General features: G+C 72.3%; 57 protein-coding genes (2 of these 57 cut by a window edge). 23 read left to right on the plus strand and 34 right to left on the minus strand.

Annotated elements, in window-relative coordinates:
* Both ACZ44S_RS02985 and ACZ44S_RS02990 read right to left on the minus strand, forming a co-directional pair.
* Positions 1 to 155: the 5' portion of a phage holin family protein gene (locus ACZ44S_RS02985; RefSeq protein ID WP_466923888.1), read on the minus strand. 1,921 nt of this gene lie to the left of the window's left edge; only the first 155 of its 2,076 coding nucleotides appear in the window; the start codon lies at positions 153 to 155; its stop codon lies beyond the left edge, outside the window.
* Positions 156 to 255: 100 nt separating this feature from the next.
* On the minus strand, positions 256 to 657 hold the full coding sequence (locus tag ACZ44S_RS02990; RefSeq protein WP_466923891.1) for a hypothetical protein: 402 nt from the start codon (positions 655 to 657) through the stop codon (positions 256 to 258).
* Positions 658 to 740: 83 nt separating this feature from the next.
* On the opposite strand from ACZ44S_RS02990, the gene ACZ44S_RS02995 reads away from it, so the two are divergent.
* Positions 741 to 1,514, plus strand: a complete 774-nt coding sequence (locus ACZ44S_RS02995) for an MBL fold metallo-hydrolase (RefSeq protein WP_190163877.1) — start codon at positions 741 to 743, stop codon at positions 1,512 to 1,514.
* A 38-nt stretch (positions 1,515 to 1,552) separates the two neighbouring features.
* Complete coding sequence (locus ACZ44S_RS03000; RefSeq protein WP_466924375.1) at positions 1,553 to 2,185, plus strand: DedA family protein; 633 nt, start codon at positions 1,553 to 1,555, stop codon at positions 2,183 to 2,185.
* A 12-nt stretch (positions 2,186 to 2,197) separates the two neighbouring features.
* Here ACZ44S_RS03000 and ACZ44S_RS03005 read toward each other — a convergent pair whose 3' ends face one another.
* From ACZ44S_RS03005 to ACZ44S_RS03025, 5 genes are all read right to left on the minus strand, one after another.
* Positions 2,198 to 3,265, minus strand: a complete 1,068-nt coding sequence (locus tag ACZ44S_RS03005; protein WP_466923894.1) for an MBL fold metallo-hydrolase — start codon at positions 3,263 to 3,265, stop codon at positions 2,198 to 2,200.
* Entirely contained in the window at positions 3,265 to 4,509 is a 1,245-nt protein-coding gene (locus ACZ44S_RS03010) for an aminotransferase class I/II-fold pyridoxal phosphate-dependent enzyme (protein WP_466923897.1), read from the minus strand. Before ACZ44S_RS03010 ends, ACZ44S_RS03005 begins: the two co-directional genes overlap by 1 nt.
* A 156-nt stretch (positions 4,510 to 4,665) precedes the next feature.
* Positions 4,666 to 5,391 (minus strand): hypothetical protein, encoded by a 726-nt coding sequence (locus ACZ44S_RS03015; protein ID WP_466923900.1) that lies wholly within the window; start codon positions 5,389 to 5,391, stop codon positions 4,666 to 4,668.
* Between the two features lie 356 nt (positions 5,392 to 5,747).
* Positions 5,748 to 6,545: an RNA polymerase sigma factor SigF gene (locus tag ACZ44S_RS03020; RefSeq protein ID WP_466923902.1), complete on the minus strand. Its 798-nt coding sequence runs from the start codon at positions 6,543 to 6,545 to the stop codon at positions 5,748 to 5,750.
* Between the two features lie 147 nt (positions 6,546 to 6,692).
* Positions 6,693 to 6,836 (minus strand): hypothetical protein, encoded by a 144-nt coding sequence (locus ACZ44S_RS03025; protein WP_466923905.1) that lies wholly within the window; start codon positions 6,834 to 6,836, stop codon positions 6,693 to 6,695.
* A gap of 157 nt (positions 6,837 to 6,993) precedes the next feature.
* Here ACZ44S_RS03025 and ACZ44S_RS03030 point away from each other — a divergent pair, with 157 nt between their 5' ends.
* From ACZ44S_RS03030 to ACZ44S_RS03040, 3 genes are all read left to right on the plus strand, one after another.
* Positions 6,994 to 7,386: a DUF2795 domain-containing protein gene (locus tag ACZ44S_RS03030; RefSeq protein ID WP_466923909.1), complete on the plus strand. Its 393-nt coding sequence runs from the start codon at positions 6,994 to 6,996 to the stop codon at positions 7,384 to 7,386.
* A 91-nt stretch (positions 7,387 to 7,477) separates the two neighbouring features.
* Positions 7,478 to 7,942 carry a CBS domain-containing protein gene (locus ACZ44S_RS03035; RefSeq protein ID WP_466923912.1) on the plus strand — a complete coding sequence of 155 codons (465 nt, stop codon included), beginning with the start codon at positions 7,478 to 7,480 and terminating at the stop codon, positions 7,940 to 7,942.
* 7 nt (positions 7,943 to 7,949) lie between these two features.
* A complete protein-coding gene (locus ACZ44S_RS03040; protein WP_466923915.1) occupies positions 7,950 to 8,492 on the plus strand; it encodes a type 1 glutamine amidotransferase domain-containing protein in 543 nt (180 codons plus the stop codon).
* 105 nt (positions 8,493 to 8,597) lie between these two features.
* Here the strand turns inward: ACZ44S_RS03040 and ACZ44S_RS03045 are convergent, their stop codons facing one another.
* Positions 8,598 to 8,885: a DUF6158 family protein gene (locus ACZ44S_RS03045; RefSeq protein WP_466923918.1), complete on the minus strand. Its 288-nt coding sequence runs from the start codon at positions 8,883 to 8,885 to the stop codon at positions 8,598 to 8,600.
* Positions 8,886 to 8,946: 61 nt separating this feature from the next.
* On the opposite strand from ACZ44S_RS03045, the gene ACZ44S_RS03050 reads away from it, so the two are divergent.
* Positions 8,947 to 10,053, plus strand: a complete 1,107-nt coding sequence (locus tag ACZ44S_RS03050) for a baeRF2 domain-containing protein (protein WP_466923920.1) — start codon at positions 8,947 to 8,949, stop codon at positions 10,051 to 10,053.
* Positions 10,054 to 10,183: 130 nt separating this feature from the next.
* Here ACZ44S_RS03050 and ACZ44S_RS03055 read toward each other — a convergent pair whose 3' ends face one another.
* Entirely contained in the window at positions 10,184 to 11,803 is a 1,620-nt protein-coding gene (locus tag ACZ44S_RS03055; RefSeq protein WP_466923922.1) for an ABC-F family ATP-binding cassette domain-containing protein, read from the minus strand.
* 148 nt (positions 11,804 to 11,951) lie between these two features.
* On the opposite strand from ACZ44S_RS03055, the gene ACZ44S_RS03060 reads away from it, so the two are divergent.
* Positions 11,952 to 12,773 (plus strand): methyltransferase domain-containing protein, encoded by an 822-nt coding sequence (locus tag ACZ44S_RS03060; protein WP_466923925.1) that lies wholly within the window; start codon positions 11,952 to 11,954, stop codon positions 12,771 to 12,773.
* Between the two features lie 42 nt (positions 12,774 to 12,815).
* Positions 12,816 to 12,986, plus strand: a complete 171-nt coding sequence (locus ACZ44S_RS03065) for a hydrophobic protein (RefSeq protein WP_073931265.1) — start codon at positions 12,816 to 12,818, stop codon at positions 12,984 to 12,986.
* A 23-nt stretch (positions 12,987 to 13,009) separates the two neighbouring features.
* Here ACZ44S_RS03065 and ACZ44S_RS03070 read toward each other — a convergent pair whose 3' ends face one another.
* The 13 genes from ACZ44S_RS03070 to ACZ44S_RS03130 all read right to left on the minus strand — a co-directional run bounded on the left by ACZ44S_RS03070 (position 13,010) and on the right by ACZ44S_RS03130 (position 22,937).
* A complete protein-coding gene (locus ACZ44S_RS03070; RefSeq protein WP_466923929.1) occupies positions 13,010 to 13,333 on the minus strand; it encodes a gas vesicle protein K in 324 nt (107 codons plus the stop codon).
* On the minus strand, positions 13,330 to 13,518 hold the full coding sequence (locus tag ACZ44S_RS03075; RefSeq protein WP_190163863.1) for a gas vesicle protein: 189 nt from the start codon (positions 13,516 to 13,518) through the stop codon (positions 13,330 to 13,332). The genes ACZ44S_RS03070 and ACZ44S_RS03075 overlap by 4 nt, the downstream gene beginning before the upstream one ends.
* Positions 13,515 to 14,294, minus strand: coding sequence for a GvpL/GvpF family gas vesicle protein (locus ACZ44S_RS03080; protein ID WP_466923933.1), 780 nt, complete (start codon positions 14,292 to 14,294; stop codon positions 13,515 to 13,517). Before ACZ44S_RS03080 ends, ACZ44S_RS03075 begins: the two co-directional genes overlap by 4 nt.
* Complete coding sequence (locus ACZ44S_RS03085) at positions 14,291 to 14,626, minus strand: gas vesicle protein (protein WP_466923935.1); 336 nt, start codon at positions 14,624 to 14,626, stop codon at positions 14,291 to 14,293. The genes ACZ44S_RS03080 and ACZ44S_RS03085 overlap by 4 nt, the downstream gene beginning before the upstream one ends.
* Complete coding sequence (locus ACZ44S_RS03090; RefSeq protein ID WP_466923938.1) at positions 14,623 to 15,834, minus strand: SRPBCC family protein; 1,212 nt, start codon at positions 15,832 to 15,834, stop codon at positions 14,623 to 14,625. Before ACZ44S_RS03090 ends, ACZ44S_RS03085 begins: the two co-directional genes overlap by 4 nt.
* Positions 15,831 to 16,454 (minus strand): DNA primase, encoded by a 624-nt coding sequence (locus ACZ44S_RS03095; protein WP_466923940.1) that lies wholly within the window; start codon positions 16,452 to 16,454, stop codon positions 15,831 to 15,833. Before ACZ44S_RS03095 ends, ACZ44S_RS03090 begins: the two co-directional genes overlap by 4 nt.
* Entirely contained in the window at positions 16,451 to 16,717 is a 267-nt protein-coding gene (locus tag ACZ44S_RS03100) for a gas vesicle protein GvpG (protein WP_466923942.1), read from the minus strand. Before ACZ44S_RS03100 ends, ACZ44S_RS03095 begins: the two co-directional genes overlap by 4 nt.
* 4 nt (positions 16,718 to 16,721) lie before the next feature.
* Positions 16,722 to 17,495: a GvpL/GvpF family gas vesicle protein gene (locus ACZ44S_RS03105; protein ID WP_466923945.1), complete on the minus strand. Its 774-nt coding sequence runs from the start codon at positions 17,493 to 17,495 to the stop codon at positions 16,722 to 16,724.
* A complete protein-coding gene (locus tag ACZ44S_RS03110) occupies positions 17,492 to 17,926 on the minus strand; it encodes a gas vesicle structural protein GvpA (RefSeq protein WP_190163856.1) in 435 nt (144 codons plus the stop codon). The genes ACZ44S_RS03105 and ACZ44S_RS03110 overlap by 4 nt, the downstream gene beginning before the upstream one ends.
* 75 nt (positions 17,927 to 18,001) lie before the next feature.
* Positions 18,002 to 18,391, minus strand: a complete 390-nt coding sequence (locus tag ACZ44S_RS03115; RefSeq protein ID WP_466923948.1) for a gas vesicle protein GvpO — start codon at positions 18,389 to 18,391, stop codon at positions 18,002 to 18,004.
* A gap of 81 nt (positions 18,392 to 18,472) precedes the next feature.
* Positions 18,473 to 19,399: a non-homologous end-joining DNA ligase gene (ligD, locus tag ACZ44S_RS03120; RefSeq protein ID WP_466923950.1), complete on the minus strand. Its 927-nt coding sequence runs from the start codon at positions 19,397 to 19,399 to the stop codon at positions 18,473 to 18,475.
* On the minus strand, positions 19,396 to 21,243 hold the full coding sequence (locus tag ACZ44S_RS03125) for a transketolase (RefSeq protein WP_466923953.1): 1,848 nt from the start codon (positions 21,241 to 21,243) through the stop codon (positions 19,396 to 19,398). The genes ligD and ACZ44S_RS03125 overlap by 4 nt, the downstream gene beginning before the upstream one ends.
* The gene (locus ACZ44S_RS03130; RefSeq protein WP_466923956.1) at positions 21,240 to 22,937 is read right to left on the minus strand and encodes an NAD(P)/FAD-dependent oxidoreductase; all 1,698 of its coding nucleotides are present in this window, start codon (positions 22,935 to 22,937) and stop codon (positions 21,240 to 21,242) included. The genes ACZ44S_RS03125 and ACZ44S_RS03130 overlap by 4 nt, the downstream gene beginning before the upstream one ends.
* 143 nt (positions 22,938 to 23,080) lie before the next feature.
* Between ACZ44S_RS03130 and ACZ44S_RS03135 the strand changes: the two genes are divergently transcribed.
* Entirely contained in the window at positions 23,081 to 24,043 is a 963-nt protein-coding gene (locus ACZ44S_RS03135; RefSeq protein WP_466923959.1) for an LLM class F420-dependent oxidoreductase, read from the plus strand.
* Positions 24,044 to 24,063: 20 nt separating this feature from the next.
* Entirely contained in the window at positions 24,064 to 25,155 is a 1,092-nt protein-coding gene (locus ACZ44S_RS03140; RefSeq protein WP_466923963.1) for an enolase C-terminal domain-like protein, read from the plus strand.
* Positions 25,156 to 25,188: 33 nt separating this feature from the next.
* Here the strand turns inward: ACZ44S_RS03140 and ACZ44S_RS03145 are convergent, their stop codons facing one another.
* Positions 25,189 to 25,611, minus strand: a complete 423-nt coding sequence (locus ACZ44S_RS03145) for a phage holin family protein (protein WP_466923966.1) — start codon at positions 25,609 to 25,611, stop codon at positions 25,189 to 25,191.
* Between the two features lie 121 nt (positions 25,612 to 25,732).
* Between ACZ44S_RS03145 and ACZ44S_RS03150 the strand changes: the two genes are divergently transcribed.
* Positions 25,733 to 26,080: a VOC family protein gene (locus ACZ44S_RS03150; RefSeq protein WP_361034664.1), complete on the plus strand. Its 348-nt coding sequence runs from the start codon at positions 25,733 to 25,735 to the stop codon at positions 26,078 to 26,080.
* A 326-nt stretch (positions 26,081 to 26,406) separates the two neighbouring features.
* Here ACZ44S_RS03150 and ACZ44S_RS03155 read toward each other — a convergent pair whose 3' ends face one another.
* The 9 genes from ACZ44S_RS03155 to ACZ44S_RS03195 form a co-directional block, all read right to left on the minus strand.
* Complete coding sequence (locus tag ACZ44S_RS03155) at positions 26,407 to 26,958, minus strand: GNAT family N-acetyltransferase (protein ID WP_190163846.1); 552 nt, start codon at positions 26,956 to 26,958, stop codon at positions 26,407 to 26,409.
* Positions 26,959 to 27,029: 71 nt separating this feature from the next.
* Complete coding sequence (locus tag ACZ44S_RS03160; protein WP_466923970.1) at positions 27,030 to 27,962, minus strand: S66 peptidase family protein; 933 nt, start codon at positions 27,960 to 27,962, stop codon at positions 27,030 to 27,032.
* On the minus strand, positions 27,959 to 29,911 hold the full coding sequence (locus ACZ44S_RS03165; protein ID WP_466923973.1) for a prolyl oligopeptidase family serine peptidase: 1,953 nt from the start codon (positions 29,909 to 29,911) through the stop codon (positions 27,959 to 27,961). The genes ACZ44S_RS03160 and ACZ44S_RS03165 overlap by 4 nt, the downstream gene beginning before the upstream one ends.
* Before the next feature lie 16 nt (positions 29,912 to 29,927).
* Positions 29,928 to 31,232: a M20/M25/M40 family metallo-hydrolase gene (locus ACZ44S_RS03170; protein ID WP_466923976.1), complete on the minus strand. Its 1,305-nt coding sequence runs from the start codon at positions 31,230 to 31,232 to the stop codon at positions 29,928 to 29,930.
* Positions 31,225 to 32,058, minus strand: coding sequence for a M55 family metallopeptidase (locus tag ACZ44S_RS03175; RefSeq protein ID WP_466923979.1), 834 nt, complete (start codon positions 32,056 to 32,058; stop codon positions 31,225 to 31,227). The genes ACZ44S_RS03170 and ACZ44S_RS03175 overlap by 8 nt, the downstream gene beginning before the upstream one ends.
* Before the next feature lie 116 nt (positions 32,059 to 32,174).
* On the minus strand, positions 32,175 to 32,900 hold the full coding sequence (locus ACZ44S_RS03180; RefSeq protein WP_466923981.1) for a class I SAM-dependent methyltransferase: 726 nt from the start codon (positions 32,898 to 32,900) through the stop codon (positions 32,175 to 32,177).
* A gap of 149 nt (positions 32,901 to 33,049) precedes the next feature.
* The gene (locus ACZ44S_RS03185) at positions 33,050 to 35,512 is read right to left on the minus strand and encodes an ATP-binding SpoIIE family protein phosphatase (protein WP_466923984.1); all 2,463 of its coding nucleotides are present in this window, start codon (positions 35,510 to 35,512) and stop codon (positions 33,050 to 33,052) included.
* A 138-nt stretch (positions 35,513 to 35,650) separates the two neighbouring features.
* Positions 35,651 to 38,047: an MFS transporter gene (locus ACZ44S_RS03190; protein ID WP_466923988.1), complete on the minus strand. Its 2,397-nt coding sequence runs from the start codon at positions 38,045 to 38,047 to the stop codon at positions 35,651 to 35,653.
* Between the two features lie 165 nt (positions 38,048 to 38,212).
* Positions 38,213 to 38,656 carry an SRPBCC family protein gene (locus ACZ44S_RS03195; RefSeq protein ID WP_466924377.1) on the minus strand — a complete coding sequence of 148 codons (444 nt, stop codon included), beginning with the start codon at positions 38,654 to 38,656 and terminating at the stop codon, positions 38,213 to 38,215.
* A 160-nt stretch (positions 38,657 to 38,816) separates the two neighbouring features.
* Between ACZ44S_RS03195 and ACZ44S_RS03200 the strand changes: the two genes are divergently transcribed.
* From ACZ44S_RS03200 to ACZ44S_RS03210, 3 genes are all read left to right on the plus strand, one after another.
* Positions 38,817 to 39,863, plus strand: a complete 1,047-nt coding sequence (locus ACZ44S_RS03200; RefSeq protein ID WP_466923991.1) for an Rv2578c family radical SAM protein — start codon at positions 38,817 to 38,819, stop codon at positions 39,861 to 39,863.
* Between the two features lie 135 nt (positions 39,864 to 39,998).
* Positions 39,999 to 41,579, plus strand: coding sequence for an alpha/beta hydrolase (locus ACZ44S_RS03205; RefSeq protein ID WP_466923993.1), 1,581 nt, complete (start codon positions 39,999 to 40,001; stop codon positions 41,577 to 41,579).
* Positions 41,580 to 41,635: 56 nt separating this feature from the next.
* Positions 41,636 to 42,199, plus strand: a complete 564-nt coding sequence (locus tag ACZ44S_RS03210; RefSeq protein WP_466923996.1) for a GNAT family N-acetyltransferase — start codon at positions 41,636 to 41,638, stop codon at positions 42,197 to 42,199.
* A gap of 9 nt (positions 42,200 to 42,208) precedes the next feature.
* Here the strand turns inward: ACZ44S_RS03210 and ACZ44S_RS03215 are convergent, their stop codons facing one another.
* Entirely contained in the window at positions 42,209 to 42,814 is a 606-nt protein-coding gene (locus ACZ44S_RS03215; protein WP_466923998.1) for an adenylosuccinate lyase, read from the minus strand.
* 354 nt (positions 42,815 to 43,168) lie between these two features.
* On the opposite strand from ACZ44S_RS03215, the gene ACZ44S_RS03220 reads away from it, so the two are divergent.
* The 9 genes from ACZ44S_RS03220 to pssA all read left to right on the plus strand — a co-directional run bounded on the left by ACZ44S_RS03220 (position 43,169) and on the right by pssA (position 54,082).
* Positions 43,169 to 44,974, plus strand: coding sequence for a 3-hydroxyacyl-CoA dehydrogenase family protein (locus ACZ44S_RS03220; protein ID WP_466924001.1), 1,806 nt, complete (start codon positions 43,169 to 43,171; stop codon positions 44,972 to 44,974).
* Between the two features lie 163 nt (positions 44,975 to 45,137).
* Positions 45,138 to 45,947 carry a TetR family transcriptional regulator gene (locus ACZ44S_RS03225; RefSeq protein WP_466924003.1) on the plus strand — a complete coding sequence of 270 codons (810 nt, stop codon included), beginning with the start codon at positions 45,138 to 45,140 and terminating at the stop codon, positions 45,945 to 45,947.
* Between the two features lie 394 nt (positions 45,948 to 46,341).
* Entirely contained in the window at positions 46,342 to 47,685 is a 1,344-nt protein-coding gene (gene ccrA / locus ACZ44S_RS03230) for a crotonyl-CoA carboxylase/reductase (protein ID WP_466924007.1), read from the plus strand.
* A gap of 18 nt (positions 47,686 to 47,703) precedes the next feature.
* Positions 47,704 to 49,731, plus strand: coding sequence for a protein meaA (locus tag ACZ44S_RS03235; RefSeq protein ID WP_190163832.1), 2,028 nt, complete (start codon positions 47,704 to 47,706; stop codon positions 49,729 to 49,731).
* Complete coding sequence (locus ACZ44S_RS03240; RefSeq protein ID WP_466924011.1) at positions 49,728 to 50,687, plus strand: HpcH/HpaI aldolase/citrate lyase family protein; 960 nt, start codon at positions 49,728 to 49,730, stop codon at positions 50,685 to 50,687. The genes ACZ44S_RS03235 and ACZ44S_RS03240 overlap by 4 nt, the downstream gene beginning before the upstream one ends.
* Positions 50,688 to 50,692: 5 nt before the next feature.
* Positions 50,693 to 51,205 carry a MaoC family dehydratase gene (locus ACZ44S_RS03245; protein WP_190163830.1) on the plus strand — a complete coding sequence of 171 codons (513 nt, stop codon included), beginning with the start codon at positions 50,693 to 50,695 and terminating at the stop codon, positions 51,203 to 51,205.
* Between the two features lie 3 nt (positions 51,206 to 51,208).
* Positions 51,209 to 52,414, plus strand: coding sequence for an acyl-CoA dehydrogenase family protein (locus ACZ44S_RS03250; protein WP_466924014.1), 1,206 nt, complete (start codon positions 51,209 to 51,211; stop codon positions 52,412 to 52,414).
* Positions 52,415 to 52,584: 170 nt separating this feature from the next.
* Positions 52,585 to 53,241 (plus strand): phosphatidylserine decarboxylase, encoded by a 657-nt coding sequence (locus ACZ44S_RS03255; protein WP_190163828.1) that lies wholly within the window; start codon positions 52,585 to 52,587, stop codon positions 53,239 to 53,241.
* Between the two features lie 22 nt (positions 53,242 to 53,263).
* Positions 53,264 to 54,082 carry a CDP-diacylglycerol--serine O-phosphatidyltransferase gene (gene pssA, locus ACZ44S_RS03260; RefSeq protein ID WP_190164094.1) on the plus strand — a complete coding sequence of 273 codons (819 nt, stop codon included), beginning with the start codon at positions 53,264 to 53,266 and terminating at the stop codon, positions 54,080 to 54,082.
* A gap of 415 nt (positions 54,083 to 54,497) precedes the next feature.
* Here pssA and ACZ44S_RS03265 read toward each other — a convergent pair whose 3' ends face one another.
* Positions 54,498 to 54,947 carry the final stretch of a glycerate kinase gene (locus tag ACZ44S_RS03265; RefSeq protein ID WP_466924018.1) on the minus strand. The gene runs 720 nt beyond the window's last position, so only the last 450 of its 1,170 coding nucleotides appear in the window; the start codon falls outside the window, past its right edge — the gene reads right to left on this strand; it ends in the stop codon at positions 54,498 to 54,500.

A 54,947-nucleotide genomic window follows, 5' to 3' on the forward strand; every position in this document is an offset into this window, starting at 1 on the left:
ACGGCGATGTCGGTGGCGCTGTCGCCGTCGGCCGAGCGCAGCCGGAAGTCCGGCAGGATCCCGGCGAGCAGCAGCATGGTGAGGGTGGAGACCGCCCACACGGCGACACTCCGCCCGATCTGACTGGCGACCCGTCGCCAACGCCCGCCACCCACGCCCCGTACACCTCACGTCCTGGCCGGTCCGACCCGTATCCACCCTGTCACAACGGCCGGAGCAGGCGTTTCGTCCCCGGCCGCGCGGGCCGTGGGCGGCTCAGCGCCCGTCGTAGCCGGCGGTCGGCATCGACAGCCTGCGGTGCACCCGCGCCTTCATCGTCGCGTCGTACGACGGTTCCGCGCGGCCCACCGTCTCCATGCGCACCCCGCGCCGCGCGCACTCGGCGGTGAACTCCTCCACGGAGGACAGCGCACGTTCCAGTACCCGCAGACTGGGAGCCACGAACAGATCGGTGCCGGGCCGTACGCCCTCCCACAGCATGCAGTGGTCGGGCCGCAGCCCTCGCACGAGCAGTTCCCGGGCCACCACATATCCGTGCTCGGCGGCCCAGCGGGCGCACATGGCGTGCTGGCTGCGGGCGTCCACCAGGAAGGGATCGGCGTCCAGTTCCTCCAGCGGCGTCAGACTCGCGATCGCCGTCACCCGCACCGGCCCCATGGCGTCCCCCCTCACCTCCGGTTTCGCCGCCGACCCTACTCCTGCACGTAGGCTTCGGGGAGTCGCACGAAGGAGGCGAAGGGGTGCCGGTGGAGGTCACGTGGTGGGGTCACGCCACCTGCACGGTCGAGGACTCGCACACGCGCGTGCTCACCGACCCCCTGTTCGCCCGCCGGCTCGCGCACCTGCGGCGCCGGCGCGGTGCGGTGCCGCCCGCCGAGGCCCGGCACGCGGACGTGGCGCTGGTCTCCCATCTGCACGCCGATCATCTGCATGTGCCGTCCCTGGCCCGGCTCGCGCCGGGTACGCGCCTGTTCGTGCCCCGGGGCGCCGGGCGCGCGGTGCCGGGGCTGCGCCGGCTCACGCACCTCGGGGTGCGCGAGGTGGCGCCCGGCGACGCGATCGAGGTGGGCCGGCTGGTCGTACGGGTCGTGTCCGCGCGGCACGACGGGCGCCGGCTGCCGGTCGGGCCGCGCCGCTCCCCCGCCCTCGGCTATGTCCTCGAGGGCGAGGCGCGGACGTACTTCGCCGGTGACACCGGTCTCTTCGACGAGATGGCCAAGGAGGTCGGGCCGGTCGACGTGGCGCTGCTGCCGGTGGGCGGCTGGGGCCCCTACCTGGGCGAGGGTCATCTGGACGCGGGGCGCGCGGTCGAGGCGCTGGGCCGGCTGGGGGCGCCCAGCGCGGTGCCGGTGCACTACGGCACGTACTGGCCGATCGGGATGGACGCGGTGCGCCCGCACGAATTCCACGCGCCGGGCCACGAGTTCGAGCGCCTGGCGGCCCGGCACGCCCCCGGAGCGGCCGTGCACCGGCTCGGGCACGGGGAGAGCGTGCGCCTGGAGGTCGCGCGGTGATCCTTCCCGCCGCCCTGAGTCAGGCGGCCGGTGCGTCCCTGCCGTCGGCGGCCTCGTCGGCGTTCATACCGGTCGTGGCGCCCGAGTCCACCCAGCAGGCGATCGGCTATCCCTCGCTGTTCCTGCTGGTGCTGATCGGCGCGCTGGTGCCGGTGGTGCCGACGGGCGCGCTGGTGAGCTCGGCGGCCGTGGTCGCCTTCCACCGGACGGCGCCGTTCTCGATGGCGCTGGTCTTCGTGACCGCGTCGCTGGCCGCGTTCCTCGGGGACGTGGCGCTGTACTGGCTGGGGCGGCGCGGGATGAAGTCGAGGAACGGCTCGCGCTGGCTGGAGGCGATCCGGCAGCGCGCCCCGGAGGACCGGCTGCGGCAGGCACAGCAGAAGCTGGCCGACCACGGGGTGGCCGTGCTGGTGCTGTCGCGGCTGATGCCGGCCGGGCGGCTGCCGGTGATGCTGGCCTGCCTGGTCGCCGAGTGGCCGATGCGCCGGTTCGTGCGCGGCAATCTGCCCGCCTGTCTGGCCTGGGCGGTGACGTACCAGCTGATCGGCATCCTCGGCGGGTCGCTGTTCGCGGAGCCGTGGGAGGGCGTGCTCGCGGCGATCGTGCTGACCGTGCTGATCAGCGCGGCGCCGAGCCTGTGGCGGCGGATGCGGGGGCCGACGGCGGGCTGACTCCGCCCGCGGTCACCGGAGCACCCGGGAGGCGCCCACCGGCAGGTCCCACAGGTCCTCGCGCGGCAGCCCCGCCTTCTCCCACGCGGCGCGGACCCGGACGAGGGGTTCCAGGACCGGCTCCGCGGAGAGGATGAACGTGCCCCAGTGCATGGGGGCCATGCGGCGCGCACCGAGGTCCTGGGCGGCGCGGACCGCCTCCTCCGGGTCGCAGTGGACGTCGGCGAGCCACCAGCGGGGGTCGTAGGCGCCGATGGGCAGCAGGGTGAGGTCGATGCCGGGATAGCGGCGGCCGATGCGGGAGAACCAGTGGCCGTAGCCGGTGTCGCCGGCGAAGTGGACGCGCCGGCCCTCGCGGTCGGTGAGCACCCAGCCGCCCCACAGGGAGCGGCAGGTGTCGGTGAGGGTGCGCTTGGACCAGTGGTGGGCCGGTACGAAGTCGAAACGCACGCCGTCCAGTTCGGCGGCCTCCCACCAGTCGAGTTCGGTGACCCGGGTGAAGCGGCGGCGGTGGAACCAGCGGGCGAGCCCGGCGGGCACGAACACCGGGGTGTCGCGCGGGAGCCGGCGCAGGGTGGGGGCGTCGAGGTGGTCGTAGTGGTTGTGGCTGACGACGACCGCGTCCACGCGCGGCAGGGCCTCCCAGGCGACGCCGACGGGCGTGACGCGCGCCGGGGTGCCGAGGATGCGGCGGGACCACACCGGGTCGGTGAGCACGGTGAGCCCTCCGATCCGCAGGACCCAACTGGCGTGTCCCGCCCAGGTGACGGCGACCGTGCGGGCGTCCACGCGGGGCAGCGGGCCGGGCTCGTAGGGCAGCCTGGGGATGCCGGCGAGGCCGTCGCGGGTGGGGCGTACGGCGCCCTCGCGGGCGAAGCGGGCGAAGGCCCTGAGGCCGGGCAGCGGGGCCGTCAGCCGGTCGTGGAAGGTGCGCGGCCACATCCGGCGTTCGGCGAGCGGGCGGGGCTCGGCCGGCGCGGGGTGCGGGCGCGCGGCGGCGGGGGTGTCGGAGTCCGGTGCGGTCTCGTCGGAGGCTGTGGTCGTGGTCGCTCTGCTGGTCGACCCGGGCCGCTGCGTCATCAGGGGGACTCCCATCGCCGGGCGTCGTCACGGAGATCGTCGAAGACCGATGTCAGATGGGTCAACGCGCGTCGCACCTGCGGCAGTTCCAGGGGGTCGGGCGCACGCAGGCACTCCGCACGCTGTTCGGGGGTGCCGCCCAGCATGGGGGCGGTGGACAGCCGCACGCGCGGTGCCTCGAGCTCGTCGCCGAAACGGTGCCCGCCCGGCGCGGGCATGCCGAGCCGGGCGCCGAGGAAGTCCTCCAGTTCCTGGGCGTCGCCGACGCCGTGCGCGGTGAGCGCCGGTGCCAGGGGGGTGAGGTCGACGTACAGGTGCCGGCCGCAGCGCGGGGGGCGGGACAGGGCACCGGCGGCGACGACGGCGCGGTGGGCGGCGTCGGCGAGGCTCGCGTGCAGGCGCACGCCGGCGGCGACGCGGGCGGTGACCGGTTCGGGCTCCGACAGCGCGTAGACCGCGGCGGCGGCGACGGGGGCGGCGACGCGCGCGTCGAGCGCGGTGAGCACGTCGAGCACCCGCGCGTGCAGCGCGTGGCCCTCATCGCCGGCCGGGAAGCGGGCCACCGCGGCGGGCCAGCCCGGCGGGAGCAGGGCGCCGACCAGGTCGGTGACGACGGTGACCCGCTCGGGCAGCATCTCGGCGGGGCTGAGCAGCACGGTGTCGTGGGGGTCGTGCAGGGTGTCGCGCCAGGTCTCGTCGCTGACCAGGTGCAGCCCTTCGGAGACGGCGGCCTCCACGGTCTCGTGCAGCAGCTCGGGCGGGGCGACGGTGGCGGTGGGGTCGTCGGCGACGGAGAGCACCAGCAGACGCGGGTCGCCGCCCTCGGCCCGCAGCCGGCGCACGGTCTCCAGCAGCGCGTAGGGATCGGGTACGCCGCCGCTCTCGGCGGGGGTCGGCACATGGAAGGCGGGCCGGCGCAGCAGCCGGGCGTAGGGGGCCCACCACGCGGCGCAGGGTCTGGGCACCAGGACGTCGCCGCCGATGGCCGCGGTCAGGGCCACCAGCAGGGCGGGGGCACCGGGGGCGACGGCCACCCGGTCGGGGACGGCGGGAAGTCCGCGCCGGTCGCCGTAGCCGCAGGCGGCCTCCAGCAGTGCGGTGCCGCCGCCGACCGGCTCGGCGCCGGCCCGGGAGGCCGCCGCGGCCAGGACGGCGGACAGCTCGGGCAGGACGGGGAGCCCGTCCTCGGGGTCGGGCGGCCCGAAGCGGACGGGGCCGTGGCCTTCCGGATCCGTCCGCAGCATCGTTACCTCCGCAGTCCCTGGCGGCCCGGTGCCCCGGCATCCGCTCGTGCCGTCCCTCGGCCAGTCAGTACCCAGAGTGCCGCGTGCCATGAGTCCCGGCCGGGTCGTGCGGCTCACGGCACGGGCGCTGACGGGCCGGTGGAAGGACCACGGACGTCAGGCGTCCGTCCGCGGCGTGCGGTCCCGGTACAGCCGGTGGGCGGCGGCGCCGAACGCGCCCGCGATGAGCAGACCGCCGGCGGCCAGTGCGGGCACGGAGTCGGTGAAGGCTCCGCCCCCGCCCGCGTGGACGCCCTGGTGCGCGGGGGGTGTGGGGGCGCAGTGGGGGCTCTTGGTCGCGGTGGGCCTGGGCTCCACCGGCTTCGGTTCGTCCGGCTTGGGTTCGACCGGCTTGGGTTCGACCGGCTTGGGCGGGACGGTCGTCGGCCCGGCGGTCTTCGACTCGTTGGCCTTGTACTCCAGGGCCTTCGATTCGTTTGCCTCGGGTCCCGGGGCGGGGATCCCGGCATCCTCCTCGGGAGCAGCGTCCGGAACGAGTTCGTCCAGGGCGGTGCCCTCCGGGAGGGCCGCGTCCGGCTCGAGGATCTCCTCCTCGAGCGTTCCCTGCCCGAGGGTCTCCAGTTCCAGGGCGTCCGGTTCCAGGGCGTCGAGTGCCGGAGCGCCGGGTTTCGAGGCCTCCGGCCGGGCGGGGCCCGGAGAGCTGCCCTGGGGGGCGTGGCCGTCCCAGCCGTGTCCCCCGGGTTCGGGACAGGGTGACTGGGAGGCGGTGCCCCACGACGGGCCGCTGCCGGGGGCCGTTCCCGCGGACGCGGCCGGTACGAGCGCGCCGAGGAGGGTTCCGGCGACGGCGGCGAGGGACAGGGCACGGGCGGTGCGACGCATGGTGCGGGCTCCTTCGAGCGACGGCGGGGGCAGGCTCTCGGTTGCCCCACAGCCATCACAGCCCGCCCGCCGCCCGGCCGCGCGCGGCCGGACACCATTGGCGTCACCGGCACACCCACCCGGGTGAAGCACCGCGGCGCGCACCACCCCGCCCACCCTTCTCACCGGCCCGGCAGCCCGGCCCCACAAGCGGGCCCGCCCCACCTCCGCACGCTCCTCCGCCTGCCGCGGGCAGTCGTGCCTCCCCGGTGGGCTTCCGGTCCCGAGCGAGGGGAGGCATTCCGCAAGCGCCGGGCTGCGCGCACAACCGGCCCGCACGGCGACAACCGGACCGGACCGCGTCGGCGGCGGCGCCGCTACTCGTCGGTGTCGCGCATGACCTCGTCGCGTACCCGGCCGCAGCAGCGGCTGATCAGGCGGGAGACGTGCATCTGCGAGATACCGAGTTCCTCGGCGATGCCGCTCTGGGTCATGTCGTCGAAGAAACGCATGTAGAGGATGGCCCGCTCCCGTTCCGGGAGTGCGGCAAGACCGTCCTTGACGGCTTCGCGGTCGACCACGGTGTCCAGCGCCGGGTCCGGAGCCCCGATGGCGTCGCCCAGCGAGTAGCCGTCGTCGCTGCCAGGCAGTTCGGCGTCCAGGGACAGCGCGCTGAAGCTGTCCAGCGCCTCCTGACCGGTGCGGACGTCCTCCTCGCTGAGGTGGGCGCGCTCGGCGATCTCCGCGACGGTCGGCCGGCGGCCGGGGATGGTCTGGGAGAGGTCCTGTGAGGCGTACCGGACGCGGTTGCGCAGGTCCTGGACCCGGCGCGGTACGTGCAGGGTCCACATGTGGTCGCGGAAGTGCCGCTTGATCTCGCCGGTGATGGTCGGCACGGCGTAGCTCTCGAACGCGTTGCCGAGCTCGGGCTCGTACCGGTCCACGGCCTTGACCAGGCCCAGCGCGGCGACCTGGCGGAGGTCGTCGAAGTTCTCGCCGCGGCTGCGGAAGCGTCCGGCGAGGCGGTGGGCCATGGGCAGCCAGGCCTCGACGATCTCGTCGCGCAGCGCGTTGCGCTCCGGACCGTCGGGAAGCGCGGCGAGCCTGCGGAAGGCTGCCGCGGTGTCGGGGGCGTCGTCGTGCGGATGGTGCTTCGCGGTCGCTCGGGTCGGCATGTGCGTCGCAACTCCCTCATGGAGTGCTCGGGGACGGACGGTCACCGCGGCCGAGCGCACTGAGGGGACAGGCGCCCGGAGCGACGTCGTGCCGCTGCCACGGACGTGCCTCCTGTCCGAAGCACTGTCTGTCCCCCTGCCCCCGCCTCACCGTCCCAAACCACCGAGCGGTGTCTCCCCGCGCGGTTCGTCCTCGGCCCGGACGGGCGGCAGCAGAAGATCCTCGTAGCGGCCCAGCATCAGAAGCACACCGAGCATCAGGGGTGGGATGAACAGGGCGAGCACCGCCATGGCCGGTCCTTTCCAGGTGGCTCGTGGGGGGCGTGCCCCCCGGGTCTCCCACCGTCCGGGGGCCAAACCCGGGCCGTGACGATCCGGCGCCGCAAGCCCGTGTCGGCCTGCGCTCCCCGGGTACGCGGTGCGCACCCCGAAGGATCTGGAGGGAGACATGCAGCGAGGCAGTGACCGGCTCAGCGTCCACCGTGACGACGAGATGAAGCACGAACTGCAGGGTCTGCTGAGGTCCGGGCACCCCACCCGCACCGAGGAGTGGAACGACCCGGAGCCGTTCGCCGACGACGACCCCGAGGTCACGTACGGCCCGGTGACACCCGGCCGCGGCCCCACGTCACTGGAGTCGGTGCGGCTGGAGCTGGCCAGGATCCTGGGCCGCGGGGCGTTCCCCGCGGGTCCGCGCGAGCTGATGCGCGCCCTGGACCGGCGGCACGCGCCCGACGCCCTCATCGAGGCGCTGGAGCGGCTGCCGCGCCGGGCGCGCTACGACAGCGTCCAGGAACTGGCCGAGGCGCTGACCCGGACCCGGGAGACGGAGACCGCGTGACCGGCCCGCCCGGGGTGCCGCGTCGTGGCCGTCCCACGGGGCGGCGGACGGCGGCACCCCGGCGGCCGGGGCCGGACGGAGGACGGAGTTCATGGCCGCATTCATCAAGGACGTGATGACTCCGGGCGTGGTCGCCGTGCGCCCGGACGCCTCAATCGTCGAGGCGGCGCAGCTGATGCGTGCCCAGAACATCGGCGACGTGGTGGTGGCCGACGGTCAGCGGGTGGTCGGCGTGCTCACCGACCGCGACATCACCGTCCGGGCGGTCGCCGAGGGCACGGATCCCCTCGGCGTGAGCGTCCGGTCGGTGTGCACCCCCGACCCGCTGACGCTCGCCCCGGACGATCCGGTGTCCGCGGCCGTCGCCCTGATGCGGGAGCACGCCGTACGCCGGGTGCCCGTCGTCGAGGGCGGCCTGCCCGTCGGGCTGGTGAGTCTCGGCGATCTGGCCGAGGCGCGGGATCCCGGATCCGCACTGGCCGACATCAGCCGCGCGGAGCCGGACACGAGCGGCGTGACCGGACGAGAACAGCCGAAAGCCGACGAAGGGACGTAGGACCATCATGCGTATCGCATTTCTGACCGCACCCGAGGGTGTCGAGCAGGTGGAGCTGACCGAGCCGTGGCAGGCCGCCGTGGACGCCGGCCACGAGGCCGTCCTGGTCTCCACGCGGTCGGGCAAGATCCAGGCGTTCGACCACCTCGACAAGGCGGACACCTTCCCCGTGCAGGAGGTCGTCGGCGAGACGTCGGCGGACTCCTTCGGCGGACTGGTGCTGCCGGGCGGCGTGGCCAACCCGGACTTCCTGCGCATGGACGACAAGGCGGTGTCGTTCGTGCGGGACTTCTTCGAACAGGGCCGGCCGGTCGCCGCCATCTGCCACGCACCGTGGACCCTGGTGGAGGCGGACGTCGTCCGGGGCCGGGAGCTGACGAGCTGGCCCAGTCTGCGCACCGACATCCGCAACGCCGGCGGCACCTGGGTCGACGAGCAGGTGAAGGTGTGCGACCACGGACCCAACAAGCTGGTCACCAGTCGCAAGCCGGATGATCTGAAGGCGTTCTGCGGGAAGTATCTGGAGGTGTTCGAGGCGGAAGCGGCCTGACACCGCACCGGTCGCACCGCACGCCTCACGGCGCCGGGGCTCGCGTACGCGCGGGCCCCGCTCGCGCGTACGGGGGTCCGGGCGCCGGGGCGTCCGGTGCCGGGCTCAGGTCCCCGGTGTGGTGGGTGTGGTCGTGTCCGCGGCGTTGCGCTCGCGGGCTCCCTCACGGGTGCGGCCCGCGGCCACCGTGCGGCGCGGGTTGCGCCGCAGATACTCGCCCTCCAGCTGTGCCATCCGCTCGTTGTGCGTGCGCAGCGCGTCGTTGGAGCCGTACAGCAGCGTGTCGTGGCGCGTGCGGTGGATGGTCTCCAGCTCCTTCATGAGCTGCTGGTCGTCCAGGTGGTCCGGCTCGACTCCGGTCATCGTGGTGCCCCGCTCGTCGTGTGCGTCCATGCGGCCCGGGTACCCGCCCGGCGGCACGAGCACTACCCCGAAACGCACCCGGGAGGGAGCCATGGAACTCGCATTCCTGCATCCACTCTACGAACGTCCCGGCCCCTGGGCCTCCGTCTACGTCGACACCTCCCGGCACACGGAGCACACCCCCGAGGAGCGGCAGCTGACGGCCCGGGCGATGGCGCGGGAGCTCGCGGACCAGGGGGCGGACGAGGCGACCTGTCAGGCGGTGCAGCGGGCGCTCGAGGAGCTGCGGCACTCCTCCGAACCGCACGGCCGCGCCCTGTTCGCCCGGGACGGCAAGGTGGTGCTGGATCCTCCGCTGGCCCGCTCCCCGCAGCGCGACTGGGCCGAGTGGGCGCCGCTGCCGCGGGTCGCGCCGCTGCTGGAGCTGGCGGGCGAGGACCCGGTGTGCATCGTCGCCTACGTCGACCGCAAGGGCGCGGACTTCGAGCTGCGCAGCGCGCTCGGCCGGGACGACGCCGGCGGCGTCACCGGGCGCCAGTGGCCGCTGCACCGGACCGGTTCCGTCGACTGGTCGGAGCGCCATTTCCAGCTGCGGGTGGAGAACACCTGGGAGCACAACGCCGCGGAGATCGCCGACGCGCTCGCCGTGTCCCAGGAGGAGACCGGGGCCGACCTGCTCGTCCTCGTCGGTGACGACCGGGAGCAGCGGGCGGTGCGCGAGCGGCTGCCGCAGCGGCTGCACGGCCTGGTGGTCGAGGCCTCGCACGGCGCGGGCAGCAGGCTGCTGGACGAGGACGTGGAGCGGATCCGCGAGGAGCACCTCCAGGACCGTGCCGCCGACGAGCTGGAGCGGTTCCTGGCCGCCCGGAGCCCCGACGAGGAGGGCCGGTCGGGTGCCGTGGAGGGCGTTCCGGCGCTGGTCGAGGCCGCGCGCGAGCACCGGATCGACGAGTTGCTGATCCGGCCGGACGGACCGGACGCGCACAGGGAGGTGTGGATCGGTGAGGATCCGGACCAGCTGGCGGTGCGGCGCACGGAGCTGAAGGTGCTCGGTGAGCAGAACTCGTGGTCGGCGCGGGCGGACGACGCGTTGATCCGGTCGGCGGTCGCCACGGACGCGCCGGCGGTGGCGGTGTCCGGGGCCGGTGCGGAGGATGCGCCTGTCGGAGGGCTGGGGGCCTTGCTCCGCTGGAAGTGATCCCGGGCGGGTGCGGGTGCGGGGGGGTGTCCAGTTCTTCTTCGCCCCCGCCGCCCCTTCCCGTCCCGTCCCTGGGGGCTGCGCCCCCAGACCCCCGTTGCGCGGTTCCCCGCGCCCCTGGGGGCTGGAGTCAGCGGGCTCGTTCCACTCGGCGTTCGTCCCAGACCGGGGCCGGGGTTTCCCTGACGTGGCCGTCGCTGCCGAAGACCAGGTAGCGGTCGAAGGAGCGGGCGAACCAGCGGTCGTGGGTGACGGCGAGGACCGTGCCCTCGAAGGCCTCCAGCCCCTCCTGCAACGCCTCCGCCGACTCCAGGTCGAGGTTGTCGGTGGGCTCGTCGAGCAGCAGGGCCGTGACGCCCTGGAGCTCCAGGAGCAGGATCTGGAAGCGGGCCTGCTGGCCGCCGGACAGCCGCTCGAAGGTCTGCTCGGCCTGGCCGGTGAGCTCGTAGCGGCGCAGCCGGGACATGGCGGCGCCCCGGTCCTGGGCGTGCTCCTTCCAGAGGATGTCCAGGAGGGTACGGCCCTCCAGTTCGGGGTGTGCGTGCGTCTGGGCGAAGTGACCGGGGACGACGCGGGCGCCGAGGCGCCGGAGGCCGGTGTGCGCCACGTCGTCCCCGGCGAGCAGCCGCAGGAAGTGCGACTTGCCGGAGCCGTTGGAGCCGAGCACGGCGACCCGTTCGCCGTAGAAGACCTCCAGGTCGAACGGCTTCATCAGGCCGGTGAGTTCCAGCCCTTCGCAGGTGATCGCGCGGACTCCCGTCCGGCCGCCCTTGAGACGCATGGTGATGTTCTGCTCGCGCGGCGGCTCCGGCGGGGGTCCGGCCTCCTCGAACTTGCGCAGCCGGGTCTGGGCGGCCCGGTAGCGGGAGGCCATGTCGGCGCTGTTCTCGGCGGCCTGACGCAGGGTCAGCACGAGCTTCTTGAGCTGGGCGTGCTTCTCGTCCCAGCGGCGGCGCAGCTCCTCGAAGCGGGCGAAGCGTTCCCGGCGCGCCTCGTGGTACGTGGCGAAGCCGCCGCCGTGCACCCACGCGTCGGCGCCGGCGGGGCTCGGTTCGAGGGAGACGATGCGCCCGGCGGCACGGGCGAGGAGTTCGCGGTCGTGGGACACGAACAGGACGGTCTTGCGGGTCTCCTCGAGCCGTTCCTCCAGCCAGCGCTTGCCGGGTACGTCGAGGTAGTTGTCGGGCTCGTCGAGGAGGAGGACCTGGTCCGTGCCGCGTAGCAGCGCCTCGAGGACCAGGCGTTTCTGCTCGCCTCCGGAGAGGGTGCGGACCTGGCGCCACTGCGCCTTCTCGTACGGGACGCCCAGCGCGGCGGTGGTGCACATGTCCCACAGCGTCTCCGCCTCGTAGCCGCGCGCCTCGGCCCAGTCGGCGAGGGCCTGCGCGTAACGCAGCTGGGCGGCCTCGTCGTCGACCGTCATGATGGCGTGCTCGGCCCGGTCGACCGCTTGGGCCGCGTCCCGGATGCGGGGTGCGGCGACGGAGACCAGCAGGTCGCGCACGGTCGTCTCGTCCCGTACGGAGCCGACGAACTGGCGCATGACGCCGAGGCCGCCGGTGACGGTGACGGATCCGCCGTGCGGTTTCAGCTCACCGGCCAGGATGCGGAGCAGGGTCGTCTTGCCCGCGCCGTTGGGCCCCACCAGGGCGACGACCGCGCCCTCCCCCACCCGGAAGGAGACATCGCCGAGGAGGGCCCTCCCGTCGGGGAGGTAGTACTCCAGATGTGCTGCTTCCAGGTGGCCCATGGTGGGGATTGTGCGGGGGATCCGGCGCGGGTGGCAAACGGGTTTCCGGAGAGCGCGGTGACCACCATGTGATACCCAAGTCTCATCATGCGGCCGTCGAGCGTACCGTGAGTGCCCTCCTACGAGAGCTGGAAGGGGTGGGTTCGGCATGCCGGAAGCGCGGGAGACCGCCGTCTATACCCATGGCCACCACGAGTCGGTGCTGAGGTCGCACACCTGGCGCACCGCGGAGAACTCCGCGGCGTATCTCCTCGGGGTCCTGAAGCCGCACATGCGGATTCTGGACATCGGATGCGGCCCCGGCACGATCACCGCCGATCTCGCGGCACTCGTTCCCGACGGGCACGTCACCGGACTCGACCGGGAGCCGGGGATCCTGGAACAGGCCCGCGCGACGGCCGGCGAACGGGGACTGGGGAACACCGGCTTCACGACGGGGGACGTGCACGCCCTGGACTTCCCGGACGACACGTTCTGCGTGGTCCACGCCCACCAGGTGCTCCAGCACGTGGGCGATCCGGTCCAGGCCCTGCGCGAGATGCGGCGGGTGACCCGACCGGGCGGCTTCGTCGCCGTACGCGACTCGGACTACGCGGCGATGACCTGGTACCCCGGGTCGGCGGGCATGGACCGCTGGCTGGACCTGTACCGGCGGGTGGCCCGGGCCAACGGGGGCGAACCGGACGCCGGCCGGCGGCTGAAGTCCTGGGCGCTCGCCGCGGGATTCACCGACATCACGGCGACCTCCGGCACCTGGACCTTCTCGACCGCCGGCGAGCGGGCCTGGTGGAGCGGCCTGTGGGCGGACCGCACCGTGGCCTCGGCCTACGCGGAGCGCGCCGTCGAGGGGGGCCACGCCACCCGGGAGCAGTTGCGGGAGGTGTCGACGGCGTGGCGGGAATGGGGCGCGCGGGAGGACGGCTGGTTCAGCGTGCTGCACGGAGAAATTCTCTGCCGCAAGGAAGCCTGAATCGAGTTTTCCGGGCAATCAGAAGGTCAGGAGGTTGACATTATGGTTCCCATTCTGCTCGTTCTGCTGCTGGCGCTGATCCTTTTCGGTGCCGGGTTTGCGGTAAAGGTTCTCTGGTGGATTGCCCTGGCGGTCCTCATCGTATGGCTGCTGGGATTCTTCATGCGCAGCACCTCGGCAGGCGGGGGCAGGGGCCGCTGGTACCGGTGGTGAGGTGACGGGACTTCCCCGGGACGTCAGTCCCGGGGAAGCAGCGGTCCGAGCGGCCCGAGGTCCAGGTTCAGGTCCTCGGGCCGCAGTCCGTACCGGTCCCGCAGTTCCGCCATCCGGTCCTCGAGCAGCATGAGGGTGAGCCCGACCCGCTCCTCCTGCTCCTCGGTCAGATCCCCCTCGTCGAACCGGCGCACTGCCTGGCGTTCCATGAGCTGGCGCAGCAACTCCACGACGGTGAGCACCAGTTTGATCAGATCGCGTTCGACCGTGTCGGGTTCCAGGTCCAGCCGCTTGCGCCGGCTTCCGTGCGGCTCGACGCGCCCGTCGCCGTCGGGGGCGGCCGTCACAGCGACTCCTCGAACGGGGAGGGAACCTGCGCGTTGACCGAGCTGATGAGCGCGTTGAGGTCGATACGGACCAGGTCGACGTCCGCGATGCGCAGCGTGATGTCACCGGTGATGACCACGCCGCCGGCCAGGAGCCGGTCGAGCAGATCCACCAGCGCTATTTCGCGCCGTTCGACGACGGTCACGTTCCCTCCTTCTCGGTCGTTTCCTCACCGGCGAACGAATAGGCCGCCCAGGGGCCGGTGAGTTCGACGCGTATTCCGGGAACACCGTCCTTGGTCCGGTCCACCCGCTCCACGAATTCCTCGGATTTCGCGCGCGGAACGAGATACGCGGCATTGAGTACATTGCGTCCGGAGGCGCCGGAGAGCGTGGGATTCTGCGGCGCGTGCAACCGCGAGTCCTCGGCGCTCTCGGAAAGGGTCTCGTGCAGCCGGGTCGCGAAGGCCTCGGCCCGCTGCCACAGGTCGTCCTGCGCCTTCGTCCGCATGCGCCGCTGCCGCAGGTAGTCCCGGCCGGACGCCGGCCTCGGCGCGGGCGCGGCGGACGCCTCGGGCTCCCGCTCCGCCTCGACGTACACCTTGACGCCCCATTCGACCCGGCCCTCCAGCCGGTCCAGGGTGCGCAGGAAGCCCTCCTCCCGCGCCTGCATCATCGTCCGTACGCCGCTGTCGTCGCGGAACACGGTGCCGAGGCGCAGCGGCAGCGGGGTGGTGACGGTGGTGAGCGCGTCGATCACGCCCTGGTGGGCGCGGGCGACCGCGGTCAGCCAGTCGAGGTCCTCCAGATGCGCGCGCAGCGGCTCCTCGGCGAAGTCCGCCTCGGGCACATGGCTGACGACCGCCACGAGGCCGTGGTGGGGCAGCAGCCGGGGCGGGTCGCCTCCGACGCCGGTCAGCTGGGCCTGGAGCGGCGTGCCGAAGGGCCGGCAGACCGCGTAGACGTACCGCAGTCCCGTCACGGGCTCTCCTCCTGTGCGCGGCGGGGCTCCAGCTCCTCCAGCCGGGCCAGCCGCTCGCGCAGTTCCGCGTTCTCCCTCGCCAGTTCGTCACGACGGGCGCGCGAGGACAGCGCCGGGTCGGACTCCCACCAGTCGATCCCCATCTCCTTCGCCTTGTCGACGGAGGCGACGACCAGACGCAGCTTGATGGTGAGCAGCTCGATGTCGAGCAGGTTGATGCGGATGTCACCCGCGATCACGACGCCCTTGTCCAGCACCCTTTCCAGGATGTCGGCGAGATTGGCCCCGCTGCCCTGGCCGTACGGCTCGGGGAGCCGGCTGGGCGTGGTCATGGGCGGCTCCGGCTCTCGGCACGCTCGTCCTCGGCAGCGGGCTCATCGGCCTCGGTGCCGGCCTCGTCCTCGTACTCCTCCTCCGGGTACTCGTCCTCCTCGTACTCGTCGGCGGGCTCTTCCTCGTCGTCGTAGTCGTCGGCGGGTTCCTCGTCGTCCTCGTACTCGTCGGCCGGCTCTTCCTCGTCGTCGTAGTCGTCGGCGGGTTCCTCGTCGTCCTCGTACTCGTCGGCGGGTTCCTGGTTCTCGGACTCCCCGTTCTCGTCGTACTCGTCGGACGGGCCTTCGTCCTCACCGGGCTCCCCGGACTCCGCTTCCTCCTCCTCCGCCAGCGCGTCCTCGTGGCTGCGGACCACCTCGCCGTCGCGGATCTCGCCCCGCCAGCTGTCCTCGGCCTCGCCCTTGATGGTGATGAAGCGGGCGAAGTTCTTCAGGTCCAGGCGTGCGCGGCGGCCCTGGGCGCGCCAGATGTTCCCGGTCTTCTCGAACAGGCCGGACGGGTAGTACTCGATGACCAGCAGCACCCGGGTGAGGTTGTCACCGAGGCGGTGGAAGGAGACGACGCCCTTCGTGGTGCCCTTGGCGCCCTCCGAGGACCAGGCGATGCGGTCGTCGGGGACCTGCTCGGTGGTCGTGGCCTTCCAGCTGCGGTTGGACCACCAGATCTTCGCCTGCCAGTCGGACGTGGTGTCGTCGCTCTTGTTGGCGCTCTTGACGCCCTTGGCGAAGGTGCTGAAGTCCTGGTACTGGGTCCACTGGTCGTAGGCCGTGCGCAGCGGGACCCCGACGTCGATGTGCTCCATGATCACGGTGGGCTTGTTGCCGGAGGAGCGCTTGCGCTTGCCCTTGCCGCCGCCCAGACCCTTGAAGGCGCCCTTCACCTTGTCCTTGGCGCTCGAGGCGCCCAGTTCTACGGCGCTGCGCAACGGGCCCTTGCCCTCGGCCAGTTTGCGTCCGCCGTCGGCGGCGAGCTTGGCGAAGCCCGGGCTGTTGCCCTCCGCGATGTCGTTGAGCTTGTTCGTGGTCTCGCCCAGCTTGTGGCCGAGGCCGCTCAGCAGCCGGGTGGCCTGTGCCGCGAGGTAGTCCTGCACCTCGGCCTTGAGCCGGTCGGCGGCCTCGCTGTGGGCCACGTCGGCAAGGGGGTTCTTGGTCGCCCCGTCCGCCCCGTCACGCGCGGCGGACGTGGCCCTTCCGAGGGTCTCGGTCATCGCTCACCGCCTCCCTTCGAGGTGCGGGTGCGGCCGCCCCGGGACGCGGCCGCGGTCTTCTTGGCGGCCGTCTTCTTCGCCGGGGGCGTCCGCTTCGCCGCGGCCTTCTTCGCCGGAGCTGCCTTCTTCGCGGCGGCCTTCTGCGGCGGCGCCTTCTTCGCGGCCTTCTTCGCCGTCCGCTCCGGGGCCCGCTCCTTCCCGCCTTCCTCCTGCCCCGGCTCGGGCTCGTCGTCCGGCTCGCGCTCCCGCTCCTGCGGTGCGTCGTCGGTATCCTCGTCCGGCTCCTCGCGCTCCCGCGCGCCGCCGCCGGTCAGCTCGTCGCGCATCGCGGCGGTACGGCCGTGCAGCCGGTCGGCGAGCGAGCCGAGCTGCCGCTCCACCAGCGCGCCGGACGCGGCCTTGCCGACGCCGCGCAGGTCGCCGCGCAGCTGGTCGCCGAGCTCCTTGAACTGCGGGTTGTCCCGCAGCTGCTGGTTGACCATTTCGGCGACCATGCGGGGGCTGAGGTTCAGCTTCTTGCCCGCCACCAGCCCGCCGACGGCGACCGCCATCTTCAGCTTCTTGGTCCGTCCGAGGAGATATCCGGCCCCGATCGCGAGGCCCAGTCCCATTCGGTTCATCGTTGTGCCGTCCCGTCCCCTGTACCCGCGCCTGTGCGCGTTGCGGTCTCCAACCGGTCCAGAAGTTCGTCCTCCTGCCGGTCGAACTCCTCCTCGGTGATCTCTCCGGCCTCCAGCTGCTCCTCGAGGCGGGCCAGTTCCGCACGGATGGTGGAAGGGTCGTAGTAGATGCGCTCCGCCTCCTGGAGCACCTGCCGGATGACCCACCCGCTGCCGCGCACCGGGGCGAACGGCAGCAGGAACACCTCCGAGATCAGGCCCATGTCGTCACCCCGCTCCGGTCTCCGTCCCACCGGCCGCGGTGCCCGCCGGCTCGGCCGGACCGGGCTCGACGAAGCTGTAGGGAGGCAGAGGGCCGTTCAGCCGCACTTCGAGGTGGGGCAGTTCCGTGCGGGCCTGCTCCACCGCGGCCAGGAACTCCTCCGCCGTCTCCCGCTTGACCAGGTAGGACACATTGGCGAGCCAGCCCGTGGACTCGGGGCCCACGCTCACCGCGTCGGCCGCCGGTTCCAGGATGCGTTCCAGTGCGACCGCGTCCTCGGCCTCCTTGGCCTTGACGGCGCTCGCGACCATCTCGCCGAGCTGGATCTTCTGTTCGTAGCTTCCGCCGCCCGACTGCCGGTTGGCCTCCGCGAGGGCGCGGATCTCCGGGTTGCCGGCCATCACGTGGTGCAGGACCGCTTCCTCGACGTGGTTGGCCTTGACGTTGTACTCGACCCGGTCGTCCAGGGCCTGCAGCCGCTCCCGGTAGTGCTCTGCGCGCTCGGCGAGGACGGCGGTGACGGCGTCGTCGTCCGGGGCGACGCTGCCGAACCGCATGGGCAGCACGCAGCCCGCCGCGCCGGCCTCGCTGAGCACGTTCTGGTGGGCGAGCAGTTCCCTGCGCTTGGGACGCAGCCCCTCGGGGGCGTCGCTGACCAGGGCCGCCAGTTCACCCTCCCGCAGGACGCGCACCGGCAGCGGCGGGTCGCCCACGCCTCCCATGCCTTCGGGCAGGCCGGGGTGCGAGGTCGCCGTGACGCCGTAGATGTAGGTGCTCACTCCTGCTCCTCCTTCCGGCGCGCCGAGGTGCTCTTACGGGCTCGCGGACGGGACTCCGTCTCACGCTCGGAACCGCCGTCACGCGCCTGCTTGAAGGCGTCGGAGACGGTCTCGGCGGCGCCGGACAGCGCCCCCTTGGACTTGCCGCGGGCGCCGGACTCGGTGACCTCGCCGACGATCTCCGGCAGGCCCGGGCTCTTGCGGGGCCCGGCCTCCAGGTCGAGGCGGTTGCAGGCCTCGGCGAAGCGCAGGTACGTGTCGACGCTGGCGACGACGACCCGCACATCGATCTTGAGGATCTCGATGCCGACCAGGGACACGCGCACGAATGCGTCGATGACGAGCCCCCTGTCCAGAACAAGCTCAAGCACGTCGTAGAGACCGCTGCTGCCGCCTCCGCCGCCGGTCTGTTGTGCCGGTACGACTGTCATGCCGGTCTTTCCTCCTTCTTGTCGGTGGGTGAGGGTCGGGACTTGCCGCCGGTGGGTCGGGCCCGGTCGGGCGTCCTAGCGGCCGCCGGACCTGTGCGCGTCGGCACGCCCGCGTTCGTAGCGGCGTACGCGCCGGTACCCGGTCAGCTGGCCGTCGGGGTCCAGCTCGACCTGGTAGCTCGCCATCAGGCTCATCGTGTCGGGCACCCGCTCGAGCTCGAGAACCTCGACCTCGAGGGACCAGCCCTCCTCCGTCTGCTCGAAGGACGACACGGACTCGACTTCCATCCCGGTGAGTTCCGCGAGCTGGCCGCGCGCCTGGCGCAGCAGTTCCATCGGGCTCGGCCGGCGAGTGGTTCTGTTGTTCTCCGTGGTCTTGTTGGATTGCTGTGAGCCACGGGCCCCCTGGGACTCTTGTGCGTCCTGTGAACCCTGTGGCTCTTCGGCGTTCTTCGTGTTCGACATGGCCACCTCCCCCTCCGTGTGGCCGCAAGTCTGTTCGCCAAACCTCCGTACCCTCAGCGGGTGCGGCTCGGCCCCCGGCGCTCAGCCCCGCAGTGCCGCCAGCCGGCGGCGCGCGGGGCCCAGGGCCCGTCCCCGGCGCAGCAGGCCGGCCCAGGGGTCGGTGCGGGCCTGCTCCACGGCGTCGGCGACCGTCCAGCGGCGGGCATTCAGCGCCGGGTCGTCCAGCTCGTCCCAGGAGACGGGCGTGGCGACGGGGGCGCCGGGCAGGGCGCGGACGCTGTAGGGGGTGACCGCGGTCTGCGCGTAGCCGTTGCGCTGCACGTCGAGGTAGAGCCGGTCGCCGCGATCCTTCTTGCGGGCGGCGGTGGTGAGCCGGTCGGGGTGGGCGTCGGCGAGGGTGTCGGCGACCTCGCGGGCGAAGTCGCGCACGTCGTCGAAGTCGCTCTCGCCGTTCAGCGGCACGATGACGTGCAGCCCCCGGGAACCGGTGGTCATCAGCGCCGAGGGCAGCTTCAGCTCGTCCAGCAGCTCCCCCAGCAGCCGAGCCGCCTCCCGGACCGCCCCGAAGTCGTCGCCGGGCGGGTCGAGGTCGAAGACCAGCCGGTCCGGCCGGGTGATCCGGTCGGTGCGGGACAGCCAGCGGTGCAGGGTGATGCTCGCCTGGTCGACGAGGAAGAGGAGGGTGGCGGTGTCGTCGCACACGGTGTGCGTGACGGTGCCGCCCTCCTTGGCGGCCTCGGCCCGGGTGATCCAGTCGGGATAGCCGTCCGGGGTGTTCTTCTGCATGAACGCCGGGCCGTCGATGCCGTCCGGGCGCCGGTCCAGCATCAGCGGGCGGCCGCGCAGGTGCGGCAGCATGAACGGCGCGACGGCGCGGTGGTAGTCGACGAGGTCGTTCTTGGTGTACTCCTCGGTGTCCCGGCCGCCGGGAAAGAGCACCTTGTCATGCCGGCGGATCTCCACGGAGCGACGGCCGGCCCGGACGGTGCGCGACCGCTCGTCGCTCACGACACGACCGCCTCCCCCACCAGCAGCCGGCCGGCAGCGGCGACCGACTCCGCGTCGATGCCGGCGGCGTGCAGCTGCGCGTCCGGGGAGGCGGAACCCGGCATGTTCCGCACGGCCAGCCGCACCAGACGCGGTACGGGGCGTCCGTCGGCGAAGGCCTCCGCGACCGCGTCGCCGAGCCCGCCCTCCGGATGGTGGTCCTCCACGGTCATCAGGCAGCCGGTCTCCTCGGCGGCCGTGCGCAGGGTCTCGCGGTCGACGGGCTTCACCGAGTACAGGTCGATCACCCGCACGGCGATGCCCTCCGCCGCCAGGGCGTCCGCGGCGGCCAGTGCCTCGGGCACGGTGACGCCCGCGGCGACGAGGGTGAGCCGGTCGCGGCCGGAGGAGCGCAGCACCTTGCTGCCGCCGACCGGGAACTCCTCGTCGGGACCGTAGATCACCGGGCTCTCGCCGCGCGAGGTGCGCAGATAGCGGATGCCGTCGAGGCCGGCCATCGCGGCGACCAGCCGGGCGGTCTGGTTGGCGTCGCACGGGTACAGCACGGTCGAACCGTGCACCGCGCGCATCATCGCCAGGTCCTCCAGGCCCATCTGGCTGGGGCCGTCCTGGCCGATGGCGACGCCCGCGTGCGAGCCGACGAGGTTGATGCCGGAGCCGCTGACCGACGCCATGCGGACGAAGTCGTGGGCGCGAGTGAGGAACGCCGCGAAGGTGGAGGCGTACGGGGTCCAGCCGCGGGCCGCCACGCCCACCGCCGCCGCGACCATCTGCTGTTCGGCGATGTAGCACTCGATATAGCGCTCGGGGTGCTCCTTGGCGAAGAACTCGGCCCGTGTGGAGTCGCCGACCTCGCCGTCGAGGACGACGACGTCGCCGCGGGCGGTGCCGAGGGCGGCCAGCGCCTCACCGAAGGCGTTGCGGGTGGCCACCTCGTCGCCCTTGTCCCAGCGGGGCAGGACGGGCTCTTCGGCGGGCCGGGCGGGCCGGGCTCCGTCGGATGACGGCTGCCGCACGTCCAGGCGCAGGTCCCGCGGGCCGCCGAGCTCGGCGACGGCGTCCTCGGCCTCCGGCAGCGGCTTGCCGTGCAGGCCCTCGCGGTCCTGGACCGATGCGACGCCCTTGCCCTTGAGGGTGCGGGCGAGGATCGCGGTGGGCTGGCCCCGGGTGGACAGGGCCTCTCCGTAGGCACGGTCGACGGCGTCCACGTCGTGCCCGTCGACCTCGACGGTGTGCCAGCCGAAGGCCTGGAACCGGCGCGCGTAGGCGTCGAGGTCGTGCCCGTGCCGGGTGGGGCCGCGCTGGCCGAGCCGGTTGACGTCCACGATCAGCGTGAGGTTGTCCAGGTGCTCGTACGAGGCGTGCTCGGCCGCCTCCCACACCGATCCCTCGGCGAGCTCGCTGTCGCCGCACAGCACCCACACCCGGTAGCCGGCGTGGTCCAGCCGCTTCCCGGCCAGCGCGATGCCGACGCCCACGGGGAGGCCCTGGCCGAGCGAGCCGGTGGCCGTCTCGACCCAGGGCAGTTGCCGGGGCGTGGGGTGCCCTTCGAGACGGCTGCCGTCGTCGCGGAAGGAGAGCAGTTCCTCGTCGTCGATGGCACCGGCCGCCTTGTAGGTGGCGTACATCAGGGGCGACGCGTGGCCCTTGGAGAGGATGAAGCGGTCGTTGGACGGGGCGTCGGGGCGCCCGAAGTCGTAGGCGAAGTGACGGGCGAAGAGGACGGCCATCAGGTCCGCCGCCGACATCGACGACGTGGGGTGCCCGGAGCCCGCGGCGGCCGCGGCACGGACGCTGTCCACGCGCAGCTGCTGGCCGAGCTCGACGAGTTCACCGGTGTTCATGAGTCTCCTTCGGTAAAGCGGTCGGTGCGCCTGACGGGTCCGGGCGCGACATCCGGACCGGGCGGCGGCTGGTCGGGCGGCGGCGTGACGGCGGGTTCTTCCCCGGCGGACCCACCGGGCTGGTTCTTGGCGGGCTCACCACCGGGCTGATTCTTGGCGGGCTCACCGCCCGGCTGATTCTTGGCAGGCTCACCACCCGGCTGGTTCCTGGCAGGCTCACCACCCGGCTGGTTCCTGGCAGGCTCACCACCCGGCTGGTTTCCGGCAGGCTCACCACCCGGCTGGTTCCTGGCAGGCTCACCACCCGGCTGGTTTCCGGCAGGCTCACCACCCGACCCACTCTTCGCGGACTCCCCGGCCGCCGACGCCCCTGCCTGCCCCCGCTCCGGCCTGCCCGGCACCCGTGCCAGTTCCGGGGACGCCGTGTCCAGCGGCACCGACCAGGATCGTACGAGTCCCAGCTGGACGGCCTGGCGCGGCAGTACGGCGTCGAGCAGCCAGTCGGCGGCCACCCGGACCCGGTTGCCCGGCATCGCGGCGAGGTGGTAACCGCGGGTGACCGCGCCCGCCGCCACCCCGGAAAGGTTCACGCCGAGCGGATTGGCGGCGGCCTTGACGCCCCCGAGGTCCACCACGAACCCCATGTCCTTGTGCCGGTAGGCGCGCCGCTCACCGTCGCCGAACGACGCGGCGATGTTGTGCCCGCACACCTTGCCCTGACGCCAGGCGTGCTGCGCGGTCATCGGGGTGTACGACCCCGGCTTCTCCAGATCGGGCACCGCCGCCGCGTCACCGCACGCGAAGACCTCCGGGCGGCCCGGCACCTGCAGGTGCGGGTCCACGAGGAGCCGGCCGCGCTCCATGGGCAGCCCCAGCGACTCGGCGAGCGGATCGGGGCGCACGCCCACGCACCACACCAGGGTCTTGGTGTCGACGAACTCCCCGTCGGTCAGCAGCACTCCGTCGTGCGTGGCCTCCTTCACCGAGGTGCCCATCCGTACGTCCACGCCCCGCTCGCGCAGGACCGTGTCGGCGGTGCGGGAGAGCCGCTCGTCCAGCTCGGGCAGCACCCGGTCGGCGATGTCCAGCAGGATCCAGCGCGGCCGCATCCCGGTCCTCATCGGGTGCCTGCTGACCTGCGCGTCGGTGAACAGCTGCCCGTGCGCGGCGACTTCGGTGCCGGTGTAGCCGGCGCCGACCACGACGAAGGTGCAGCGGGAGGCGCAGGTCTTGGGGTCGTCGGTGGCGGTCGCGAGCTCCACCTGGCGCGTCACGTGGTCCCGCAGGTACAGGGCCTCGGGCAGACCGCGGAAGCCGTGGGCGTGCTCGGCGACACCGGGGATCGGCAGCAACTTGTTGACGCTGCCGGCCGCGAGCACCAGCCGGTCGTAGGAGAGGGTGCCGCCCTCGCCCTCGGGTCCGGTGTAGTGCACCTGCCGCGCGTCGAGGTCGATGCGGTCGGACTCCCCGAGCACCAGCCGCACGTGCGGCAGCGTGCCGGAGAGGGACACGGTGACCCGGCGCGGCTCCAGGATGCCGGCGGCGACCTGCGGCAGCAGCGGAAGGTACAGGAAGTAGTCGGTCGGGTTGAGCAGGACGATCTCGGCGCGGCCACGGGCCAGCCGGGACAGGGTCTGGGCCGTGCGGTATCCGGCGAAGCCGGCACCGACGATCACTATGCGGGGTCGACTCACGGTTCGCCTCCGGCGCTGTCGCGTACGTCGGGAGACTTCCGCGTCCCCCCGGCCGGGGACGCCAAACGTCCGCCCGGTTTCCGCCGGAGCCCCCGGGTACCCGGTCGGGGACCCGAACCGCCCATGTCGCGGAGGCACCCCCCATGCCCGAGTACGGCTACTTCCTCTCGTGCGAGCAGTACGGTCCCGCCGAGCTGATCGAGCAGGCGCGGATGGCCGAGCAGGCCGGGTTCGAGGCCCTGTGGATCTCGGACCACTACCACCCGTGGAACGACGAGCAGGGGCAGAGTCCCTTCGTGTGGTCGGTGATCGGCGCGCTGTCCGAGGCGGTGTCGCTGCCGGTGGGTACGGCGGTGACCTGCCCCACCGTGCGGACGCACCCGGCGGTGGTGGCGCAGGCGGCGGCCACGAGCGCGGTGATGTCGCCGGGGGAGTTCCGGCTGGGTGTGGGCACCGGCGAGGCCCTGAACGAGCACATCCTCGGTGACCACTGGCCGCCCGCCCATGTGCGCCTGGACATGCTCGAGGAGGCCATCCAGGTGATGCGGCGGCTGTTCACCGGCGAGGAGGTCAACCACCACGGCACGCACTACACGGTGGAGAACGCCCGTCTGTACACCGTCCCGGACCAGCCCGTCCCGATCGACATCTCGGGCTTCGGCCCGGCGGCGACCAAGCTGGCGGCGCGGGTCGGCGACGGCTACATCACGATGATGCCGGACGCCCCCATGGTGGAGCAGTACCGCAAGGGCGGGGGCGGCGGAAAACCGGTCAGCGGCGGCACCAAGGTCTGCTACGGCACCGACCGCGAGGACTGCGTGCGCACCGTGCACCGGCTCTGGGCGAACGAGCAGCTGCCCGGCGAGCTGGGCCAGGTACTGCCCTCACCGAGGCACTTCGAGCAGGCGCAGACCCTGGTCACCGAGGACATGGTGCGCGAGAACCGGGTGTGCGGCGACGACGTGGACGAGCATGTCGCCGAACTCCGGCAGTTCGCGGACGCCGGCTTCGACCGGATCTACGTCAACCAGATCGGCCCCGATCTGCGCGGCTTCTTCGACTTCTACCGCACCAAGGTGCTGCCGCAGCTCCAGCAGGCCGGCTGACCGGGGAGGAGCGAACCACGATGAAACTGCACCGCCCCGGTGTCTCCGTCTACACCGTGCCGACCGACGCCCCCGAGGCGGACGGCACACTGGCCTGGGAGTCCACGACGGTGGTGATCGCCGAGGTGTCGGCGGGTGACGCCACCGGGACCGGCTGGACGTACGGTCCGCCGGTGGTCGGCGACTTCCTGAGCGGGCATCTCGCACCGCTCGTGGAGGGCATGAGCGCGCTGGACATACCGGCCGCGCACGACGCCATGTGCCGCTCGGTGCGCGACATCGGCAGGCCGGGCATCGCGGCCTGTGCGATCTCGGCGCTGGACATCGCGCTGTGGGACCTCAAGGCGCGGCTGCTGGAGCTTCCGCTGGTGCGGCTGCTGGGGGCGCGCCGGGAGCGGGTCCCGGTGTACGGCAGCGGGGGTTTCACGACGTACCACGACACGCACCTGGCCGCGCAGCTGAACGGGTGGGTGCACGGGCAGCACATCCCGCGCGTGAAGATCAAGATCGGCGAGGGCTGGGGGCGGGACGTGGCCCGCGATCTGCACCGGGTGCGCACCGCCCGGCATGTCATCGGGGAAGAGGCCGATCTCTACGTGGACGCCAACGGGGCGTACGCCCGCAAGCAGGCGGTGCGGGTGGGGCACACCCTCGCCGAGTACGGGGTGGGATGGTTCGAGCAACCGGTGTCGGCGGACGACCTGTCCGGGCTGCGGCTGGTGCGTGACGCGGTGGTGAGCGACGTGACCGCCGGGGGGTACGGGTTCGACCTGCCGTACTTCGCCCGCCTCATCACCGCCGGGGCGGTGGACTGTCTCCAGGTGAACGCCACACGCTGCGGCGGGCTCACCGGCTTCCTGCACGCGGCGGCGCTGGCGGAGGCACACGGTCTGGAGGTGTCCGCCGCCTGCGCCCCGCACGTCCACGCGGCGGTCGCGGCCACGGTCCCGAATCTGCGCCACGTCGAGTGGTTCCACGACCACGTCCGGATCGAGGACATGCTCTTCGACGGCGCCTTGGACCCCACCGGGGGCACGATCGCCCCCGTCGCGGGTCTCGGCCACGGTCTGACGCTGCGGACACAGGACGTCACGGAGTACAGAGTGGGCTGAGTACGGGACCGGGCACGAGGCGGGGAGGGACGGTCAGACCCGGCCGGAGTCGTCCGGCCGCGGCGGTACGACGCCCGCGGTGGGCGGGGCGGACGGCACCGGCGGGATCGGGTTGCCCCCTCCTCCCGCGCGTGCGGTGGCCTGTCCGGGGACCGGTCGCGGGGCGGCGGGCCGTGCCGCGGCGCGCAGGGCGTAGGCCAGCGCGGCCAGGATCACGGCCGTGATCAGCGAGGCGGCCCAGCCCGGCAGGACCAGGGCCAGGGCGAGCCCCACGGCCAGCGCGACCGCCGCGCCCGCGTACAGGGCGACGGCGCCGGACGCGGCGTAGAAGGCGGCCTTGCGGCGCTGCCCCCGCGCCTGTTCGCGCAGTTCGTCGCGCACGGTCTCGCGGGCCACCTGCGCCAGCTCGTCGACGAGGTGTTTGTCCAGATGCTCCAAGTGCTCCAAGCGCTGCATGCCGGCCGGGTACCCGTGGCCGAGAGCGCCTAACGCCCCTCGGTACGGCGTGCGTTACGGCGTGTGGAGATCGTCCGGGGGCGCACCCGCGGTCCCGGTCGCCCCCAACTAGGCTCCTCCCATGGAGATTCTGGGTGCCACACTGCGCGTCTGCGTCGACGACATCGAGACAGCCATCCCCTTCTACGAGCGGCTGGCGGGCGGCAGAGCCCTCCGCTTCGAGCGGGCCGGCGTCCAGGTCGCGGCGGTGGGCTGCTTCCTGCTGATGAGCGGTCCCGCGGCGGAACTGGACGTGCTGCGCAGGGTCGCGGCGACCATCGCGGTGCAGGACGTCGACGAGGCCCGCCAGGTGCTCGCGGAGATGGGCGCCGACATCATCGCGGGCCCGGTCCCCACCCCGGTGGGCCGCAACCTGATCGCACGGCACCCGGACGGGGCGGTCTACGAGTACGCGGACCGCCGCGCCTGACGCCCCTTCACCCGGTCACGGTGTCGGACGCATCCGGAAGTCGTACCGCTCCGGCCCCCTCACGCAGGGTCGGCGGCCTCGCAGCCCGCGTCGAACACGGCAGCGGGCTGTCGGGCCCCAGGGGTGCGGTCGGCAGCGTCAGTACCTCACGTCGGATCGTCGTCACGATCCCCACGCAAGCCGCCGCGAGCCCACCTGAACAGGGGGCGCGGACGGCTCGCAGCGGCGAGCACAACTCCCCCAGGGGCGCGGGGAACCGCGCGACCGGCCACGACGCACCCGCAGCCGGACCCGGCATCCGCGGGGCGCCGGGGCCGGGCGCCGGTTCAGCCGGCCGTCATCTCGCTGGTGATCGCCCACCGCTGGTGGTCGCGCCAGGCCCCGTCGATGAAGAGCATCTTCGGGGAGAAGCCCTCCAGGCGGAACCCGCAGGAGCGGGCGAGAGCGATGGAGGCGGCGTTGCCGGGCTGTACGTTGATCTCCAGACGGTGCAGCCGCATCGGGCCGAAGGCGTGCCGCACCACGAGGTTCAGGCCCTCGCGCATCAGTCCGCGCCCCGCCGCGTGCGCGAAGGCGCCGTAGCCCAGCGCACCGCACAGGAAGCCGCCCTCGACGATGTTGTTGATGTTGATGAACCCGGCGAGGGCTCCGTCCGCCTCCTTCTCGCAGACCAGGAACCCCGCCTTGGTGGGGTCCTCGATCAGCCGCCCCGCGTAGGCGGCGTAGGCCGACGCGCTGTCCGGCGGGAACAGCCAGGGGTGGTGCAGGTCCTTGCTCTCCCGGGCACGGGCGGTGAACTCGGCGCCGTCCGCGTGGCTGAAGTGGCGCAGCCCCACGCGGGCGCCTTCGGCGAGATAGCGGGAAGCGGTGTGCGGCACCCTGCCACCCTACGACGGCCCGCCGGACCCGCGCGCGGTCTCGGCCTCGCCCCACCGGGTCCGGCGCCGGCTCAGTCCAGCGCCGGTTCGTCCAGCGTCAGCGTGCCCGCGTCGGCGTCGAGTTCGGCGGTGACACCGAAGGGGACGGTGAGCGCGTCGTCGCAGTGCCCGAACCCGAACTGCTCGGCCACCGGCACGCCGAGGCCGCCGAGGCGGTCGGCGAGCAGCGCCCGCACCCCGTCGTAGGGCTCGCACTGCGCCCAGGACCCGAGCAGCAGCCCGGCCACCCCGTCCAGCCAGCCGGCTCGCAGCAGCTGGGTGAGGTAGCGGTCGAGCCGGTACGTCTCCTCCCCCACGTCCTCCAGGCACAGCAGTCCCCCGCGCGCGGAGGGCCTGGCATGGGGGGTGCCGAGGTCGGCGGCGAGCAGGGAGAGGCACCCCCCGAGGGTGACTCCGCGTGCCCGGCCGGGGGCCAGGGCCGTACCGTCCGAGCGGATGGTGCAAACCGTCTCGGGGGTGAAGAGGGTGGCGCGGAGGTGGTCCTGCGCCCGCGTGCTCTTCAGGAAGTCGACGCCCGCGGCCATCGGCCCGTGCAGGGTGACCAGTCCGAGCCGGACCGCGAACGCCTCGTGCAGCGCGGTGATGTCGCTGAACCCGACGAACACCTTCGGCCCGGCCGCCCGCATCGCCTCCCAGTCGAGCGTGTCGACGATGCGCTGCACGCCGTATCCGCCGCGGGCGCAGATCACCGCGTCGACGGCCGGGTCGCACCACGCGGACTGCAGGTCGGCGGCCCGGTCGGCGTCGCCGCCCGCCAGGTAGCCGAACTCGGCGTCCCGGTCGAGGACATGGGGCGCCACCACCGGGTCGAGATCCCAGCCGCGCAGCACGTCGAGCCCGGCGAGCAGCCGCTCCTCGGGCACCGGGCCGCTGGGTGCGACGACGGCCACCCGGGCGCCGGGGGCGAGCCGGGGCGGCCGCCGCAACGGGGCGACCCGGCTCACCTGCCCAGCTCCAGCGTGGGAATGCCGGGCGGTCGCATCCCGAACACCTGGGCGTACAGCGACATCTCCGCCTCGAGGGCGCGCACCATCGTCTCCGCCCGCCGGAAGCCGTGTCCCTCGCCCTCGAAGGTGAGATACGCGTGCGGCACGTCCCGGCCGGCCAGCCGGGCCAGGAACCGCTCGCATTGCACGGGCGGACAGATCACGTCGTCCAGTCCCTGGAGCAGGAGGAAGGGCACGGAGAGCCGGTCGGCGTGTTCGACGGGCGAGCGCCGCACGTACCGCTCGGGGACCTCGGCCCGCGGTCCGATCAGGGTCTCCAAGTACTGGGACTCGAAGTCGTGGGTCTCCCCCGTTCCCCAGCCGGCGAGGTCGAGCACGGGGTAGATGATGGTGCCGCAGGCGTAGACGTCGGTGGTGGTGAGCGAGGCGGCGGTGGTCCAGCCGCCGGCGCTGCCGCCCCGGACGGCGAGCCGGTCGCGGTCGGCGGTGCCCTCGTCGGCGAGGGCCAGCGCGACGGCGGCGCAGTCCTCGACGTCGACCACGCCCCACTGCCGGCGCAGCCGGTTGCGGTACGCGCGCCCGTATCCGGTCGAGCCGCCGTAGTTGACCTCGGCGACGCCGATGCCGCGCGAGGTGAAGTAGGCGATCTCCAGGTCGAGCACCAGCGGCGCCCGGCCGGTGGGGCCGCCGTGCGCCCGGATCACGTACGGGGGCCGCTCGCCCGCGGGCCCCGTGCACCCGGGGTGGTGCGGCGGGTGAACCTGGGCGTGGATCTCCCGTCCGTCGGGTCCGGTGAACGTGCGCACCTGCGGCTCGGGGTAGTAGGCGGGGTCCACGGCGTCCCGGTGCGGGGAACCGATCACCCGGGCCCGGCCCGTCCGGGTGTCCAGCTCCACCACTTCGGGGGCGCTGCGCGGGCCGGCCCCGATGGCGACGACCCGCTCTCCGTGGGCCGCCGCGGAGGGGGCGAACTCGGTCCAGGGGCCCGCGGCGTCGACGACCTCACCGGTCTCCGGGTCGAGTATGCCGAGTGTGGCGGCGCCCCGGCCGTGCACGACGGCGATCAGCCCGCCCTCCAGCGGGGCGAACCAGCGGTGCCCTGGCTTCCACAGCGGGCCGCCGAACTCCTCCTCGCGCGGGCAGATCGCCTCCCCGTCCCGGTAGAGGTTCCACCAGCCCGTGCGGTCACTGGTGTGCAGCAGCCTCCCGTCGTGGGTCCAGTCGACCTGGGCGACGGCCTCCTCGGGTCCGCCGGCCACCGTGCGGGCGTCGCGCAGGGTGCCGTCCCCGGCGACGTCGGCGACGACCAGTTCGGTGCCGTCCCACGGCATGCGCGGATGGTCCCAGCCCAGCCAGGCCGCGCGCCGCCCGTCGGGCGAGAGCCGCGGTCCGGTGACGAACCGGTGCCGTCCGTCGCTCAGTTCCCGCACCGCGTCCCGGTCACCGGCGGCCGAGCCGTCCAGCGGAACCGCGGCCAGGACGCGGCGCACGTCGCTGGGGCCGTCGCCGGTGAACTCCTCCAGGACGCACCACACCTCGCCGCGCGCTGGCAGCAGCACCGGATCGGCCCAGCGCAGCCCCTCCCCCACCGGCGACACGGGCGTGAGCGGGCGGTGCTCCCCGCCCGGGTCGTAGCGGTAGAGGCGCTGGTCGGCGAAGTTCACGAACACCAGGAGCGGGCCGCCGTCGCGCACGGCGCCGGCCCACGGGCGGCCGCCGTACTCCATGACCCGGGTCCGCACGTTCCACGGCGGCGACAGGACCGACTCCTCGGTGCCGTCGACGTGCCGGCGCACCAGGGTGCGCCGGCCGGCCTCGGTGGGCCGGGGCTCGGTCCACCACACCTCGTCGCCGACGAAGTCCGCGAACTCGGGGCTGCCGTCGTGGGCCGCGGCGGTGGCCGCGTCGATGGGCGAGGGCCACTCGCCGTACGCCAGGGTCTGCACTGTCTCCCCCACTCGCTCAGGCCGACCGCAGGAACCGGTCGAGGACCCGGACACCGAAGTGGAGCGCCTCCACGGGCACGCGCTCGTCGACCCCGTGGAAGAGGGCCTGGTAGTCGAAGCCCTCGGGCAGCTTCAGGGGCGCGAAGCCGTAGCCGGTGACGCCGAGCCGGGAGAACTGCTTGGCGTCCGTGCCGCCGGACATGCAGTACGGCACGACGTGCCCCTCCGGGGCGAACTCCTCCACGGCGGCCCGCATGCGGGCGAACGCCGGCGAGTCCACCGGCGCCTGGAGGGCCACCTCGTGGTGCTCGAACTCCCAGTCGACGTCCGGGCCGGTGAGCCGGTCCATGGTCGCGCGGAACTCGTCCTCGGCGCCCCAGAGATACCGGCCGTCGACGCGCGCCACGGCCTCCCCGGGGATCACGTTGATCTTGTATCCGGCGTCCAGCATGGTCGGGTTGGCGCTGTTGCGGACGGTGGCCTCGACGAGCTTGCCGGCCGTGCCGAGCTTGTCAAGCAGGGCGTCCACGTCCGCCAGGTCCGTCTCGACGCCGTACACGGCGGCGAGTTCGGTGAGCGCGGCCCGCACCGTCGGGGTGAGCCGCAGCGGCCATTCGTGCTCGCCGATGCGGGTGACGGCGGCGGCGAGGCGGGTCACCGCGTTCTCCCGGTTGACCTTGGAGCCGTGCCCGGCCCGGCCGCGCGCGGTGAGCTTCAGCCAGGCGGTGCCGCGCTCGCCGGCCGCGATCGGATAGAACTGCCGCCCGGCGCCGTCGTGGAAGGTGAACGCGCCGGACTCGCTGACGCCCTCGGTGCAGCCCTCGAAGAGGTGGGCGTGCCGGTCGGCGAGGAACCCGGAGCCGTCCTCGGCGCTGGCCTCCTCGTCGGCGGTGAAGGCGATGACGATGTCGCGGCGGGGCCGCACGCCCTGGCGGGCCCACGCGCGCACCACGGCGAGGATCATCGCGTCCATGTTCTTCATGTCGACGGCGCCGCGTCCCCAGACGACGCCGTCGCGGACCTCCCCGGAGAACGGGTGCACGCTCCAGTCGGCGGCCTCGGCCGGTACGACGTCCAGGTGCCCGTGGACGAGCAGCGCGTCGGCCGACGGGTCGGTGCCCTCCAGGCGCGCGACGACGTTGGTCCGGCCCGGGGTGCGCTCCAGGAGCACCGGTTCCAGGCCGGTCTCGGCGAGCCGGGCGGCGGCATACTCGGCGGCGGGCCGCTCCTGGCAGTCTCCCCCGCCCCTGTTGGTCGTGTCGATCCTGATCAGGTCGGATGTGAACGTCACGACCTCGTCCAGGGCCCGCTCGTCAGCCATACTGCTCCTCCACCGCGGCCGAGGCGATCGTGGTGACCGCCTTGAAGGTGCGGATCCCGTCGTACATGGTCCCGCTGGTGTATGCCACCTTGCGCTCACCGGTCCGGGTCACGCCCGGCACGACGGTGGCGGCCATCGCCAGGTGCTCGGCGTCGAACTCCACCGCCACGGTGAAGGGCCCGCCGTCGACCGGCTCCCGGCGCACCGCCAGCGCGGCCGCCTCCTTGGCCGCCGCGCGGATGTCGGCGGCCGTCCGGGCCGGCGTGCGGCACACCGCCGCATACCGGGAGACATGATCCTTCACGGCCACCTTGAGGGCCTCGGGCGCGTACCCGAGGGCGTCCTCGCAGGCCACGTCGTCACCGGTGACCAGGACCACCGGCACGCCGTACTCGGCGACCACGTGCGCGTTGAGCAGACCCTCACTGGCCCGTACGTCGTTCACCCACACCCCGGTGATGGAGTTGGCGAGGAAGGTGTGCGCGAGGACGCCCTCCATGCCGGCGCCGGCGTGGTAGCCGATGAACGCGATGCCGTCCACGTCACCGTGCTGCACGCCCTCGACCATGGACAGCGACTTGTGCCGGCCGGTGAGCATCTCGGCCCGGTCGTCCAGCTGCTCCAGGAGCAGGTTGCGCATGGTCCAGTGGGCCTCGTTGATCAGCACCTCGTCGGCGCCGCCGTCGAAGAAGCCCTGCACGGCCGCGTTGACGTCCGAGGTGAACAGGGACCGGCACCGCTCCCACTGGGGGGTCCCCGGCAGCACGTCGGCCGGCCAGGTGACACCGGTGGCGCCCTCCATGTCGGCGCTGATGAGGATCTTCATGCGGAACACGCTACGTCGTCCCGCCGAATCCCGGCCAGCCTGTGGACAACTCTCACCGGTCCAGACCACCGGCGGGCCCGGCCGGTCGCCGTCCGGGCCCCCCGACCTGCGGAATCCTATGTGGCGCGGCCCGTCACGAACCACAAGGACGGCAGTTCTACGCGGGTGCCGTCGGGGCCGTACTCGGTGGTGGTCAGCGGCAGGGTGCCGGTCGCCAGCACGGTGAGGCCGGCCGCGGTCAGGAACTCGGGCACCGCCGCGTCGGCGACCTCGCCGGGGGCTATGCCGTGCCGGAGGACCGGCGCGAGTTTGGGCGGCGGGCCGCCGGGGCCGGCGGCGAAGCTCCGCAGCACCGCTCCCGCGGCCTCGGACGGCTCGACGAGGAAGGCACGGCCGCGCTCGCCCACGATCGTGGCGATGCCGTCCGCCAGCGCCTGCCGGTCGTCGGCCTCGCACTGGTGCAGGACACCGCGCACATAGACGTTGGCGTCGCCGAGCTCCGCGTGCAGCGTCTGCGCCTCGGCCTTCTCCACGGCGTCCAGCTGACGGTACGTCGCCTGCCCGGCCGGGTCCGCCCGGCGGGCGTGCTCCAGGGCGGCCGCGGACAGGTCGGCGCCGACGACGTGGGGGAAGCGGTCGGCGAGGAAGCGGGTCTGGGTGCCGTTGCCGCAGCCGAGATCCACCAGCGCGAGCCCCGGGTCGGTGAGATGGGGTTCGAACAGAGCGAGGTGGCGGGCCACGGTCAGGGCGGGCTCCGCGTCCCAGAAGACGGCCCCCTCCTCGTCCGGTGCCTCACGCCAGAAGCCTTCCCAGGCCTCCCGGTACCGACTCGTCACGCTCATGACCGACTCCCCAGGGTGCGACACCGACCCGCCCCGTGTGACGGGCCAGTACGGTGTATCGCGCCCCGGGCGCGCGGACAAGCGCGCGAGCGCATTCCTTCACGGCTCGTTCGCTCCGCAACGCGCCCTCGTACCAACGGAGTCGGCGGTCAGCGCGGTGAGCGGCGCGGCAGGGTCAGTTCGAACCAGACGGTCTTCCCGGACGTCGTCCGGCTCGTCCCCCACTCGCGGGCGAGGGTGCTGACCACGCGGAGCCCGCGCCCGGTCTCGTCCGTCGGCCGTGCGTTGAGCAGCGTCGGCAGCTCGTGGTCGTCGTCCTCCACCTCGCACAGCAGCGTGTCCCCGCGCACCAGCCGCAGGGCGACGGGCCGGGCGTGGGAGTGCCGTACGGCGTTGGTGACGAGCTCGCTCACCATCAGTTCGGCGCTGTCGGCGAGCCCCGGCAGCCGCCAGTCGTGCAGTTGTTCACGCACCGCCGCCCGGGCCCGGCCGACCTCGGACGGTTCGGGCGTGAACCGCCATTCGGCGACGTCGTCGGGCTCGATGCCGCCCAGGCGGGCCATCAGCAGCGCCACGTCGTCCTTGCGGCCGCCGCGTGTGTTGAGGGCGCGGATGATGGTGTCGCAGGCGTCGTCCATGGACGCGGCCGGGTGGGCGGCGGACTCGCACAGCGTGGCGAGGCCGACACCGATGTCCTCGCCGCGTACCTCGACCAGTCCGTCGGTGCACATCACCAGCCGGTCGCCGGGCTCCACGCGCACCCGCACCGCCTCGAAGGGCACCCCGCCGACGCCGATGGGAGCACCCGTGGGCAGATCAAGGAGTTCGCTGCGCCCGTCCGCGGCCCGCACCAGCACCGGCGGGATGTGTCCGGCGTTGGCCAGGTGCAGTTCGCTCGCGATGGGGTCGTAGACGGCGTACAGGCAGGTGGCCAGGTAGCCGTCGCCGAGCCGCTGCGCCAGGTCGTCGAGGTTGCGCAGCAGTTGCGCGGGCGGCAGGTCCAGGGCGGCCATGGTCTGCACGGCGGTGCGCAACTGACCCATCATGGCGGCCGAGTTCAGGCCGTGTCCCATGACGTCGCCCACGACGAACGCGGTGCGGGCGCCGGGCAGTTTCACCGAGTCGAACCAGTCGCCGCCGATCCGGCCGAGCAGGGTGCCCGGCAGATAGCGGGTGGCGATGTCGCAGCCCGCCATGCGCGGCGGGATGTGCGGCAGCATGCTGTCCTGGAGCGTCTCGGCGACGTTCTCCTGGTACGTGTACATGCGCGCGTTGTCGAGCACGAGCCCGGCCCGGGCGGCGAGTTCGGCGCCGGTGACCCGGTCCATGTCGTCGAACAGCCGGCGCTCCGGATGGCGCAGCAGGATCATGAAGCCGAGGACCACCTGACGCGCCTTCAGCGGGACGACCAGCATGGAGCGGCCGGTGATCAGGGGCCGGATGTCGCGCTTGTCGAACTGCGAGGCGATGGCGTGCCCCATCTCCTCGCTGATGTGCGGCACGAGGACGGGTTCACCGGTGGTCATGCACTGGAAGAACGGCGTGTGGGCCGGAAAGGGCATGGCCTCGCCGACGGGCACGACGTCGTCCCAGCGGCCGGGTTCGTCGGTGTGCTCCAGGGCGACCCGGTGCCACATGGTGGTGGTGTCCGGGACCCCCTCGTCGAACCCCTCACCGGCGACGACCTGTTCGCGCAGATAGGTGCCGGCCACGTCGGTGAAGCGGGGCACCACGGCCTTGCTGACCTCGACGATGGTGCGGGCGAGGTCCAGGGAGGTGCCGATGCGGGAGCTGACCTCGTTGAGGAATTCCAGGCGCTCGCGGACGGCGGCGTACTCGAGGTCCTCGCTCTCGTCCCGCAGTTCCTCGGGCAGCGGTTCGCCCGCCGCCAGGGCCCGTGCGGCCCGTTCGCGGCGCTCCCTGCGCTCCACACGCCGGGGCACGCCCCAGTCGGGGGTGACCGGCACACGGTCGTTCTGGCTGAACTCCAGGATGGGGTAGCCCAGTTCGAGGACCTGGGCGACGATGCGCGCGCTGTCGTCGACGCTCATGCTGGGGAGGATCTCGGGCAGCCGGCGGGCGAGTTCCTCGGCGCCGGGGAAGTCGGTGTGCAGGGCGAAGCCGGGCGCGATGCGTTCGAACACCCCGGCCTCGTCCGTGCGCAGCCCGTCCGCGTCGGCGGCCAGCACCAGCAGCCGCTCCTCTCCCGGTCCGACGAGCGGATACGCCCACCACAGCACGTCGACGCGGGCCGTCCCGCCTCCGGCCAGGCGGGCCCGGCCGGCCGCCGGGTAGGCCAGGCCGCCGCCGAGGGAGACGCCGAGGCCGGGTCCCAGTCCGTCGTAGGGCGCGTACGCCCCGTACGGGGTGTCCTCGTCCTCCTCGGGCAGGGCCCCGGTGACCGGCAGCAGGTCGACGGCCGGTCGGCCGAGGGCCTCCTCCTTGGAGAGTGCGAAGAGCCGCCGCGCGCCCGTGCTCCAGTGCGAGACGAGTCCGTCGCGGTCGACGACGACCACGGCCAGCGGGATCCGGCCGACGCCGCCCCGCTCGGTCGCCGTGCCGTCACCGGTGCGGCGATCGGGAGGTGCGTTCCGCTCGGTGCCACGGTCCATGGCCCAGGCCCTCTCTCCCCCGGCTGCGCAAGATCTGTACCGCCGTCACCACCGTACGGCCACGGTCGGTTGCGATGTGTGGCATTGCTGGAATTGCCCGCCCGGTCCGGCGCGCGTTTCCCCGTGTGAGGGACCGTTTCAGTCCTCGTGCCCGAGCTGGAGGTCGCGTTCCGTGCGGCCTCCGCCGGCCACCTGGAGCACGGTCGCGACGGGCGGGTATCCGGCGGCGATGACGGTGTACTCGCCGGACGCCAGGTCGACGAACCGGAAGGTGCCGTCGGGCCCCGTGGTGAGGGTGTCGACGACGTTGCCCGCGGCGTCCAGGAGGGTCACGCGCGCCTCCTCCACGGGCCGTCCGCCCCCGGCCCGCACCGTGCCGCGCAGCACGGCCCCGCCGGCCAGCTCGACGTCCTGGCGGGTCTCGCGGGCCGCCTGGACGGTGACGGGGAGGGCGGCCGGGCGGAAGGCGGGGGCGCTCGCCGCGAGGGTGTACTCGCCGGCCACCAGCTCACTGATGACGTAACCGCCCTCGCGGCCGCTGCGGGTACTGGCGACGACCTCCCCGTGGACGTTGGTGAGGGTGACGGCTGCGTCGCGCACCGGTGTGCCGTCGGCGGTGAGGACGCTGCCGGCGAGGCGGCCGGCGCCGCCGAGGACGACGTCGAGTTCGACCGGCCGTTCGCCGACGGTCACGGAGACCGCCTGCGGCTGGTGGCCGCCGGCGGCGGCGATCAGGACGTACGCTCCCGGGCCGGGCGTGGCCAGCGCGTACCGTCCGTCCTCGCCGCTGGCGCCGCGGCCGGTCTGCTGTCCGGAGACATCGATGAGGGTGAGCGCCGCGCGCGGTACGGCCGTCCCGTCGGGATGCTGCACGGTTCCGCAGACGGGGATGCCGCCGGTGTGCGGCGCACGGGCGTGCGGCACGCGCGCGTGGAGGTGCGGGGCTTCCGGGGCCGGGTCGGCGATGGGGGTGTGGTGGGACACCAGTGGTTTCTCCTTGAGGAAGCAGGCGATGAGCAGGCCGAGAACGAGCACCGGCACCAAGTAGAGGAAGATGCGCGGCATGGCGTCCGCGTAGGCCTGGACGTAGGCGTCGCGCAGCTCGGGCGGCAGCGCGTGCACGAGCTCCGGTGTGATCGACTCGGCGTCCACGGCCGCGGCGCCCGCGGGGAGGCGCTCGTCGAGCGCGTCGGTGAGCCGCCCCGCGAAGAGGGTGCCGAAGACGGCGGCGCCGACGCTGCCGCCGATCTGCCGGAAGTAGTTGTTGGCGCTGGTGGCGGTGCCGAGGTCGCAGGGGCGCACGGAGTTCTGCACGGCGAGGATCAGCACCGGCATCACCATGCCGATACCGGCGCCGAGCACGGCCATCCAGATGCTGTAGTGCAGCCGGGGCGTGCCGGTCTCCAGGCGGGAGAGCAGCCACATCCCGACGACGGAGAGGGCGGCGCCGACGACGGGGTGGCGCCGATAGCGGCCGGTGCGGCTGATGAGCTGACCGGAGATGATCGACGCGCCGACGATGCCGCCCATCATGGGCAGCATCAGCAGCCCTGACTCGGTGGCGCTGGCCCCGTCGACCATCTGCAGATACGTCGGCAGATAGCTGGCGGCGCCGAACAGGGCGACGCCGATCACCAGGCCCACCAGGCCGGTGACGTTGAAGACGGAGTCCCGGAACAGCCGCAGCGGGATGAGGGGTTCGGCGGCGTAGCGCTCGACGACGAGGAAGAGGAGGGTGGCCGCGGCGGCGCCCGCGCCGAGACCGAGCACGAGCCGGGAGTCCCAGGCGTGTTCGGTGCCGCCCCAGGTGGTCAGCAGCACCAGGCAGGTGGAGGCGGCGGCCAGCAGCAGGGTGCCGAGGACGTCGAAGCGGGCCCGGGCGGCCGGTTTGGGGAGTCTGAGCACCAGGGCGACGACGACCATGGTGACGATGCCGAACGGCACGTTGACGTAGAAGCACCAGCGCCACGAGAGGTGGTCGGTGAAGTAGCCGCCGAGCAGGGGGCCTGCCACGGACGCGAGGCCGAAGGCGGCGCCGATCAGCCCCATGAAGCGGCCGCGCTGCCGCGCGGGCACGATGTCCGCCATGATCGCCTGGACGCCGATCAGCAGTCCGCCCGCGCCGACGCCCTGCACCGCGCGGCAGGCGATGAGCTGGTCCATGGTCGTCGCGCGGCCGGCCAGCGCGGATCCGACGACGAAGACGAGGATCGCGAACTGGAAGACACCCTTGCGGCCCAGCTGGTCGCCGAGCTTGCCGTAGACGGGCAGTCCGACGGTCGCGGTGAGCAGATAGGCGGTGATCACCCAGGACATGGAGTCCAGGCCGTGCAGCTCGCCGACGATCCTCGGGAGCGCGGTGGCGACGATCATCTGCTCGAGGGCGGCGAGCAGGAGGGCAAGCATCAGGGCGACGAAGACCAGGCGGACCCGGCGCGGACTCAGGACGGGCTCGGCGGCCGCTGGCGGGGGCGGCGGACCGCCGGCCGGCGGCGCCGTGACCGACTCGTCCTGCGTCAGAGTGATCCCGCCCACGTGCCGCTCCCCTCGTCGCACCGCCGGACATTTCCCGCGTAAAAGCGACAACTACGAGCAAGCGCGGCGAGTTACGGGACAGAGGCGGTCCGCCGACAGATCACCCGAACCGGTGAGGAGCCAACTCCCCACCGGTTTTCGGGTTTTGGGGACGCCCGACGGCGGCTACTTCTCCACCTCGGCGGCCAGCCTGGCCAGCAGGGCGTCGTAGATCCGGGCCAGGCCCTTGGGGGCGAAGGTCTTCTCGAAGAAGCCGCCGATGCCCCCGGCGCCGTTCCAGACGGTGCTCACGACGACCCGGGACCGGCCCTCGCCGGCGGGGGTGACGCGCCAGGTGGTGACCATCGAGGAGTTGCGGTCCTTCTCGACGAGTTCGCCGTCGGACGGCTCGGTGACCTCCAGGAGGCAGTCGCGCACGCGCTTGCTGGTGGCCTGGAGCTTCCAGTGCACGAGGGTGCCCTCGCCGTCGCCGCCCTCGCGGACCTCGTACTCGCTGTACTGCTCGGGGAGCAGCTTCGCGCGGGTGCCGCTGTAGTCGGCGAGGGCGTCGAACACCGTCTCCGCGTCCGCCGCGACGATCCGCTCCGTAGTGGCCTCGACCTGCGCCATCGCTTTCCTCCAGGGCATGGGTTCTCAGGGTCGGGGCAAGCCAACCACCCCTTCGCCCGGCCACCCAAATCGGGGTTCCGGTTCTGACCGAACATGTCACTCGCACGATCAAGGGAACACTTGTTCTATTCTGTGGCGCAGTACAGCCAGAGGAGGCGTCATGCGCTGGGAGAACCTCACCCCGGACTCCGAACACAGCCGGGCCGACGCCGCGCTGTTCGGCGCGGAGGCGGTGATCACCCGCACCTTCGACATGCCGGAGTTCCGTGGCATCACCTTCCACGAGATCCGGGCCCGCTCGATCGTCAACCGGGTGCCGGGGGCCTCCCGCATGCCCTTCGAATGGACGGTGAACCCCTACCGGGGCTGCACGCACGCGTGCGTCTACTGCTTCGCGAGGAAGACCCACAGCTATCTCGACCTCGACACCGGACTCGGCTTCGACAGCCAGATCGTGGTCAAGACGAACGCGCCGGAACTGCTGCGCCGCCGGCTCTCCTCCCGCAGCTGGCGGGGTGAGCACATAGCGATGGGCACCAACGTCGACTGCTACCAGCGCGCGGAGGGCCGCTACCGGCTGATGCCGGGCATCCTGGCCGCCCTGCGCGACCACGCCAACCCCTTCTCGATCCTCACCAAGGGCACGCTGATCCTGCGGGACCTCCCGCTGCTGCGGCAGGCGGCCGAGGTGACCGACGTCGGCATCTCGGTCTCGGTGGGTTTCACCGACGAGACGCTGTGGCGCACGGTCGAGCCGGGCACACCGGCCCCGGAGCGGCGGCTGGACGTGGTCCGCGCGCTCGCGGAGCACGGCATCGGCTGCGGAGTGCTGATGGCACCCGTGATCCCGTTCCTGAGCGACCGGCCGGACCAGCTGCGGGCGACCGTACGGGCCATCGCGGCCGCGGGCGCCACCTCCGTCACCCCCCTGGTGCTGCATCTGCGGCCCGGCGCCCGCGAGTGGTTCATGTCCTGGCTCGCGCGCCACCACCCGCATCTGGTCAACCGCTACGAGCGGCTGTACGCGGAGGGGGCGTACGCGCCGAAGTGGTACCAGCGCCGCGTCACCCGTCAGGTGCACGAGCTGGCCCAGGAGTACGGCATCGGCCCCGCCGGTGCGGGCATGCCACGCCGGATCCGGCCCGCCGCGCCCGCGGAGCCCGCGGAGCCCCCGACGGCCGAGCCGACCCAACTGACGCTTCTCTGAGCGCGTTCGAGCGCATCCGGCGGCCCAATTGGGTCAACAATCAACCGAACATGTTCCTGTGGGGCCCCATACCGGGACATTGCCGCGAGGACCGTGAGCCCCGCGGTCCGCGCCACCTCCGTCCTGGGAGGACCCATGAGTAAACGCGCAGCCGTGCTGTGCGGTGCCGCCGTCGTCGTGGCCGCCGGCCTCGCGGCCGTCCCCGCCGAGGCCGGCACACCGCGCGCCGCGGAACCGTTCCACGCCGCGAAACCCGCGTGGAGGAAGTGCGGCACCGACGACTACCCGACGCTCCAGTGCGCGTCCGTCCAGGTGCCGCTGGACCACGCCGACCCCACCGGGCGGACGATCACGCTCGCCCTCTCCCGCGTGCCGCACACCGCGAAGAAGTACCAGGGCCCGTTGCTGGTGAACCCGGGCGGCCCCGGGGGCAGCGGGCTGACGCTGGCCGGGTTCGTCGCGTCGGCGCTGCCGAAGAAGGTGGCGGCCCAGTACGACGTCATCGGCTTCGACCCGCGCGGGGTCGGCGCGAGCGAGCCGGCGCTGGACTGCGCGCCGGGCCACTTCGGCCCCGTACGCCCCGACTCGGTCCCCACCTCGCCCGAGGTGGAGCAGGCCAACCTCCAGCGCGTGCGCGCCTTCGCCGAGGCCTGTGGCAGGAAGTACGGCGCTCTGCTGCCGCACCTCACCACGGAGGGCGCCGTGCGCGACATCGACGTGATCCGGCGGGCCCTCGGCGCGAAGAAGATCAACTACTTCGGCTACTCCTACGGCACCTACCTGGGCGCCGTCTACGCCAAGCTGTTCCCGGAGCGGGTGCGACGGCTGGTCCTCGACTCGGTGGTGGACCCCACCGAGGTCTGGTACGACGCCAATCTGAACCAGGACCACGCCTTCAACGACCGTCACCGCGCCTTCATGGACTGGGTGGCCAGGTACGACACGACGTACCGTCTGGGCACCGACGCGGAGAAGGTCGAGGCCACGTGGTACGCGATGCGCGCGGCTCTGAAGAAGGACCCGGCCGGCGGCAAGGTGGGCGCCGCCGAACTCGAGGACACCTACCTCCCGGGCGGCTACTACAACGGCTACTGGCCCTATCTCGCGGAGGCGTTCTCGGCGTATGTGAACGACAAGGACGCCGAGCCGCTGATCGAGGCGTACGAGAACTTCGGCGCGAGCGACGCCGCCGGGGACAACGGCTACAGCGTCTACACGGCGGTCGAATGCCGGGACGCCTCCTGGCCGCGGGACTGGGGACAGTGGCGCAAGGACAACTGGGAGGCCTACGAGCGGGCGCCGTTCATGACCTGGAACAACGCCTGGTACAACGCGCCGTGCGCGTTCTGGCCGACCGAGTCCGTGCGCCCGGAGCGCGTCCGCAACAGCGAGCTGCCGCCGGTGCTGCTGTTCCAGGCGACGCACGACGCGGCGACCCCGTACCAGGGCGCCGTCACCGTCCACCGGCTGCTGTCCCGCTCCAGTCTGGTGGTCGAGTCGGGCGGCGGCAACCACGGCATCACGCTGAGCGGAAACGCCTGCCTGGACCGGCATCTGGCCGCCTATCTCACCGACGGGACCGTGCCGCGCGGACGTCGGGGCGAGGCCGACGCGGTCTGCGCGGCGCTGCCCGACCCCAAGCCCCTGGCGTCGAAGGCGGCACCGCAGACGGCCCGCGGATCGACCCTGCACGGACTGCTCGGCTTCCGTGGCTGAGTACTGACGCACCGTCGGGGGTTGGGGCTGTCGTACCCATGGGCCATCATGACCGCATGAGCGACGTGACCCGGATCCCCGCCCCCGACGGCTTGAGCGGGTTCCCGGTGCGCCCGATGACCGTCGACGACTGCGAGGGCGTCGCCGGGATCCGCATAGGCGGGTGGCAGCACGCGTACCGGGGTCTCGTCCCCCAGGCGTATCTCGACGGACTCGATGTCGAGGCCGACGCCGAGCGCCATCGCGCGCGGCTGCTGAACGGCGACGGCAGCGTGGTGAACCTGGTCGCCGAGGCCGAGGGCGGGGAGCTCGTCGGATGGGCCGCGTTCGGGCCGTACCGGGACGGTGACGTACGCACCGACGACGCCGAGTTGTACGCCCTGTATCTGCGTCCCGGGTACATCGGCCGGGGCGTGGGGCGCACCCTGCTCACCGAGGTGACCCGCCGCTGTGTGTCCCCGGGCCACCGGCGGATGTACCTGTGGGTGCTCAAGGACAACACCCGCGCCCGTCGGTTCTACGAGCGGGCGGGGTTCGGTGCGGACGGGGCGGAGGAGCCGTTCGAGGTGGGCGGGGTGGTGGTGCCCGAGGTGCGGTACGCGAAGCGCCTCGTCGGCTGAGTGGCGGACCTAGCGCTGTCCGGGGATGCGGGGTCGGGGGCCGCCCTGGCGGGGGATGCGGGTCAGGGCGTGCACCGCCGCCTCGGCGAGCGCCGGGTGGGCGAGGGCTTCGTTCAGTACGGGCGCCGCGCGCGGGTCGCCGAGTTCGCCGAGGCCTTCGACGCAGGCGAGCGCGACCCGGCGGTACGGGTCGTGGGGGCGGAGCCGGCGCCGCAGCGTGGTGATCAGGGCCGGCACCGCTTCGGGGGCGCGCAGTCGGGTGAGCAGCCGGACCGGGTGCAGGGCGTAGGCGACGCGGAGTTCGTTGGTGGCGAGCGCGGCGGCGGCGCGGGCGGTGCGCGGGTCGCCGAGGCGGGCGAGGGCGTGGGCGGCGGAGGCACAGCGTGGCGGGTCGCGGTGGTTGAGGAGGAGGACGAGGGCCTCGAAGGCCCTGCGGTCCCCCGCCAGTCCCAGCCGGAAGGCGGCCAGTTCCCGGGCCCACAGCGGCTGCCCGGGTGCGGTGAGGACGCCGGCCAGGGTGTCGGGGTCGTCGGTGTCCAGGAGACGGTCGTACGCCGCCGATCCTCCCGACTCCGCCCGTAAGCGCTCCGTGAGCGATCGCAACTCTTCGTCCATGCCCCTGAGATTAGGTGCCGGGCGGGGTGCTCGGGACCTACATCACAAACCCGGGGGGCTGGCGCGCTCGTTACCCGCGGGTTAAGCTCAGACGAGCGGGTTACCCACTCGCTACCCTCCTCACGGCGGTCTGGTGACGCGGCCGTCGTGAGTCGCAGTCGGTTCGGTGCCCCGTGTACCGCAGTACGGCTCGGCCCCGGGACAGGGCCGGCCGGATCCGCCGTCGCTCCGTCGACGGCACCGGGCGTGTGCGCTCGCAGCCCGGTCCACACCCGCATCCCGCACGCACCCGGTGCGCCCTTCGGCGCACCCGGGCGTGTATTCCGTCGTCACCCTCATTCCTGGAGTCCCGCGATGGCCACTCCCCTGTCCGACACCCCTCTGTCCCCGCTCAGGACCATCGCCGTGGTCGGCCTCGGCACGATGGGCACCGGCATCGCCGAGGTCCTGGCCGCCGCCGGCCGCGACGTCGTCGGCATCGACATCGGCGCGGACCGGACCGCCCGGTGCGTCAGCGCGCTGGAGGCCTCGACCGCCCGCGCCGTGGAGCGCGGCCGGCTGACCGAGCAGCAGCGCGCGGACCTCCTGGCCCGCGTGACCACCGCCACCGACCTGACGGCCGCGGCCGACGCCGATCTGGTGATCGAGGTCGCCCCGGAGTCGTACGAGATCAAGCAGCAGATCTTCCGGGAGCTCGACGGGATCGTGCGGCCGGAGACCATCCTGGCGACCGGCACGAACGCCCTGTCCGTCACCCGCCTCGCCGCCGACTCCGCCCGTCCCGAGCGGGTGCTGGGCATGCACTTCTTCAACCCGGCGCCGGCGATGAAGCTGGTGGAGATCGTCTCCTGTGTGCTGACCGCCCCCGCGGCCGTCACCGCGGTCACCAATCTGGCCCTGGACCTGGGCAAGGAGCCGGTGGCGGTCGGCGACCGGCCGGGATTCGTCGCCGACGGGCTGCTGTTCGGCTACCTCAACCAGGCGGCCGCGATGTACGAGGCCAACTACGCCTCCCGGGAGGACATCGACGCCGCGATGCGGCTGGGCTGCGGTCTGCCCATGGGCCCGCTGGCGCTCCTCGACCTGATCGGCATCGACACCGCCCGCACGGTCCTGGAGGCCATGTACGCCGAGTCCCGTGACCGGCTGCACGCCCCGGCCCCGGTGCTCAAGCAGCTCAGCGAGGCGGGCCTGACGGGCCGCAAGGCGGGGCGCGGCTTCTACACGTACGAGTCGCCGGGCAGCGCGACCGTCGTGGCCGACGCCCTCACCCCGCGCGAGGACGGTGCCGCGGCCGAGGGCCGTCCGGTGCGTGCGGTGGGCGTGGCGGGGTCGGGCACGATGGCCTCCGGGATCGCCGAGGTCTTCGCGAAGGCCGGCTACGAGGTGGTCCTGGCCGCCCGCAGCGAGGAGAAGGCACTCGGTGCCAAGGCACGGATCGGCAAGTCCCTGGCGCGCTCCGTCGACAAGGGCCGGATGACCGCCGAGGCGGCCGCCCAGACCCTGGAGCGGGTCCGCCCGACGGGCACGTACGACGACTTCGCCGACGTCGATCTCGCGGTCGAGGCGGTCGCCGAGGACCTGGACGTCAAGCGGCAGCTGTTCGCGACGCTGGACAAGGTCTGCAAGCCGGGCGCGGTGCTCGCCACCACCACGTCCTCCCTCCCGGTCGTCGCCTGCGCCCGCGCCACCTCACGCCCGCAGGATGTGATCGGCATGCACTTCTTCAACCCGGCGCCGGCCATGAAGCTGGTCGAGGTGGTGCGCACGGTGCTGACCGCCGACGACGTCCACGCCACCGTGCGGGAGGTCTGCACGACCATCCGCAAGCACGCCGTGGACTGCGGCGACCGGGCCGGGTTCATCGTGAACGCGCTGCTGTTCCCGTACCTCAACAACGCGATCAAGATGGTCGAGGAGCACTACGCGTCGCTCGACGACATCGACGCCGCGATGAAGCTGGGCGGCGGCTACCCGATGGGCCCCTTCGAGCTGCTGGACGTCGTGGGGCTGGACGTGTCGCTGGCCATCGAGAAGGTGCTGCACCGCGAGTTCCGCGACCCCGGTCTCGCCCCGGCGCCGCTGCTGGAGCACCTGGTGGCCGCGGGCTGCCTCGGCCGCAAGACCGGCCGTGGCTTCCGCGAATATGCCAAGCGCTGAGCGGCGTCCCGGCGACCGGTTCCCGGGCGGCGCGGAGTGGGGCGGACTGCTCGACCCCGACCGGTTCGCGCCGCCCGCACCTGGCGCACCTCCCCCGCCCGCCGAGGGCGGGGGAACCCCCGGGCACGCGCATCGAGCTGCGCGCATGCAGTACGTTCAGGGCATGTCCCAGCCCGCCAAGTCCGCACGTACGTCAGCCACGACCGAGCCGCCGGAGAGCGCCGCAGGCTCGCGTGCCGCCGCCCAGCGGCTCAAAATGCGCCGGGAACTTGCGGCCGCCGCGATGGAGCTGTTCGCGACCAAGGGGTACGAAGCCACCACCGTCGACGAGATCGCGGCCGCCGCCGGGGTGGCCCGCCGCACGTTCTTCCGCCACTTCCGCTCCAAGGAAGAGGCGATCTTCCCCGACCACGACGACACGCTGGTCCGCGCCGAGGCGGTGCTCAACGCCGCCCCCGCGCACGAGCACCCGCTCGACACCGTGTGCCGCGGGATCAAAGAGGTCATGAAGATGTACGCGGCCCGGCCGGAGATCTCGGTCGCCCGCTACAAGCTGACGCGCGAGGTACCCACCCTGCGCGAGGCCGAGATCGCGTCGGTGGCCCGGTACGAGAGGCTGTTCACCCGGTATCTGCTCGGCCACTTCGACGAGCACGCGCACGACGACGTGGGTGACGACCCGCTGCTGGCGGAGGTCGCCGCGTCCGCCGTGGTCACCGCGCACAACCATGTACTGCGGCGCTGGCTCAGGGCCGGCGGCCAGGGCGATGTGGAGGCCCAGCTGGACCACGCCTTCGCGATCGTCCGCAAGACCTTCGGCAGCGGCATCATGGCGGGCCGGCGCACCGCGCCGCCGCAGCCGCCGGCCGCCTCCGCGTCCACGCACGGCGAGGTCCTGGTGACGGTCGCCCACGTGGACGCCTCGCTGGACGAGGTGATGCGGACCATCGAGCAGGCGCTGAAGGAGCGCTGAGCGGCCCTCCGGCGCGCGCCGACCGCTGTGACAACGGCCACCCCACCGGGTGGCCGTTTTGCCATGTCAGGGGCGCTTTTCGCACCGCTTTCACGGCCCATTCGATCGATCATCGCTCATCTGATGCGTAAAGATTTCACCTGAGCCCAGGTTCTGACACTCAGTGCCTTGCGGGCTGACACGGCGTGCCATACGTTGAAGGGGTCCGGGCGAACCGTCCCGGCGGGCCCACCGCCCGCACCGTCCGGACGCCTGCGTCACAGGCAACCTCCCGCGCCCACCAAGCGCTGCCGAAGCACCACCGCCGAACCGACGGCACCCCCGACCCTCAGCAGCACACCGACGTAACCCTCAGCGCCCCTCCCTCAGGGCGCTCATCGCCGGAGGCAACACCGTGACCATCAAGGACATCCTGGCCGCGATCCAGTCGCCCGACTCCACGTCGGAGGACTTCGCCGCCCTGCCCCTCCCCGACTCCTACCGCGCGGTCACCGTGCACAAGGACGAGACGGAGATGTTCGCGGGCCTCGAGACCCGCGACAAGGACCCCCGCAAGTCGATCCACCTCGACGACGTGCCGCTGCCCGAACTCGGCCCCGGCGAGGCGCTGGTGGCCGTCATGGCCTCCTCGGTCAACTACAACTCGGTGTGGACCTCGATCTTCGAGCCGCTGTCGACGTTCGGCTTCCTGGAGCGCTACGGCCGCACCAGCGAGCTGGCCAAGCGCCACGACCTGCCGTACCACATCATCGGCTCCGACCTCGCGGGCGTCGTGCTGCGCACCGGCCCCGGCGTCAACTCCTGGAAGCCCGGCGACGAGGTCGTCGCGCACTGCCTGTCCGTCGAGCTGGAGTCCTCGGACGGCCACAACGACACGATGCTCGACCCCGAGCAGCGCATCTGGGGCTTCGAGACCAACTTCGGCGGCCTCGCCGAGATCGCCCTGGTCAAGTCCAACCAGCTGATGCCCAAGCCGGACCACCTCAGCTGGGAGGAGGCCGCCGCCCCGGGCCTGGTCAACTCCACCGCGTACCGCCAGCTGGTCTCCCGCAACGGCGCCGGCATGAAGCAGGGCGACAACGTCCTCATCTGGGGCGCGAGCGGCGGACTCGGCTCCTACGCCACCCAGTTCGCGCTGGCCGGCGGCGCCAACCCGGTCTGCGTCGTCTCCAGCGAGCAGAAGGCGGACATCTGCCGGTCGATGGGCGCGGAGGCGATCATCGACCGCAGCGCCGAGGGCTACACGTTCTGGAAGGACGAGAACACCCAGGACCCGAAGGAGTGGAAGCGCTTCGGCAAGCGCATCCGTGAGCTCACCGGCGGCGAGGACATCGACATCGTCTTCGAGCACCCCGGCCGCGAGACCTTCGGCGCCTCGGTGTTCGTCACCCGCAAGGGCGGCACCATCACCACCTGCGCCTCGACCTCGGGCTACATGCACCAGTACGACAACCGCTACCTGTGGATGTCGCTGAAGCGCATCATCGGCTCGCACTTCGCCAACTACCGCGAGGCCTGGGAGGCCAACCGGCTGATCGCCAAGGGGAAGATCCACCCGACCCTGTCGAAGGTGTACTCCCTCGAGGACACCGGCCAGGCGGCCTACGACGTGCACCGCAACCTGCACCAGGGCAAGGTCGGCGTGCTGTGCATGGCGCCCGAGGAGGGCCTCGGCGTGCGCGACCACGCCAAGCGCGCGCAGCACATCGACGCCATCAACCGCTTCCGGAACATCTGAGAAAGCCGGGGGTAGCAGATGACTGAGCGTCAGAAGGACCGGCCGTGGCTCATGCGCACCTACGCCGGTCACTCCACGGCGGAGGCGTCGAACGAGCTGTACCGGCGCAACCTCGCCAAGGGCCAGACGGGTCTGTCGGTCGCGTTCGACCTGCCGACCCAGACCGGGTACGACTCCGACCACATCCTCGCCCGCGGCGAGGTCGGCCGGGTCGGGGTGCCGGTGGCCCACCTCGGTGACATGCGCCGGCTGTTCCAGGACATCCCCCTGGAGCAGATGAACACCTCGATGACGATCAACGCCACCGCCATGTGGCTGCTGGCGCTCTACCAGGTCGTCGCCGAGGAGCAGGGCGCGGACATCACCAGGCTCCAGGGCACGACCCAGAACGACATCGTCAAGGAGTACCTGTCCCGCGGGACGCACGTCTTCCCGCCGGGGCCCTCGCTCCGCCTGACGACGGACATGATCGCGTACACGGTCTCGCACATCCCGAAGTGGAACCCGATCAACATCTGCAGCTACCACCTGCAGGAGGCCGGGGCCACGCCGGTGCAGGAGATCGCGTACGCGATGTCCACCGCGATCGCCGTGCTCGACGCGGTGCGCGACAGCGGCCAGGTGCCGCAGGAGCGCATGGGCGACGTGGTCGGCCGCATCTCCTTCTTCGTGAACGCCGGTGTCCGGTTCATCGAGGAGATGTGCAAGATGCGCGCGTTCGGCCGCATCTGGGACCAGGTCACCCGCGAGCGGTACGGCATCGAGAACCCCAAGCACCGCCGCTTCCGCTACGGCGTCCAGGTCAACTCGCTCGGTCTGACCGAGGCGCAGCCGGAGAACAACGTCCAGCGGATCGTGCTGGAGATGCTGGCCGTCACCCTCTCCAAGGACGCACGCGCGCGTGCCGTGCAGCTGCCGGCCTGGAACGAGGCCCTGGGCCTGCCCCGGCCCTGGGACCAGCAGTGGTCGCTGCGCATCCAGCAGGTCCTGGCGTACGAGAGCGATCTGCTGGAGTACGACGACATCTTCGAGGGTTCGAAGGTGATCGAGGCGAAGGTGGAGCAGCTGGTCGCGGACTCGCTCGCGGAGATGGGACGGATCGAGGAGATGGGCGGTGCGATGGCCGCCGTCGAGTCCGGCTACCTCAAGTCCCAGCTGGTTTCCTCGCACGCCGAACGCCGCGCCAGGATCGAGTCCGGCGAGGAGAAGATCATCGGTGTCAACGCCTTCGAGGGCACCGAGCCCAACCCGCTGACCGCCGACCTGGACACCGCGATCCAGACGGTCGACCCGGCGGTGGAGGCCCGGGTCATCGCCTCGCTGCAGAACTGGCGCGACACGCGGTACCAGCCGCCCTTCAACCACCCGCGCCCCTGCAAGGCGCTGGAGAAGCTGAAGGAGGCGGCGCGCGGCACCGACAACCTCATGGAGGCCACCCTGGAGTGCGCCCGCGCCGGCGTCACGACCGGCGAGTGGGCCGGGGCGCTGCGGGAGGTGTTCGGCGAGTTCCGGGCGCCGACCGGTGTCTCGTCCGCCCCGGTGGCGGTGGCCGCCGAGGAGGGCTCGGCACTGTCGGCGGTCCGCCGCAAGGTGGAACTGACGGCCAAGGACCTCGGCGTGGGCAAGCTGCGCTTCCTGGTCGGCAAGCCGGGTCTGGACGGGCACTCCAACGGCGCCGAGCAGATCGCCGTGCGGGCCCGCGACGCCGGGTTCGAGGTGGTCTACCAGGGCATCCGGCTCACCCCGGAGCAGATCGTGGACGCCGCCCTCGCCGAGGACGTGCACGCGGTGGGCCTGTCCATCCTGTCCGGATCGCACGCCCAGCTGGTGCCGGACGTCCTCGAACGGCTCCGTGTGGCCGGTGCCACAGATATACCGGTGATCGCCGGTGGCATCATCCCGAACGGTGACGCCGAACAGCTGCGGGCGGCCGGAGTGGCCGCGGTCTTCACCCCGAAGGACTTCGACATCACCGGGATCATCGGCCGCATCGTCGACGAGATCCGCAACGCGAACAAGCTCGACCCCCTGGAGGTCCCCGCATGACCGTCAACCGTCTGCGTCCCCGCCGTTCCTGTCTGGCGGTCCCGGGAAGCAACCCGCGCTTCCTGGAGAAGGCGCAGGGCCTCCCCGCGGACCAGGTCTTCCTCGACCTGGAGGACGCCTGCGCGCCGCTCGCCAAGCCCGAGGCACGGCACACCATCGTGAAGTTCCTCAACGAGGGCGACTGGACCGGCAAGACCCGCGTCGTGCGCGTCAACGACTGGACGACCGAGTGGACGTACCGGGACGTCGTGACGGTCGTCGAGGGCGCCGGCCCGAACCTCGACTGCATCATGCTGCCGAAGGTCCAGGACGCCCAGCAGATCGTCGCGCTGGACCTGCTGCTGACGCAGATCGAGAAGACGATGGGCTTCGAGGTGGGCCGGATCGGCATCGAGGCGCAGATCGAGAACGCCCAGGGCCTGAACAACGTCAACGAGATCGCGCAGGCCTCCCCGCGCGTCGAGACCATCATCTTCGGCCCGGCCGACTTCATGGCGTCCATCAACATGAAGTCCCTGGTCGTGGGTGAGCAGCCGCCCGGCTACCCGGCGGACGCCTACCACTACATCCTGATGAAGATCCTGATGGCCGCCCGCGCCAACAACCTTCAGGCGATCGACGGCCCCTACCTGCAGATCCGCAACGTGGACGGCTACCGCGCGGTCGCGCAGCGCGCCGCCGCCCTCGGCTTCGACGGCAAGTGGGTGCTGCACCCGGGTCAGGTCGAGGCGTCCAACGAGATCTTCTCGCCGTCGCAGGAGGACTACGACCACGCCGAGCTGATCCTGGACGCGTACGACTACTACACGTCCGAGGCGGGCGGCAAGAAGGGCTCGGCGATGCTCGGCGACGAGATGATCGACGAGGCCAGCCGGAAGATGGCCCTGGTCATCTCGGGCAAGGGACGCGCCGCCGGCATGCAGCGCACGTCGAAGTTCGAGATCCCGGAGGCCTGAGCGCGATGCAGTTCGGACGCACCTACGAGGAGTTCGAGGTCGGGGCGACGTACAAGCACTGGCCGGGAAAGACGGTCACGGAGTACGACGACCACCTGTTCTGCCTCCTCACCATGAACCACCACCCGCTCCACATGGACACGAACTATGCGGAGAAGACGACGGACTTCGGCAAGAACGTCGTCGTCGGGAACTACGTCTACTCGCTGCTGCTCGGCATGTCCGTGCCGGACGTCTCCGGCAAGGCGATCGCCAACCTGGAGATCGAGTCGCTCCGGCATGTGGCGCCGACCTTCCACGGCGACACGATCTACGGCGAGACGACCGTGCTGGACAAGTGGCCGTCGAAGTCGAAGAACGACCGCGGCATCGTCCACGTGGAGACCAGGGGCTACAAGCAGGACGGCACGCTGGTCTGCGTGTTCCGCCGCAAGGTGATGGTCCCGACCGAGACGTACATCAAGGAGCGCGGCGGCGAGCAGCCCGGCCGCCCGGAACCGAAGCAGCAGGAGAAGTAGGCCATGGCCCGTCTCGCCCAGACCGCCGGTCTGACCGACATCCAGCAGGAAATCCTCTCCACCGTCCGCGACTTCGTGGACAAGGAGATCATCCCGGTCGCCACCGAGCTGGAGCACCGCGACGAGTACCCGCAGGCGATCGTCGACGGTCTGAAGGAACTCGGGCTGTTCGGCCTGATGATCCCCGAGGAGTACGGGGGTCTGGGCGAGTCCCTCCTCACCTACGCGCTGTGCGTGGAGGAGATCGCCCGCGGCTGGATGTCGGTCTCCGGCATCATCAACACCCACTTCATCGTCGCGTACATGCTCAAGCAGCACGGCACGCAGGAGCAGAAGGACCACTTCCTGCCGAGGATGGCGGCCGGCGACATCCGCGGCGCCTTCTCGATGTCGGAGCCGGGCCTGGGCTCCGACGTGTCGGCGATCACGTCGAAGGCGGTGAAGGACGGCGAGGAGTACGTCCTGAACGGCCAGAAGATGTGGCTGACGAACGGCGGGACCTCGTCCCTGGTGGCCGTTCTGGTGCGGAGTGACGAAGGACACCCCGAGGGCACCGCGCCGCACAAGTCGATGACCACCTTCCTGGTGGAGAAGGAGCCGGGCTTCGGAGAGGTCCGCCCCGGTCTGACCATCCCCGGCAAGATCGACAAAATGGGCTACAAGGGCGTCGACACGACCGAGCTCATCATGGACGGCCTGCGGATTTCCGCCGACCGGGTGCTCGGCGGGGTCACCGGCCGAGGTTTTTACCAAATGATGGACGGTGTCGAGGTCGGCCGCGTCAACGTCGCGGCGCGTGGCTGCGGCGTCGCTCAGCGTGCCTTCGAGCTCGGCGTCCAGTACGCCCAGCAGCGTCACACTTTCGGCAAGGCGATCGCCCAGCACCAGGCCATCCAGTTCAAGCTGGCCGAGATGGCTACCAAGGTGGAGGCGGCGCATGCGATGATGGTGAACGCAGCGCGCAAAAAGGACTCCGGGGAACGAAACGACCTTGAAGCAGGGATGGCGAAGTACCTCGCCTCCGAGTACTGCAAGGAGGTCGTGGAGGACGCCTTCCGGATCCACGGCGGCTACGGCTTCTCCAAGGAGTACGAGATCGAGCGCCTCTACCGCGAGGCTCCGATGCTGCTGATCGGCGAAGGCACGGCCGAGATCCAAAAGATGATCATCGGTCGCCGACTGCTCGAAGAGTATCGATTCCAGGGCTAGATGTCCGGATACGGGGTGTTTTCTTGGAGAAGAGGATCACACCCCGTATGCACTCTTCGGCTGTCGACTTGGCTGCCTGGCTTACCCAGTTGCCGCCCGGAGCCGCTACGATCGCCGGAAAGCCGCCGTCCCCCGCAGTTGCGCGGCATCATCCGCTACGAAGGTCATCCATGCCCCACAGCCAAACCTCTGCACCTCGCGACAGCCTCGCCGGCGTACGCCTCGCGCGCGGAGCCTCGCCGTGGCTTCTGCCGACCGTCGCCACCGCAGCCGTGAGTCTGCTCCGCGCCCGCCGCTCGGGTGCCGCCAAGGCCGTCGCCGTTCCCGCCACCGCGCTCGCGGCGGGGATGCTGTGGTTCTTCCGCGACCCCGAGCGCGAGATCGCCCCGGGCAGGGTCATCTCGCCCGCCGACGGTGTGGTGCAGAGCATCATGCCGTGGAAGGACGGACGCACCCGCGTCGCGATCTTCATGAGCCCGCTCAACGTGCATGTGAACCGCGCCCCGCTGGCCGGCACGGTGACGTCGGTCGAGCACATCCCCGGTGGCTTCGTTCCCGCCTTCAACAAGGAGAGCGAGAACAACGAGCGCGTGGTGTGGCACTTCGACACCGAGCTCGGCGACATCGAGATGATCCAGATCGCCGGCGCCGTGGCCCGCCGCATCGTCCCGTACGTGCCCCAGGGCACCAAGGTCGAGCAGGGCGAGCGCATCGGTCTTATCCGCTTCGGCTCGCGCGTCGACATCTACCTGCCGGAAGGCGTGGAGGTGGCCGTCGAGGTCGGTCAGAAGACCGTGGCTGGGGTGACTCGCATTGACCGTGGTTGATCCGGAGACACAGGCCGGCTGGGTGCCGGAGGCCGACGAGGCGGACGACGACGAGGAGATGCCCCTCTCGCTCCGCCTGTCGATAGCGGACACCCTCACCCTGGGCAACGCCACGTGCGGCTTCATGGCGGTGTACTTCACCACCACCGGCATTCTGATCCCGCACCTCCAGGGCAGCCAGGAGACCGGCATGGCCCGCCACAGCGCGGCCACCGCCGTCATCCTGATGCTGTGCGCGGCGGTCTTCGACCTCTTCGACGGCCTGGTGGCGCGCAAGCTGCGCTCCTCGCCGATGGGCGCGGAGCTGGACAACCTGTCCGACCTGATCAGCTTCGGCCTGGCGCCGGCGTACTTCGTCCTCGTCTACGGCATGGTCGCCAACGACGCGCACCAGAGAGTGGCCGCGGTCGGCGCGATCGTGGTGCTGCTGGCGGTGGTGCTGAGACTGGCGAGGTTCTCCTGCGTCACGGTCAAGGACGGCACGTTCCAGGGGATGCCGTCGCCGTTCGGGGCGCTGACCGTCGTGTCGATCGTGCTCCTCGAGCTGCCGTTCGAGGCGACGCTGCTGGCGATCATCGGTACGGCCTGGCTGATGGTGAGCCGGGTGGAGTACCCGAAGCCGCGTGGCCGGCTCGCGGTGGCGATGCTGTCGTGGATCGTGCTCAGCATGGGGCTGCTCGCGGCGTGGGCGTTCGACGCGCCGGGCGGTCAGCTGCTGCTGCAGGCGGGATGTGCGCTGCAGCTGGTGATGGGCGCGGTGATTCCGCTGTTCGCCACGGCTCGCCGGGTGAACAACTTCCGCGACAACCGCCGTGAGGCGCGGGCGGCGCAGTTGCCGTGACGCGGCGCGTTCCTTCGGGCCCCGGACCTGGGTTGGTCCGGGGCCCGTTCTTGTTGGCCCCCGCGCTGATGCGGACGGTTTCCAAGGGCTCCGCCCCCGGACCCCCGGGGCCCATGCCCACCCATCACCCCACTCGGGTGCCACACCCAGCCCCTCCGGGCCACCCCCAACCCACCCGCGACACCCGCCCGCCCGGGTCACCCCCAACCCGCCCGCTCGTGGCACCCCCAGCCCGTCCGGGGCGTCCCCAGCCCGCCCGGGGCGTCCCCGGCTCGTCCGGGCCCTCCGCCCGACCGGGCACCCCCAGCCCGTCCGGCGTTTGAGGACGAGGCCCGTCAGGGCCGAAAGGGGGTCCGGGGGGCGTAGCCCCCCGGGTCGGGACGGGAAGGGGCGGCGGGGGCGAAGGAAGGTCCGGTCAGACCAGGAAGTCGCGCGCGATGCGTTCCGCCGTGCGTTCCAGGATGGGCCCCGCATCGGCGATGCACACCGCCACGTCCGGCTCGACATCCGTCAGCGCGTACGCCCGCCGGATCCCCGCCCGCCCCAGCACCTCCGGCGCCAGCGCCAGCCGCCCACACACGGCGACGACGTCCTTGTCCGCCGCCCGGGCCGCCGCCGCGACCCCCGCGGGCGCCTTGCCGTGCAGCGTCTGCCGGTCCAGCGACCCCTCACCGGTGATCACCAGGTCCGCCCGCTCCAGCGCCGGCGCGAACCCCAGCACGTCCAGCATGACCTCGATGCCCGGCCGGAACACGGCGCCCAGCAGCAGCGCCCCGTAACCGATACCGCCCGCGGCCCCCGCCCCCGGCGACGCCGCGTACGCGGCGGCCTCCGGCCCGACGGCGGCCTCCAGCACCTTCGCGAA

It is taken from the genome of Streptomyces malachitofuscus (genome assembly GCF_055571035.1).

Coding starts and splice junctions, on each gene's coding strand:
- ACZ44S_RS03025 (WP_466923905.1), bottom strand. CDS start 6,836: ATGGCGGTGCTCGCCCTGTTCATCCCACCCCTGATGCTCGGTGTGCTT.
- ACZ44S_RS03040 (WP_466923915.1), top strand. CDS start 7,950: ATGCGTATCGCATTTCTGACCGCACCCGAGGGTGTCGAGCAGGTGGAG.
- ACZ44S_RS03215 (WP_466923998.1), bottom strand. CDS start 42,814: ATGGACGAAGAGTTGCGATCGCTCACGGAGCGCTTACGGGCGGAGTCG.
- ACZ44S_RS03170 (WP_466923976.1), bottom strand. CDS start 31,232: ATGGCTGACGAGCGGGCCCTGGACGAGGTCGTGACGTTCACATCCGAC.
- ACZ44S_RS03140 (WP_466923963.1), top strand. CDS start 24,064: ATGAAACTGCACCGCCCCGGTGTCTCCGTCTACACCGTGCCGACCGAC.
- ACZ44S_RS03110 (WP_190163856.1), bottom strand. CDS start 17,926: ATGACAGTCGTACCGGCACAACAGACCGGCGGCGGAGGCGGCAGCAGC.
- ACZ44S_RS03185 (WP_466923984.1), bottom strand. CDS start 35,512: ATGGACCGTGGCACCGAGCGGAACGCACCTCCCGATCGCCGCACCGGT.
- ACZ44S_RS03210 (WP_466923996.1), top strand. CDS start 41,636: ATGAGCGACGTGACCCGGATCCCCGCCCCCGACGGCTTGAGCGGGTTC.
- ACZ44S_RS03090 (WP_466923938.1), bottom strand. CDS start 15,834: ATGACCGAGACCCTCGGAAGGGCCACGTCCGCCGCGCGTGACGGGGCG.
- ACZ44S_RS03235 (WP_190163832.1), top strand. CDS start 47,704: ATGACTGAGCGTCAGAAGGACCGGCCGTGGCTCATGCGCACCTACGCC.
- ACZ44S_RS03100 (WP_466923942.1), bottom strand. CDS start 16,717: ATGGGCCTGATCTCGGAGGTGTTCCTGCTGCCGTTCGCCCCGGTGCGC.
- ACZ44S_RS03200 (WP_466923991.1), top strand. CDS start 38,817: ATGCGCTGGGAGAACCTCACCCCGGACTCCGAACACAGCCGGGCCGAC.
- ACZ44S_RS03240 (WP_466924011.1), top strand. CDS start 49,728: ATGACCGTCAACCGTCTGCGTCCCCGCCGTTCCTGTCTGGCGGTCCCG.
- ACZ44S_RS03150 (WP_361034664.1), top strand. CDS start 25,733: ATGGAGATTCTGGGTGCCACACTGCGCGTCTGCGTCGACGACATCGAG.
- ACZ44S_RS03030 (WP_466923909.1), top strand. CDS start 6,994: ATGCAGCGAGGCAGTGACCGGCTCAGCGTCCACCGTGACGACGAGATG.
- ACZ44S_RS03060 (WP_466923925.1), top strand. CDS start 11,952: ATGCCGGAAGCGCGGGAGACCGCCGTCTATACCCATGGCCACCACGAG.
- ACZ44S_RS03020 (WP_466923902.1), bottom strand. CDS start 6,545: ATGCCGACCCGAGCGACCGCGAAGCACCATCCGCACGACGACGCCCCC.
- ACZ44S_RS03065 (WP_073931265.1), top strand. CDS start 12,816: ATGGTTCCCATTCTGCTCGTTCTGCTGCTGGCGCTGATCCTTTTCGGT.
- ACZ44S_RS03015 (WP_466923900.1), bottom strand. CDS start 5,391: ATGCGTCGCACCGCCCGTGCCCTGTCCCTCGCCGCCGTCGCCGGAACC.
- ACZ44S_RS03145 (WP_466923966.1), bottom strand. CDS start 25,611: ATGCAGCGCTTGGAGCACTTGGAGCATCTGGACAAACACCTCGTCGAC.
- ACZ44S_RS03225 (WP_466924003.1), top strand. CDS start 45,138: ATGTCCCAGCCCGCCAAGTCCGCACGTACGTCAGCCACGACCGAGCCG.
- ACZ44S_RS03175 (WP_466923979.1), bottom strand. CDS start 32,058: ATGAAGATCCTCATCAGCGCCGACATGGAGGGCGCCACCGGTGTCACC.
- ACZ44S_RS03255 (WP_190163828.1), top strand. CDS start 52,585: ATGCCCCACAGCCAAACCTCTGCACCTCGCGACAGCCTCGCCGGCGTA.
- ACZ44S_RS03085 (WP_466923935.1), bottom strand. CDS start 14,626: ATGACCACGCCCAGCCGGCTCCCCGAGCCGTACGGCCAGGGCAGCGGG.
- ACZ44S_RS03250 (WP_466924014.1), top strand. CDS start 51,209: ATGGCCCGTCTCGCCCAGACCGCCGGTCTGACCGACATCCAGCAGGAA.
- ACZ44S_RS03205 (WP_466923993.1), top strand. CDS start 39,999: ATGAGTAAACGCGCAGCCGTGCTGTGCGGTGCCGCCGTCGTCGTGGCC.
- ACZ44S_RS03010 (WP_466923897.1), bottom strand. CDS start 4,509: ATGCTGCGGACGGATCCGGAAGGCCACGGCCCCGTCCGCTTCGGGCCG.
- ACZ44S_RS03115 (WP_466923948.1), bottom strand. CDS start 18,391: ATGTCGAACACGAAGAACGCCGAAGAGCCACAGGGTTCACAGGACGCA.
- ACZ44S_RS03035 (WP_466923912.1), top strand. CDS start 7,478: ATGGCCGCATTCATCAAGGACGTGATGACTCCGGGCGTGGTCGCCGTG.
- ACZ44S_RS03220 (WP_466924001.1), top strand. CDS start 43,169: ATGGCCACTCCCCTGTCCGACACCCCTCTGTCCCCGCTCAGGACCATC.
- ACZ44S_RS03095 (WP_466923940.1), bottom strand. CDS start 16,454: ATGAACCGAATGGGACTGGGCCTCGCGATCGGGGCCGGATATCTCCTC.
- ACZ44S_RS03050 (WP_466923920.1), top strand. CDS start 8,947: ATGGAACTCGCATTCCTGCATCCACTCTACGAACGTCCCGGCCCCTGG.
- ACZ44S_RS03180 (WP_466923981.1), bottom strand. CDS start 32,900: ATGAGCGTGACGAGTCGGTACCGGGAGGCCTGGGAAGGCTTCTGGCGT.
- ACZ44S_RS03005 (WP_466923894.1), bottom strand. CDS start 3,265: ATGACGCAGCGGCCCGGGTCGACCAGCAGAGCGACCACGACCACAGCC.
- ACZ44S_RS02990 (WP_466923891.1), bottom strand. CDS start 657: ATGGGGCCGGTGCGGGTGACGGCGATCGCGAGTCTGACGCCGCTGGAG.
- ACZ44S_RS03195 (WP_466924377.1), bottom strand. CDS start 38,656: ATGGCGCAGGTCGAGGCCACTACGGAGCGGATCGTCGCGGCGGACGCG.
- ACZ44S_RS03135 (WP_466923959.1), top strand. CDS start 23,081: ATGCCCGAGTACGGCTACTTCCTCTCGTGCGAGCAGTACGGTCCCGCC.
- ACZ44S_RS03045 (WP_466923918.1), bottom strand. CDS start 8,885: ATGGACGCACACGACGAGCGGGGCACCACGATGACCGGAGTCGAGCCG.
- ACZ44S_RS03245 (WP_190163830.1), top strand. CDS start 50,693: ATGCAGTTCGGACGCACCTACGAGGAGTTCGAGGTCGGGGCGACGTAC.
- ACZ44S_RS03055 (WP_466923922.1), bottom strand. CDS start 11,803: ATGGGCCACCTGGAAGCAGCACATCTGGAGTACTACCTCCCCGACGGG.
- ACZ44S_RS03125 (WP_466923953.1), bottom strand. CDS start 21,243: ATGAACACCGGTGAACTCGTCGAGCTCGGCCAGCAGCTGCGCGTGGAC.